Source organism: Oryzomonas japonica (assembly GCF_008802365.1).
Classification (GTDB): domain Bacteria; phylum Desulfobacterota; class Desulfuromonadia; order Geobacterales; family Pseudopelobacteraceae; genus Oryzomonas; species Oryzomonas japonica.
Map to the genome: position 1 here is coordinate 57672 of NZ_VZQZ01000008.1, position 57671 is coordinate 115342.

Sequence of the window (57671 nt, forward strand, 5' to 3'; positions counted from 1 at the left end):
TCCTGGAGACCGGGGCGGCCGTTTATGTCCTCGCCCCCACGGTGCAGACATCGGTGACCTTACCGGGCGGCACGGCGATAACCGTCAACACCTTCGGGCCCGGTGTCAACCAGGCCATGATCGACGGTTTTACCCTGACCCGGGCCAATTTGGGCGGCGGGGTCAACGTCCATGCCAATGCCCATTACCTCCAGATCAGCAACAACAAATTCGTCTCCAACAACGGCACCTTCGGCGGCGGTATCCGCATCGGCACGCCGACCGCCGTCTCCAATACCGTTGCGACCCTGTATGCCACCTCCAATAACGATAACGTTCGCATCCTGAACAACGAGATTTCCTTCAACGGCGGCACCGGCTTCAACAACGGCAGCGGCGGCGGCATCGCCCTGTTCAAAGGGACCGATAACTACGTGGTGGGCAACAACTGGATCTGCGGCAACTACGCCTCCCTCGGTGGGGCGGGGATCGCCCAGCAGGGGCTCAGTAACAACGGTCTCATCGAGAACAATACGATCCTGTTCAACGAATCCTTCGATGAAGGTGCCGGGATTTTCCTGAGCGGCGAAACTCCGATCACCGTAGCAGGCATTACCGAGGGGGTGGGAAGTGTGGTCATCAACGCCAACCTGCTCCAGGGCAACAAGGCCGGCAATCTGGGCGGCGCCATCGGCATCCTGCGCTTCAACGGCCAGGACGTCCAGGCCAACCCCGACAACACCCTGGCAGCCAAATGGTACAAGGCCGAAATCTACAACAACATGATCGTCAACAACCTGAGCGCGTCCTTTGGCGGCGGTATCGCCATCTCGGACGCCCTTGACGTGACCATTGCCGGCAACACCATCGCCAACAACGACAGCACCGGAACCGGCGAAGTGGCCCTTGGCGCGGTCCCGGTGAACGTCGATGGGGCCGATGCGGTCTACAACCTGCCCCAGGGCGCCCAATCCACTCCCATGGCCGCTGGCATCGGCGTGCAGCCCCTGAGCACCACACTCCTGAACGTCATGACCGATGCCGCCACAAAGGCCAAATACCTGAACCGGTATGATACGAACCCGGTCATCGTCAACGACATCATCTACGGCAACCTGTCCTATTACTGGGCGGGCTTCGATCAGAACGTCAACGCCGGGGTGACGACTCCGCCCAAATACGCTATTTGGGATCTTGGTGTTTTCGGTGACCCGGCAGGCGCCACCGGGCTCCTGAACCCGCAGTACAGTCTCCTGACCAGACAGAACGACCCGGCCTTCAGCTTCCCGGGCGGCAGGAGCGTAAAACCGTATCCCTTCAACAGCGCCGCGCCGACCGGCAACAATGTGGTCGGCGACCCAAAACTGGTCAGCACGTACCGCAACACGATCAACGCCACCCAGGGGGGGGCGGCCATCGGCAATTTCATCTCGTTCAATTACTCCCCCATAAGCCTTGCGGGGAACTATCATATTAATGCCGCCTCTCCCGCCCGGGGTGCAGGAAGTGTGGGAGCTCCGGTCTTCAGCTGGAACAGCACCTACCTGGACCTGGATTTCGACGGGGACAGCAGGGCCGCCCCAGTGGATGTGGGCGCCGACTACTACAACGCCAAGGGGGACGTTAACGGCGACGGCGTGGTCAATATCTTCGACGTCCTGATCGCCCTGCAGATGGCAACCGGGAACTATCCGGCGGCCCAGGTTACCGCCGGCATGCTCAACAACGTCCACGTAGCCCCCCTGAGCGTGACCGGACGGCCTGCCGGCGGCGTTGCCCAGTACAACCCGCCGGCCATCGATACGGTTTCCGTTGCGGATGCCTTGTTGATACTGCAGCGGGCGGTGGGAGTCGTGTTCTGGTAACGCGGCCGCCACTGCAAGGGCCGCCGCACCGGAAACATGAGCCAGGTGGCACCTTTCCCAGGAATGGATACAGAGGAGGAGTTCCATGAAAATCGATGTGAAAGCGATACCCCTCGCCCTCGCCCTTGGGCTTATGGCTTGCGTGGTGCCCGCGCTGGCGTTTGTCCAGTACGGTAGCGGTACCATGGACACCCGGAATCACAACGGCGCCACCGATGGTTTCATCAAGATGCCGGATGGCAGGGATGTCTATACCTTTGGCTTCACCAACATCTCCGGCCTGATTCACTACAACAACCTGTCAACCGCCGTAAGGTCGGGCAGAGCGAAGAACCATGCCGAATTTCCCGCCCCGACCCTGGATTTCAAGGAAGGGCACAACGAATACCTCTCCCTGAGCACCCTGGGGATGGCCATGCGGCCCGACCTCTTCGACCCCCACACCATCCACTTCCACGGGTATCCCAATGCGACCCCCGTGTTTGACGGGGAGCCGATGGCCAGCATCTCCGTCAATCAGGGCGCCGATTTCACCTATTTCTACCGGCTCAACGACCCGGGCACCTACATCTACCACTGCCACCGGGAGGCGCCGGAGCATATGGAAATGGGCATGCTGGGAAACCTGGTGGTGCGGCCGCTCCAGGACGACAACAGGGTCGGCCTGGTCTGCGCCGATGGCCGGGCGGCAGCGGGGGCCGGTTCCTATGCCGGGTTCGCATACAATGACGGAGATTGCTCCACCGGCTATGACAAGGATATCCTGATCCAGTTCGCGGATATCGACCCCGCCTTCCACGACGCCGATTCCTTTGCCCAGAAGCTGCCGTTCGCCGATTTCGTGGCCCGCTATTCGGTTCTCAATGGACGCGGCTATCCCGATACGGTGGATACGGCCCCGATCACCAACAACGCCAGTGCGTTTTCGGGACTGCTGGGCAATTATGACGCCCAACGCATCCATGCGCTCATGACCATCAACCGGCCGGGCGGCGAGCGGGTCCTCATCATCCGCCTGTCGAATCTCTCAATCCAGAATTTTGCGACCATCGAAATCCCCGGTCTCCCGGTGCAGGTTATCGGCAAGGATGCCAAGTTCCTGCGGCGCCCCAACGGCAAGGACCTGCGGTACTACACCAGTTCCGTGCTGATCGGCCCGGGGGAATCGGCAGAGTTGCGCATCGATACCACGGGCGTCGCGGCCGGGACCTATTACCTGTATTCCCGCAATCTGGACGAACTGCATGCGGACCAGATGGACCGCAGCGGCGCCATGACCGAGATACGAATCAATTAGAACTACTTGGATCCCTACGGAGGTATATCCATGATGACGATACGGAACACCCTGGGGGCGGTGATGGCGCTAGTGGGACTGTCCTGTTTTCCCGTAGCCGACGGCTACGCCATGATCGATGGTCATACCGGTGCCGGAACCACCCCGGTTTTCAACCTTACGGCCAAGCAGGGTCGCGTCGCCACGGGTGACGGCAATAGTCTCATCTTCTGGGGCTTCGCCGATGACGATGGTCAGGATAGCAGCCAGTCGCTCAAGGGACAGGTCCAGTACCCCGGCCCGACTCTGATCGTGACCGAGGGGGCCACCGTCACCGTCAATCTGGCCAACACCCTGCCCGAACCGGTTTCCCTGGTGTTTCCGGGGCTTGATGTGCTGACCTCAGTCGTCCCGGTGTTCCGGAACGGCATGAAGGGCAGGCTCTCTTCCATCGTCCCGGAAGCCGCTCCCAGCGGCAAGCAGACCTATACCTTTACCGCGACCAGGCCGGGGACGTTCTACTATCAGAGCGGCTCCAACCAGGCGGTCCAGATCAGGATGGGCCTTTTCGGCGCCATCATCGTCAGGCCCAAGGTGCAAACCGCCAAGACCTATACCAATGTGTTCCCCAACCACCAGACCACGGACAAGACCTTCACCAAGTTCGCCTACAACGAAGCGGGGGTACCGGATCAGGTTACCCCTCCCGGCGGCACCGCCATATCCAATATCGGCGCCTCCACCGGCTACGACCGGGAGTTTCTTTACCTCATGAGCGAGATGGACCCCGACTTCCAGGTGTGGATGGAGTTGGGCAGGAATACGGCCAAGAGCCCGGCCAGTTTCGGCGACTGGATCGACCCGGTCATCAAACGTGATTTCACCCAGTGGAAGGCCAACTACTGGTTCGCCAACGGTCGCAACGCCCCCGACGATATGGGAGGTGCGTTTGACAAGAACCTTCCGAATCAGCCTTACAACTGCCTGCCCCTCATGCATCCCGGTGAAATGATCCTGACCCGCTTCGTCAACATGGGGCGGGATCTGCACCCGCTGCACACCCATGGCAACCACCAAAGGATCGTTGCGGAAGATGGCTTGATCGCCTCCTCGGCAGCTAACCCCCTGGATCAGAGCCTGACGACTATAACCGGCGCCGACCTGTCCACCGAGGAGTTCACCCTGACCATGGCGCCGGGCAATTCCTTCGATTCCCTCTTCACCTGGACCGGCAAGGGGCTCGGCTGGGACGCCTACGGCCACAAGCCGGGAGATCCCCCGGCCCCCTACGAGTATCTGGCCGACCACGTGGGCGGACCCGCCTCCTCGATCATCGCCCCGGGACCCCAGGATACGCTAACATCAAAGTACGCCAACGGCCAGTTCCAGCCTCCCCTCCCGGACGGTACCCCGGCGCCGGCACAGGCCGTCCCCACCGTTTTCTCCGCCGATCCGCTGACCCTGACGTTCGATCAATGGTTCAGCGGCAGCCCGTACCTGGGGAGCACCGAACCGCTCCCCCCCAGCAACGTCAGCCTCAACTACGGCGGATCGAGCTACTACTTCATGTGGCACAGCCATGCAGAACGCGAAATTACCAATAACGATGTTTTTCCGGGCGGCATGCTGACCATGATGGGGATCGTTCCCGCATCAATAGCACTGCCGGCCGAATAATGCGGAGGACACGATGAAGATCGGACAGAGTGGGACGCGTGTTTTGGTTTTCCTGGCGGTGTTTGTTGCGTCATCCCTTGCAGGCCAGGCCTCGGCAGCGACATACAATCTGCGGGCCGACACGACGACTGCGACCCTTCCCGACGGCACGGCCGTCACGGTCTGGGGTTTTGCCGACGATACGACCGCCGGAGCGGGGAACGGCGTCGTGTCGGTTCCCGGCCCGCAACTCACCGTGGCCGACGGCACCCTCACCATCAACCTGCGGAATAATCTGAAGGTGCCGATCTCTCTGCTCATTCCCGGGCTGCCGGTCGTTCCCAACGCCAACCCCGCCGCACTGGCGGGCACCCGGGGGGCCACCGCCAATTACGACAACATCGCCCCGGCCGTTCCGATTCCGCAAAATCCCAATTTCCCCCCCTCCAACCCGGGGACTATCTCCAGCTATGCCACCAAGCAGCGGGTGCGCTCATTTACGACTGAGGTACAGCCGGGCAGTTCGGCGTCATACAGTTTCGGCGCGGTGCGCCCCGGCACGTTCCTCTACGAAAGCGGCACCCAGCCCGCCGTGCAGATACCCATGGGACTTTACGGGGCGCTGGTCGTCACCGGCACCACAGGGCAGGCCTACCCCCCTACGGCAAACAATCCCAACACCACCTTTGACCGCGACCAGGTGGTGCTCTTCAGCGAGATTCTGGCCAAGTACGATTACAGCGCGGGTCGTTTCGTGACCATGAACGAGGATGTCATCAAGGCGGTCGGGGCCCAGACCTGGACGGCAGCGGTCCCCTCCTTCTCGACCCTCGATTACAAGCCGCTCTACTACCTGATCAATGGCAAGTCGTATCCTGACACCATCGCGGCGACGCCGATCTCCGCAGCCCCTAATGCGCCGACCGTACCGGGCATCTACGCCCCTCCCGGCAAGAAGCTTCTGCTCCGTCTGCTCAACGCCGGGCAGGAGACCCGTGCGCCGGCCATCCAGGGGAGTTATCTGGACAATGTGGACCCCGCGCTTGCCAAGGCCCACGCGATCTATCCGCAGATCATCGCCGAGGATGCCCGGCTCTACCCCTATGCGAAGCAGGAATTCGCGCCGATCCTTCCGGCCGGCAAGGCCATGGACGCGCTCGTGGACCTGACCGCTGCCGTTTCTCCCGGCTACTACGCCCTCTACGACCGGCGTCTTGGGGTAACCAATGCCGGAGTCTACCCCGGCGGCATGATGACCTTCCTGGCCAGTTGGGACCCGACGGTAAGGGATTGCAGCCCGTTCAAGGGGGATCTGAACGGTGACGGCACGATCAATGTGTTCGATGTGATCATGGCCCTGAAACTTGTTCTGGCCAACGGCTACGATGCCAGGGCCGACATCACCGCCGGCGGAAGCGGGCTATTGACGGCCGGGTTGCCGTGCGGCAAGGGCACGGTCACCATTGCCGACGCTCTCCTGATCCTGCAGAAGGCCGTCGGCCTGAACCCGTACTGATAGAAGGGTGGAACTGCCGTGATGAATATGTGTCGCACCCGCAACCTATGGTTTGTTTTGGCGCTTCTCCTGGTGGGGGGGGTATCGGGGTGCGCCACGTCAAAGGCCGGGGGTAACGGGGCGTTGGCCACGGCCCTCTCCCCACGGTGGGAGGCAAGCGGTATCAGGGTCGTGAAGATCTCCCCGGCCGTCGGGAGGCAGATGCTCGATCTCCGCTACCGGATCACCGATGTGGAACAGGCAGGCAGGGTTCTCAAACAGACCACGCCCATTTCCCTCGTGGATCAGGTGTCGGGCACAACCCTCCCGGTCCCCGACCTGGCCAAGGTCGGAAAGCTGCGCAGCATCCCGAACAAAGAGGATGCCGGCCGGCTCTTCTGGGTGTTTTTCAACAATTCGGCCGGCGTGGTGAAACCGGGAAATAAGGTTACCCTTATGATCGGCAACGTGGCAATCAGGGACATCGTCGTTGAATAGAGCCATGCCTGCCAGCGCGAGAACGGTATGCTCTTTGATAATTTTGGTACTCGTTTGCCATTTGTCACGCGCATGGGCGGGGACCATCGACCCGGTCCTGGCGGAGTCGCTCCGGACAGCGCCGGCTGACCGTGCATTCCCTGTCATCGTGAGACTCCGGGACAGGGTGGATGTGGCCGCTCTCCATGCCGCCGTAACGCGGGATGAACGTCGTGTGAAGCTTTCCAGGGTTATTCGGACGCTCAGGGAGAAGGCCGACGCCTCGCAACAGGTGTTGAAGGAGGAACTGGAGAACCGGGAAAAACGGGGCGGTGTCACGGGGATCAAGCCGTTCTGGATCTTCAACGGCATCGCCCTCTCCGCGACCGCGGACAACGTGCGCCAGCTTGCCGCCCGGAACGACGTACTGAGTGTGGCCCTTGATCGCATCATCAGGCTGCGCCCTCGCCCCCAGGCGGCAGTGGCAGCCGTATCGCCCCCGGCCGAAAAGGCGGGAGGCGCGGCGGAGACCCTGGCACTCACGGCCGCAACGTCACCGACCTGGAACCTGGATCTGATCGGCGCCAGAACCCTCTGGAGCCAGGGGTTCCGCGGCCAGGGGGTTGTGGTGGCGAGTCTGGACACCGGAGTGGACGTGGGGCACCCAGCTCTGGGGCACAAATGGCGCGGCGGGTCGAATAGCTGGTTTGACCCGTACCGCCAGACGACGGCCCCCTATGATGTGGATGGCCATGGGACCGGCACCATGGGGGTCATGGTCGCCGGAAACACGACCGACAACCCGGTAGGGGTGGCCCCGGGGGCGCTCTGGATCGCCGCCAAGATCTTTGACGACTCCGGGAATGCCAGCCTCAGCGTCATCCATCAGGCCTTCCAGTGGGTGCTCAACCCCGATGGCGACCCGGCAAGCGCCGATGCGCCCGATGTGGTGAATAATTCCTGGGACCTTGAGAATTCAGGCACGTACGACAACGAGTTTGAGGGTGATATTCAGAATCTGCAGGCGGCGGGCATCTCGGTGGTCTTTGCCGCCGGAAATGGGGGGCCCCAGGCAAACAGTTCCACAAGTCCGGGAAACAACCCTGGGGGGTTCCCGGTGGGGGCAACGGACTCGAACGACCTGATCCTGCCGTTTAGCAGCCGGGGGCCTTCACCCTTCGACGGCTCCCTGTTCCCGGCCATTGTCGCGCCAGGGTATCATATCCACACGACGGATTTGCGTGCGACCTATTCAACGTTCGTCAATGACGGCACCTCGTACGCCGCGCCCCACGTCTCAGGGGCCATTGCCCTGCTCCTCAGCGGGAGGCCGCCATCGTTGACCGGCAAGGCGGATGGGATACAGAATGCGCTCACTGCGTCCGCCTGGGACCTGGGCGGTTCCGGCCCCGACAACGTCTATGGCTATGGCCGCCTCGATGTTGCGCAGGCGGCGGCACTGATCTCCTTGCAAGCGCCTTCCGGGCCAACAGGGGACGTCAACGGAGATGGGGTGGTTGATATTCAGGATGCCTTGATCATGCTGCAGGCGGCGGTGGGGGCAATCCCGCTTTCCCCATTGATCATGGAGCAGGGGGATGTGGCCCCGTTCGTCGGCACCACGCCCCATCCCGACGGCGCCATCACGATCATTGACGTCCTAGGAGTTTTGCGCAAGGCGGTCGGTTTGGCCGCCTATTGACAGGTGCCGTGAATGTTACAGCGACTTATGGGCAGTTTACCGCCACCTTTGACGGTGGTGAAAACAGTTCGGCCTTTAAAAAGACTCATTATAACGAGGAGGTAGTCCGATGAAATTCAGATTCGCAACGTGTGTGGTTATGGCAGCTGGACTCGGGGCGCTGCTGGCTGGCTGTGGCGGTGGTGGCGGTGGAGCGTCAACGACGCCCATACCAGTGACTGCGGCCAAGAACCCGGTCCTTGTGGGAAGCTCCACGACCATCACCGCTAGTTTTGCCGCCTATACCAGCGCGGTGAAGTTCGGCAGCACGGTCAATTTTTCGGTGACCGCTCCGGCTACCATCAGTTCGGCAACCACCACGACCAAGGCGGGAGGGATTGCAAGCATCACCGTCACTAGCAACCAGGCCGGCACCTACACCGTCTCGGCCAGTTCCGGATCGTTTGCCGGGAGCACGGCCGTTTCATTTATCCCACAACCTGCCGCAGTCAACCTGATGATCACCTCCAAACAGGCGATCAGCAAGCTTGCCGGACTCTCTTTCGATGTCTTAAGCGACACCCCGGTAACCTTCAACGGCTACAGCACCCTGAAGGCCAGCGGGATCCTGTCCATCACGAACCCGAACGTTACGCCCGCCTTCAACATCAGTAAGATTACGGCAGGGCTTACCTCTCTGCCGGGAATAGACGTCACCTCCACCAGCACGTTGTTTCTGCTCAAGTATGCCACCCCTGCGGCAGGGGTGCCGATCTTTACGATCGATCAGGCCTCCGTAACCGCGGGATTTGCCAACCTTTCAAGCGTCAAGCCGACGCCGACGCTTGTCGTGTCGCCGGTCTACTACGACAGCACGGGCAAGGTGCTGTATCCCTGATCCCCGTCCGCTTCGCCGGTTTTCGGAGAGAACCGGCACGGCTGGCAGTGGCGGGATCGATAGAGCCAAGTACACCTCCGCGGTACAGGGGACCACAAAGGAGTACCGACAATGGAAACCGACACGATGATATCCATGAACGTTCGAAAGCTGTTGACACTGATCATTTCCCTGGCTTTCACCCTGTCCCTGTGCGCCTGTGGCGGCGGTGGGGGGGGAGGAGGGGTCGGCATTGCATTCAACCCGGCAACATACTCCGTGGCGGCTGGTGGCAGCATACCTCTCTCCGTGACCGTTACCAACACCTCCGATATCTCGGTCGCCTGGAGCGTCCAGGAGGCCGGCGGCGGCACCGTATCACCAATCGGGACCTACACCGCCCCCGGGACCGCCGGGACGTATCACGTTGTTGCAACGAGCAATGCCGATACATCCAGGAGCGCCGTGGCGACCATCACCGTGTCCGCACTGGCTCTCGGCTCCGGTACGACCTATTCGGGCGTATTCGCCAATCTGAGCAGCATGAAGGCGGCCCGCAGCAATCACACGGCAACCCTGATGACCAACGGCAAGGTCCTGATCGCCGGCGGACTGGGGAGCGGGGGCGCGGCCATTGCCAGCGCCGAGTTCTTCAACCCGGCGGCCCGCGCTTTCGGCCAGTTTAGTTCCGTGGGCAACATGGCCACCACCCGCGCCTACCACAGCGCCACCCTGCTCTTGAACGGAAAGGTGCTGCTGACCGGGGGGATCGACAGCAACAACGCTCCGCTGGCCAGCGCCGAACTCTTCGATCCGGCCACCAACAGGTTCACCGCCACCGGCGCGATGAAAAATGCCCGCTGGCTCCACACCGCGACGCTTCTGGCCAACGGCAAGGTGCTTGTGGCGGGCGGGGACGCTAGCCAGGGCCCCGGTATCGAGGGCGGCGTACCCTTGGCGGCGGCGGAGATCTACGACCCGGTCGCCGGGACCTTCACCCCCTTGACGGTAGCCATGATCAACCCGCGCTACTCCCACACCGCCACACTTCTGAACAGCGGCACGGTGCTGCTTGCCGGCGGGCAGGGGACCGGCGGCCAGAAACTGCCGGAATCAGAGATTTTTAACCCGACCACCGGGACCTTCGCGGCCACCGGGAGCATGATGGTGGACCCAACCGTTGACACCGGGCGCTGGCTCTTCGCAGCCCTGCTACTCAGAGATGGCACGGTATTTGTGAACGGCGGCGATTTCGGCGCCCAGTACGGCGTGAATTACCTGGCCAGCGCCCAGGTATATGACCCGGTCGCCGGCAGCTATGCCGACCTGGCAGCCGGCTCCCTGATGACCTACTCCCGTGCCCATCTCGCCATCGCCTTGCGTGCCGACGGGATTGTGCTCATCACCGGCGGAATCGGCTCCGATATGAGCGATCCCAACGCTATCCCGCCCGCTGACTTTCTTGCCACTGCCGAACTATTCAACGCAACCGGCCGCATTTTTCTCCCGACCGGAAGCTTGAGCAGTGCGCGTGCGAACCATACGGCAACAAGTTTGCCCAACGGCAAGATCCTGGTGACCGGCGGGAATCAGGGGGGCTCGTTCCTGAAGAGTGCTGAAGTCTATCAATAGCGGGTATAGATCTTGGGGAATATCATCGGAGACCATAACGAAAGTGAAAGTAACAAAACAAGAATTGCAAGATCACACTCCTGTCGATGTTGCGTTCTTGCCAAATAATAGCTGATCTGCTCAAATTGAATACTAATCCCGGATGGGGGCAATAAAGAAGCCGCTCATTGCCGAATTCGGGCAGTGGGCGGCCATGTGGATTCGCCGGCCGGTGGGGTCGCAGATATTACTTTTTGCCTTGAGCCGTTTCCGCCGTTTTTTGGGCTGCCGATTCCGTCGCTTCTTCTGCCGGGCTGAACGTTTGGGCCGCCGCCGCAGTAGTCTGTGCCACCTGTTGGGTCTGTGGGGCCGGGCGTGCTTGCGGTGCCGGTGTGGCCGTTGTTGCTTTGATATTCAGGTAGCTGTCCACCGTTTTCACATCCACGCCCATCTTCAGGGCGATTTGTGCCGGGTTCTGCCCAGCCAGTTTCAATGATTTCGCAAGAGCCATACCGGTGAGTTCAACGGTATCGCGTTGTGGTTGCGCTGGCTCCGGTGTCGCAGCAGCGGGTGCCGCGGATGCTGCGGGCGTCAAAGCTGTACCCTGTGTTTGCGGTGATACGACGTTCCCTGAAATCCCATTGATGTCCATAGCCACTCTCCTTTTTCCCCGTGATTCTGGTCGCAAAAGCTGCGCATTCCATGGTGTGAACCACGACGTGATCGGCGCAGCAACGCCCTGTGAGGTGACGATAGAGATGAAGACTTAGGCGAGACTTAGGGAGGGTGCACATTTTGAGGTTGAAGGAAAGAATCCTGAGTCCGTGCATGGGGCACCCCCGTCAAGCGGCGTCAACCGGGCGGGTATAGATAACGAAACAGGGCTCCTGCGACACCTTCCCGGTTACGAAGCGAGACGGTCCCGCCCAACCGGTCGGCAATACTGCGCACTATGGCCAGTCCCAGGCCGCTGCCGGTTTCGTCGGTGCCGATGACTCGGTAGAACGGTTCAAAGATCCTCTCCTCCTCGCCGGACGGAATCCCCCGGCCGTTGTCGGCCACCTGAAAGACCACCCGGCCTTCCTCGCGGTACAGTTCCACATCCACTATCCCGCCGGCCGGGGTATAGCGGACGGCATTATCGACGGCGTTACGCATCAGGATGGCCAGCGCATCGGCAGGGGCATTCACGACTACCTCCTCAAGGCGTTCACAACCCAGGTCGATCCCCTTGGCCGCGGCCATCGGCATCACATCCTCGAGCACCTGCTGGACAAGGCGGTCCAGGCGAAATTCGACCGCGGGGACGGCACTGGATTGTTGCCGCGCCAGAGAGAGTAATTGATCCAGCAGCGAGCGGGTACGGGCCAGACCTTCCTTGAGGTGCCGGAGGCGCTCCCCGCGCTCCTGGGGCTGGTCGCTCCGCTCCAGGTTTTCCGCCTGCAAGGTCAGGGCCGTCAAAGGCGAGCGCAACTCGTGGGCGGCATCGGCGATGAAACGGCGTTGTTGTGCGAGCGTATCGTCGAGCCGCTGCATCAGGCCGTTGATGGACGTTACAAATGGCCTGATCTCCTTGGGAACGCCGCCTTCGGGGAGCGTTGTCAGATTGGTGTCGTCCCGTTGGTCCAACTGCCGGGAAAGGCTGGCGACCGGTGCGAGCGAGCGCCGGACGAGCCAGGCGGTCAACAGGCTCAGGAAGGGCACCAGCAGCAACACCGGCACCAGGGTACGCAGGCCGCTGCCCCGGGCGGTCTCGTTGCGAACGGCCGTCGGCTGCCCCACCGCAATCCTCAAGCCCGACGGCAGGGTACGAACAAACAACCGCCAGGTTTCGCCCTGACTGTCGATGGTCTGGAGTCCTTCCGGGAGGTCGGGCGGAATCACGGGCCGCGTGATCTGGGTGGTCTGCCCCGCCGGTATCGGCGTCCCCAGGGGGATGATGATGATCCGCGCATCGGGGTCGTGCCGTTCCTCTGCCTTGGTTATTCCGGCCCATGGCTCCACGGTCTTGTCGGAACGCCCGACCAGCAGCGCCACCTGTTGGAGCTGGTCATCCTGCAGTTCCTGGGCCTCCCGGAAGGCCAAAAAAAAGGAGCATCCGCCGGCGGCTATGCCGCTGATGATCGTTACCAGGGCGATCCAGCCGGAAAGTTGTCGACGCAGGGAGGCATTCATGGGTGCCGGTCCACCATCCATCCCAACCCCCTCACGTTTCTGATCGCTTCACTGCCGAGTTTCTTGCGCACGGAGTGGATCAGAAATTCGACGGCATTGCTCTCGACCTCCTCGTTCCAACCATAGATGCGGGTCTCCAGATCCTGGCGCGACAGGATGGCGCCGGGCCGTACCAACAGCGCCTGCAATAGGGCGAACTCCCGGGCGGACAGGCGGCAGCGCCGCTCGCCGAAACCGGCCTCCTTGGTCACCGGATCGAGGCACAGAGCACCGTTGGTTAACAGCACCGCAACCTGCCCCCCCTTGCGCCGGGCAACGGCCCGCATGCGGGCCAGCAACTCCCCCGCGGCGAACGGCTTGACCAGATAGTCGTCCGCCCCCAGATCCAACCCCCTGATTCGGTCATCCAAGCCGTCCCGAGCCGTAACGATCAGCACGGCGGTTGCGTCGCCACGGCTGCGCATCCGCTCCAGAACCACCAAGCCGTCCTCTTTGGGCAGCCCCAGGTCAAGGAGCATCACGTCGTACTCGCCGGTCTCGACGGCATCCAAAGCCTGGTCACCGTCCCGCACCCAGTCCACGGCATAGGCAGCATCCTTCAACGCCTGCATCGTCGCTTCACCGATCATCCGGTCGTCTTCAACCAGTAGCACCCGCATCAGATCTCCTGTAATTCACCGTGATTCCTCAAATATACCACATCGGCCCTGCGCGGCAACAGCAGGGCCGACAGCGCCAACGCCGTCAGATAGACCATCCCCCAGGCCCAGATGATGTCGCTTAGGAAATGTCCACCCTGGGCTATGCGGGCATAGCTCATGAGCAGGCCGAAGACAAGGCCGCCCGCCAGCCACCTCCCGGCAAGCGCAGGCTTGGTGCGGCGATAGATGAAGAACGGCGCAGCCAGGTAGAACGCCGCCGAACCGTGCCCGCAGGGGAAGGAGCGCCCCTGGCCGTCGATGCCCGGCTGCCAGGGGTGGAGAAACTGCTTGGAACCGCCGAATTGAACGATTTCACGGGGCCGTGGCCGGCCCCAGTGGTCCTTGAAAACGGCATTTACCAGCACCCCAGGCCCCAGGGCCAGGAGCAGGACCAGAAAAATTCCTTGACGGCGCCACGGGCGCCACGAAGATTTCGAGTTGCCGTAGCAGGCGGCACACAGGCCAAAGAGCGCTATGGCGAGTGCCGGGTACCGGTCCAGGCGATAGAGCAGTTTCCAGGGGAACCGCTCCCCGACCGGCCACCCGCCGGACTGGTAGAAGTGGGACGAGACCGCCAAATCTGCCCCGGTAGCGGCAATTATGGCCGTGGCTACCGTCAGAAATACCAGTACGAGCAACACCTCGCGCCATGTGTTCGCCTGCATAGAGTCTCCCGTTCTCAATCAGTGGTGTTTCTGTGCGGCCATTTGCGGAAAACTGAACAGGCTTATCAGTATTAACGTAAGAAGCACCGCCGATGCTGAGTAACGGCTGAGCGCCAGTCCTCCGGAACTGTGCGGCTTGTCGAGCAGGTCGCCTACCACCGCCCCGAGCGGGCGCGTGAGGATGAATGCCGTCCAGAAAAGCGTCGTACGGGATATGCGTGTCCAGTAATATGCCGCAACAACAGCCACCAGCAGCATGGTGAACACAACGACGCCTTTCGCGTAGCCAAACCCTGCCGTATCCGCGGTCCAGTCCCCAAGCGCGGTGCCGAGGGTCTGGGAAAACATGATCGTCACCCAGTAAAATATCTCTGCCTTTTTTGTCCGTACCGTATCTATGGAGACGGACCCCATGGTGCGATACCAGGTGGACAGGGAAGCCACGAGTAGGACAAACAGAATCGATGCGCCCCCGGCATAGCCAATACCCAGGGAACGGTCGAAAAAATCGGCCAGCGTAGTACCCACCGTGGTCGTTGCGATGATGGTCGTCCAATACAAAAGCGGGTGATAGCGCTTGGCCGAGACCTGGGCGGTGACGGCGACGGCAAAAAGTACGGCGAAGAGTGCCGTCCCAACAAGATAGCCCAGATTCATGGACATGGATACTGCGTCGCCGCCGGTTTCACCAAGGGTGGTGGCGGCGATTTTGATGATCCAGAAGACGAGTACCACCTCTGGAACCTTGCTTACGTTCTCTTTAACGGTGCTGTTCATGCTTGATCTTTCTCCGTGCGGTGATTTCATGTGAGTTTTCCGAAGTTTTTTACGTATGCCGTTACTTCAATATCCAGCCACGCCGGATCAGCGGCGTGGCCGCCAAGCGATAGAATGCCAGGACGGGCCGGTAGAACCGCCCGATAAGGTGCCGTCTCTGGTACAAGGCCAGTCGGGCAGCGACCAGGGATACCAGGGCCGCGCCGGCCATATCCAGTGGGAAGTGCACCCCCAGGTAGATCCGTGCCCAGGCCACCGGCAGCCCCAACAACGCGAGGGCGAGGCCTGCTGCCCGGGTGCGTTCGTGCAAAAGAAGGCTGAAGGCCACCGCCCAGATCAGGGTCGCATGATCACTGGGGAAGGATGAGTCCGGGGCATGGGCGAGAAAGGTGCGCCCCAGGCCGATCATAAAGGGGCGCGGATGCTGCCAGAAGAGGCTGATCCCCTGATTGATCAGCAGCCCGGCTCCCCCCGATGCCGCCGCCTCCAGCATCAGCCTGCGCTGCCGTCCATCCCCGCGGAGCCAGCCGAGTGCCAGGATCAGCGGTATCAGCCAGATACTCCACTCGGCCAGCCCGCGTGCCAAGGCCAGTAGCAATGCCTGGGGGTGCGCCGGGGCGTTGATCGTCAAAAAGAGTGCTTCGTTAAATTTTTCCATGACAATTCCGCGGCGGGAGGTGGGGGCCCGGCCGGTGATTTCCTCTGCTTTCTAAGGTGGAGCAAACCTTTTCCTATGATTCTAATATCTTCTCCTTGGGGCATCGTTGCGGCGATGTCGTATGATAGGACTTTATAGGGAGAAACTTAGCTGATGATTAGCTGGGGGATTTTTTGCGAAATCGGTGTGGGGCTGCACGGGCTGATGGTTTGAAGCGATGAATACTGGTGATGTCCGCGTGTGGGATGAATCATGGGCTGGAACGCAAAAGGCCGCATACAGTGATGTATGCGGCCTTTTTTGTTTTCCTTCAGGAGGAAAATGAATTACTTGGCAGCCGGAGCAGCAGCGTCAGCAGCAGGAGCGGCTTCTTTTTTCTCAGCTTTTTTGGCTTTCTTTGCTTTTTTTGCTTTCTTAGCCGGTTTCTTCACTTCTTTTTTTTCAGCAGCCGGAGCAGCGGCGTCAGCAGCAGGAGCAGCAGCGTCAGCAGCGAAAACAACAGCCGAGAAGGACAGGGCTACGATAGCGGCAACGATGGTGGAGAGAACTTTTTTCATTTGTACTACCTCCGAAGAAATTTAAAAACTTGCGAAAGAAAAAGCATAAGTGGTGCCAATTGTGGTCAATGTGTGAAAATTATGAATAATCAGCTGGTTGTATATTTTTTCGTTTTGAAGAGTGGATTTTTTATGCCTGATATGGGGTACTGGCCGCCCCAAATAAGCCATTTTATGTATATAAGCGCTATATAATTTAGGGATGGTGCTTTCCGCTTTTGCCGCCCTGTTCTTCAGGCAAGCTCCTTTCAAGGGCAGGTGCGGATGTCGTGCCACCCGGTTGCGGGGCAAAGGCTCAGACGCCCATCACCTTGACCGGAGAGCGCCTCTGGCGTACCATACATCCCAATAGGCAACCTCGGAAAGGACCGCCGGCAATGCCGGAAAACGGCCATGAATGTTACGCTCCACAAAGACCGGTCCGGCATCTGGAGCCGTGCGCAACGGTGCTGCGACCTGAAGAGTTGGCAGCGCCTCTGGCTGGTGACGGGGGGCGCGTATCTGCTCATGCTTGTCGCCACCGGTTGGCTGCTCATGCCGGAGCGCCGGCAGGTGGACAAGGCCCTGGTGTTCGCCGTTACGGAAGAGGTGCGCCGGTACGACGGTCTCGCCTTTGTGGGGGATTCCCCCGAGAAGATATTCGAAACGGCCCGCACCCAGGGATATGGCCCATGGATCGCCCAGGTCCGCAAGACCTACCGGATCGGCCGGGAGGGTGATAGGGGCTTTGACAGGATAGAAAGGGAATACCGCCACGCCGTGGAAACCCTGGCATCGAGACGCCTGAAGCTGTCGGGCTGGCTCTTTGTCGCCTGGGCCGTACCCATGGGGGGGCTCTACGCCATGGGCAGCCTGGTCGGCTGGATCAGGCAGGGGAAATCGTGACCGTTTCCAAAGTTCAACTTCGCCTCGACTCCATCGAATGCCATGGCATGGTGATCCCGTTCCAGTACTGCCATGCCCGGCGCAGGACCCTGGGCATGACGGTCAGGCCGGACAAGTCGGTGATCGTCAGGGTTCCGGTACGCACCTCCCTCGGGGAGATACGGGACTTCGTCTCCCGGCGGGCCGCGTGGATCGCCAAGGTATGGCGGGAGTTCGACAGCACGCCGCCCAAGCCTCACCAAACATACGACAACGGTGCGACCTTCCGGTTCCAGGGGCGGGGGTATGGATTGAGCCTGGAGCGGGGCACGGCGGAAGCGGTGGTGCTCAGGGGTGACGCGTTGGTGGTTGCCGCCCCGGACGAATTGGACCCTCGGGCCACGCGCCTGCTCATCGACGCATGGTACCGCGATCAGGCGGCGGGGATCTTTCGGGAACGGGCAATCGAGTGCCACCGGAGGATGGGGGCGGAAGAGATTCCCCTCCCCTCCATCGTGATCCGCTCCATGAAAAGCCGCTGGGGAAGCTATTCGTACCGCACCGGCCGCATAACCCTCAACCTCCACCTCATCAAAGCCCCTCCGGCGTGTCTCGACTACGTGATCATCCACGAGTTGTGCCATATCAGGGCGCGGCACCACGGACCCGGTTTCTGGAACCTGGTCGAGCGTTACGTGCCGGATCACGCCGGGCTGCGCAAGCAACTTAACGGCATCAGGTAACGCTGCCTGCCGCCGCGCAGCCTTCGTATACCGGGGAGCACGCCGCCTGCATTGACATCTGGCACAGCAGTGATTACTCTTTCTGCAAGAATACCTCGGTTAAAAAGGAGCCACGATGAAAAATAGATATCTGTTGGTGGTGGTTTTCAGCCTGGTGGCCATGCTGGCAGGCACAACCCTCGTCACCGTCGACGCGGAGGCCCGCGCCGGCGGCGGCAAATCTTTCGGCAGCCGCGGGTCGCGCAGCTATTCCCAGCCGGTGTCGCCCTCTTCGCAGCCCCGCCCCAGCCAGCAGGCTGCGCCCCAGCCGTTCTCGCCGTCGCCCTACCAGGCTCCCCAGCCTGCCGGCGGCGGTTTCCTGCGCAGCATGGCCGGCGGTCTTGCGGGCGGCCTGCTGGGCGGTATGCTGTTCCGCAGCCTCGGTTTCGGCGGCGGGATGGGAGGAGGCTTCGGCGGCGGGGTCGGGCTGTTCGAGATCATCCTGATCGCCGGGATCATTTACCTGGTCTACCGGATCGTCAAAGGGAGGCGCAATGAGGCCGCCCCCTACCAGAGCCCCTCTGCCATGGGAGGGTACTCCGAGCCCGAGGCACCCCGGCCCATCCAGTCGGCCTACGCCGATACCGCCGGCGACCTTGCGGCGGGCCTCTCCCACATCAGGCAGATGGACCCGGGTTTCGATGAACAGCGCTTCGCGGACGGGGTCATGGATATCTTTTTCAAGATTCAGGGTGCCTGGATGAACAGGGACCTCAGCAGTGTGACGCCGTTATTGACCCCGGATATGCGGCGCATCTTCCAGGAGGATATCGACCGGCTGCTGCGTGAGCACAGGGTGAACCGGCTGGAGAATATCGCCGTGCGCAACGTGGAGGTCAGCGAGGCGTGGCAGGAGTCGGGCCAGGACTATATCACGGCCCTGATCTACGCCAACCTGCTGGACTACACCACCGACGACGCGAGCGGCCAGGTGGTGGAGGGGAGCAAGACCGATCCGGTGAAATTCGAGGAGTTCTGGACCTTTACCCGGCCGGTGGGCAACAACCCGTGGCAGCTTTCGGGGATTAACCAGAAATAATTCCGTTCGCAGCGCCACACATGCAAGCGGCCCGGCCAGTGAGAGAACTGGCCGGGCCGTTGTGTTAATGGCTATGTAGTTTCCTGAATCCGGGAGGCCTCTCGCTTGCCATGCCTCCGCCCGGCATTGTTCCCGTGCCTCCATCACGACGGAGGGCGCGCGGCGCATCCGACATGGTGCTGCATGGGCGGTGGTGGGCTTCGGCATGCCGCTCGCTCCGCCGTTCAGGTCTTCAGGATTCAGGGTTTCGTTCAGACCACCCGTATGAAGAACTCGGGGCACCCGGAACCGCAGTAGCCGCACAGCACGCAGGCCGCCTCGTCCACCACCGCCTTGCCCCCCACCAGCGACAGCGCCTTGCTGCCGCAGATCTCGATGCATTTGCCGCATCCCTTGCAGAACTGCTCCATGATCAACAGCTTACGGCTCCGGCTTTCCAGCCCTTGCCAGACCGCCTCATCCATCACCTCGCGCTCGAAGAAGGCGACGTTGGCGTCGATCTCCTGTTCGGAAAGCATGCCGACGGCGACCCCATGGATGCCTTCCAGGCCGGCCACGAAGGCCATGCTTTGGCGCGCCTCGGCGATCAGGTTGCCCCCCGCCAGGGCCTTCATGGCATAGACCCCCTGGCCGGAACGGGCGCAGGCGGCGATGGCCACGGCCATCTCTGCAGCGGTTCCATCCAGGATGCCCATGCCGTTTTTGTTGATCAGGGGGTGGACCACCTCGAACTCCGGGTGGGAAACGGCCTTGCGGAAAGCCTCGATATAGTGGGAGGAAAATCCCACATGGGCGATCTTCCCCTCCTGCTTCATGGTGAGGAGCGCTTCCAGCACCTCTGCCCGTTCCGTGAAGGGGTCGGCCACCCGGGCGCCGTGGATATGCACGATATCGAGCCGTTCCCTGCCCAGTTCCCGCAGGGCCTGTTCCACATGTGCGCGGGCGGTGGCTGCGTCGGCGGCATGGGTCTTGGTCGCGATGGTGACCTCGCCCCGCCAGCCGTCGAGCCCTTCCCGGACATGGGGATAGGTCCCGTAGAGGGCGGCCGTGTCGAGCATGGTGACTCCCTGCTCAAGGGCATGGCGGATGAGCCTGCCCCCCTCGCGGGGGGTAATGCCGGCCTGGAGGGGCCCCAGGGGGAGGGTGCCGTAGATGAGCGGAAAGATGCCGATGCCGGTGGCGCCGAGTTGTACCCGTTTCACGCCGACTCCTGCCCCGCATCGCCGTTGATCGCCGCTCGCAGCAGGTTGCTCGGCTTGAAGGTGAGCACCCTCCGGGGGTCGAGTATGATCGATTCTCCGGTCTGGGGGTTCCGGCCGCGCCGGGCATTCTTCTGTTTGACCTCGAACTTGCCGAAGCCCGAGATCTTGACCTCCTGACCGGTTTCCAGGGTAGCCTTGACGATACTGAAAACCGATTCAACCAGATCGTAGGATTCCTTCTTGGCGAATCCGCACGTTCTGGATACGTTCTCCACGATGTCTGCTTTGGTCATGTTTGCCTCTCATCTGAGTAATAATTCAGAAACATACACTAAATGACTCAGTTATCGCAAGCCCGGCGAAAAGAATTTCGCAACCGGGCAAACTTGACATCCGCTTTGCCATCGCTTATGGTATTCATATGAATACCATAAGGGGGCGCCATGGAGGAATTGACCGGCCGCCAGCGGCAAGTATTGGATTTTATTGCTTCACACATCGACGGTAGCGGCTACCCGCCCACCCAGCGGGAGATCGCCCGCCACCTGGGGGTCAGCGGGACGCTGCCCGTGGCCAAGCACCTGGCCGCCCTGGAACGGAAGGGGTGCCTCAGGCGGGACGAAGGCTCCCGGGGTATCGCCCTGGCCGGATTCACGGGGGGGACGCAGTCGCTTCCCATTGTCGGGACGGTGCGGGCCGGCAACCTGTCCCCCGCCATTGAGGATATCCAGGGTTATTTTGCCGTTGACCGGAACGAGATCAAGGGTGCCGGCTGCTTTTTCCTCCGGGTCAGCGGCGATTCCATGATTACGGCCGGCATCTTCGACGGCGACCTGGCGCTGGTACACCCCCAGCCCACTGCGGAGAACCGGGATACCGTGGTGGCCATGGTGGACGGCGAGGCCACCCTGAAATGGTTTTACCGCGAGCATGACTGCATCCGCCTCCAACCGGCCAACCCCAATATGAAGGCCATCATCCTCCGCCCCGGTGACGGAGAGGTGAGCATCGTCGGCAAGGTCATCGGCATCTACCGCCGCATGAGATAACCTTTGGCCGCCTCGGAGCATTCCCGGTCACAACCATGAAACCAAGAACCATTCTCCACATCGATATGGATGCCTTCTTCGCCTCGGTGGAACAGGAGGCCAACGCCGACCTGCGGGGCAAGCCGATCGCCGTCACCGGCGCCGGTCACCGCACGGTCGTGACCACCTCTTCCTACGAGGCCCGGGCCTGCGGCGTGAAGACCGGCATGGCGGTGTGGGAGGCGAAGCGCTGCTGCCCGCAGTTGATCGTCGTCACCGGCAACAACCGGAAGTACACCGAAACCTCCCGGCGGATCATGGCGATGATGCAGGATTATACCCCCGAGGTCGAGGTGTTCTCCATCGACGAGGCCTTCATGGATGTGACCCACTCCCTTTCGATCTTCGGCACCGGTGAGAACATCGCCCGTCAGATCAAGGCCCGCATCCGGGAGGACCTCGGCATCACCTGCTCCGTCGGCATCGCCCCCAACAAGCTGCTCGCCAAGCTGGCCAGCGACATGCACAAGCCGGACGGGTTGACGGTCATCGTCCCGGCGGACGTACCGCGGGTCATGGAGCGTCTGCCCATAGGTGCCCTGTGCGGCATCGGCAAGAAGATGCGGCGCCACCTCAACCTGATGGGCATCTATACCTGCGGCGAACTGGGGCGGTGCGACGAAACCCGGCTGACCCGGAAGTTCGGGATCATCGGTACCCACCTCAAACAGATGGGGCTGGGGCGGGACGACTCACCGGTCATCCCCTGCGGGGAAGAGGATGAGGTCAAGTCGGTCAGCCACAGCATGACCCTGGAACGGGACATCGAGGAGCGGGACGATATCCTCCGTTTCCTGCTGCAACTCTCCGACATGGTCGGCAGCCGGGCGCGCAGGTACAACGTGGCCGGCAAGACCGTCGGCCTGTACGTGCGCTACGCCGACTTTTTCACCAGTTTCGGCAAGCAGACGACGCTTCCCGGCTACATCAGCCTGAGCAGCGATATCTACCGGGCGGCCCTGTCGATCCTGGACGGCGTGGAGCTGGAACAACCGGTCAGGTTGCTGGGGGTGCGGCTCACGAACCTGAAGCACCAGTCCGAGCAGTTGCAACTGTTCGAGGACGAGCGCAAGAGGACGGCAGCCGCCAGGGCGGTGGACGACCTCAACCAGCGCTTCGGCTCCCTGGCCGTTACCTTCGGTACCCTCCTCCCCGCCAAAAAAACGGGCGGTTCCCACGTCATCTCCCCGGCCTGGCGGCCGGCCGGGATCAGGAACGTAGAGGTGAAATAAGCGCCGGAGATAAAAAAAGCGCCCCCCGGCAGGTTGGCCCGTTGCGCAACCGGCAACCTTTGGTATCATAGTGGTGGCGTTCACAGCCCCCTGCATTTTCCTGCCGGCGTCGCTGTCATCTGCCGGTTGACAAGACAAGGAGGCCCCCTATGCACCTTCCGGGGATCACTCGCAGAGATTTTTTGAAGGCCGTTGGCGTCACCACGGCAATGGCCGCCACGGGTACCCTTCCCCCCGTGCTGTATGCCGGCGAGCGCAGGCTTGAAACCTATCCGGAAAAGGCAGACTTGCTGCTCCTGACGGCCCGCCCTCCCCAACTCGAGACCCCACTGAAATACTTCAAGGAGTTGATAACCCCCAATGAGGCGTTGTTCGTCCGTTGGCATCTGGCCAATATCCCCACATCGGTCGATCTGGCCACGTGGCGCCTCGTCGTTCATGGCGAGGTGGAAAACGCGCTTTCCCTGACGCTGGACGACCTGAAGAGGTTTGAGAAAATTGAATACACCGCCGTGATACAGTGCGCCGGCAACGGCAGGAGCTTCTTCGATCCGCCGGTCTTCGGGGGGCAGTGGCTGAATGGGGCCATGGGCAACGTCACCTGGAGCGGTGTGCGCCTCAGGGATGTCCTCAAGCGTGCGGGCATCAAGGCCGGGGCGCAGGAGGTGATTTTCAAGGGGCTGGACAACCCTCCGCTGCCCACGGTGCCGGGCTTTGCGAAAAGCCTGGCCCTGGATAAGGCGCAGGAGGACGAAATCATGATTGCCTATGAGATGAACGGCCGGGAATTGCCGCTGCTGAACGGTTATCCCGTCCGGCTTGTGGTGCCCGGGTGGTATGCCACCTACTGGGTAAAATCCCTCTCGGATATGGAGGTGGCGGCCCGGCCGTTTGAAGGCTTCTGGAAAAAAAGCGCCTATCGGATTCCCGACACCGCCTGCGGCTGCGTCGAACCCGGCTCTACCCCCGCGAAGACCGTCCCGATCACGCGCATGACGACCCGCTCCCTGCTCATCAACCCGCAGGACGGCAGCCGGCTCAAGGCCGGACGCCCGATCGAGCTTATGGGGGTGGCCTTCTCGGGGGGCTACGGCATCAAAGAGGTCTCGGTTTCCGTCAACGGCGGCCAGGATTGGCGTCCTGCCCGCCTCGGCAAGGACCTGGGGCGCCATTCGTGGGTACAGTGGTACTACCCCATGAAGCCTCAGAAAGCGGGCAGCTATGACGTCAGGGTGCGGGCCGTCAACAGCATCGGGGAATCGCAGCCGTTGGACAGCCTGTGGAACCCGGCAGGCTATCTTTGGAACAAGATCGAACGAAACACTCTGATTGTCGTTTAGGAGGGGGATTGTGAGGATACGGCTCCTGTTCATACTGATGACGATCTGTGCCGGGGGGGCTGCCGGAGCGGCCGATCTGCACCGCATCACCCTCCCGCCGCCAACCGTGTCCCTCAAGGAGGGGGCCGGAGTGTATGTGGTACGCCGCTATTGCAGTATCTGCCATAGCCTGGACTATATTACCACCCAGCCAAAATTTCCGAAGGCAAAGTGGCAGGCAGAGGTAGCCAAGATGATCAAGGTCTACGGCGCTCCCATCCCCGAAGAAAGCGTCAAGGTGATCAGCGACTATATCGCCGCCTATTACGGAACAGGATCGTAGTCGGCACCATTCGAAAGGAGAATACCCCATGGACAGACGCACATTTCTGAAGGCAACGGCCATCGGCTCGATCGCCACCGGCATCGGTTCCACCCTGGCGGCGGCGGAGCGCTATTTCCCCACCAAGGTGGACCAGTCGCTTTTCGAGGGGATCAACCGGGTAAAGGACCCGGCCAAGAAGACCCCCCTGGAAAAATCCCATGCCCCGGCCATCTCGGCACCCGCTTCGGTAAAGGCCGGGGAACCGTTTACCGTTGAGGTCTCGATCGGCGAAAAACTGCATGTCATGGGGCCGGCCCACTGGATCGAGTACATCGCCCTTGCCATCGGCAACGAGCCGGCCGGTCGCATAGACCTCCAGCCCAAGGGATTCCTGAGTCCAAGGGTTACGTTCACCGTCGTCATCCCCAAGGAAGCGGCCCCGGCCGGAAAGGTCACCCTGGTTGCGTCGCAGCACTGCAACCTGCACGGCACCTGGGAGTCGAGCCTGGATATCTCGGTTGTCTGACGGAATGGCCGCCGGAGCGGCAAACCACGGGGGGATCATCGGATGGAGAACACGAGGGGATGGTTTGTTGCGGCGTTGGTGATGGTGGGGGCGGTGCTCCTGCCCGCCTTGTCCGCCCACTGCGGGGATACGGCCCTCGCGAGGGGCGAAGCGGCCTTTTTGCGAAACTGCGTTGCCTGCCATGCCGATGGCGGCAATGAGGTCAACCCGGTAAAAACCCTCTCCCGGGCGGACCTGAGGCGGAACAATATCCTCACCCCCGACGATATCGTCAGGCTCATGAGGAACCCCGGTCCCGGCATGCTGAAGTTCGACCCGGCCACCCTTTCGGACGAGGATGCCCGGGCCATAGCGGAGTATATCCTGGGCACCTTCAACAAATAGGCCCACTCCTCCCCGCCCCCTGGCGGGAAAACCCCCTGCCCGATGTTCCGGTGCGTGTCCTGTGCGGTTGGTCCGCCGCACGGGACACTAGCGGTGGCCTCTGGCGGAGAATCCGCCTCCCGAAAATCCGTTGCCACGGAAGCTTGTCCCCACCATTCCGCTTCCCCTGAAAGATCCTCCCGAGAACCCGCTCTGGGCCATCGGCGTGCTGCTGAATCTGTTTCCCAGGCCCGAAACGGCGGCTACGCTGTTACCCCGATAGGAACGGGATGGGGTGGTGATGGAGGGGGGGCTCCCCCGATAGGCGCTTCTCTGCTGGGTGACCGCCGTTCGGGGAACCGATGCCCCCCCATTGAACGCCCCCCGGCCGCGGTATGACGGCGTGCCGTATGTTCCGCCCCCGCGGGAAGCCGGCGCGCTGAACCTGCTGCTGGGTGCCGGGTGCCAGGTGCTGCCGGTGCCGCCCGCTCCCCTGCTCCCCCGGGAGGCTCCGGTTGTCGGTAGTCCGCTTCGCACCGCCCCACCGGTGGCCGCCGCCCTGCCGCTGAACCGTGTCACCGGATCGATGCGCGTATAGCGCCGCCCTCCCAGATCCCGGTAGTGGTTCGAGACGAATACCCCCCGGCGCCCCGCGTAGGCGACCCGGTGGAAGTCGTTCAGGATATAGTAACCGGGGAACCAGAAACCGTAGCCCCAAAACGGGTACGGCACCCAGGCGTACAGGTAAAGATAGTCATAGGGTGGGGAATAATAGGTGACGATGGGCGGGCCTTCATTGTAGTAATAGTTGTTGATGACCGCCTCGCCGGGCGCGCTTGCGGGGCCGGAGTATCCGCCCGTTCCCGCTCCCTCGGAAGAGGCTGTGGCCGACAAGCCTGCCTGGGCCATCACACCATCCAGGCGCTCCAGTGCGCTTTCGATGCTCAGCCCGACCTTGCCAGCGTCTGCGGCGTCCCGTACCGATTTATAAATCTCTCCGCAGATATCCGGGGTCATGGGATAATCGGCGATCCAGCCGTTTCTGGGGCTGATGCCGATTTCGGCCAGACGGCTCTCCGCTTCCGCTTCGTTTTCCGCCGTTCCCATGCCGAGGGCGGCCACCGCCTTGACGGCGAAATCGCCTTCCCGTACCACCTGCTGCCCTATGGGCGGCGCGGTCTTGACCTGTGCCGCCTGGTCCGAATCCGCATGGCTCGCTAGCGGCACGAGCAACAGTGTGCAGGCGAACCCCGCAATCATCATTCTCACGGCCAGCCGTTTCATGGAACTCACTTCCTCTCCTCACGCGGGGCATCCTCTGCATCGTTCAAAAATAACCCTGCGCCCTCATACTATTAAATTATAAGCCTTTCCCCTGATGGTGGGGCATAAAATATTTGCTGCCCTGCCCTGCCTTGACAATCTCTGCCGGCAGTTGTTTACTTGTCGTAAGGTTCGTTATCCGGGACACCCTCGTAACGAGGGGAGGCCGGAAGACAGGAGGCCGTCATGTCGCCCATACCAGCTTACACGCCACCGGATTTCAGCCGGCCGGATCTGGCCGCTGCACCGGCGGCTCGCACTGAACCCGCTCCGGCCGACGGGGTGCTGCCCCGGGGGTTCCACGCCACCTCCAACCACCCCGAGTACCTCCATCTGGGGGACGGGGATTGGTTGCTCGCCCGGGAGAGCCGCATGGATGCCGTCATGATTCTGCGGGGCAGGGAGGTCGGGGTCATGGAGCCCCGGTTGGTGAAGCGGGGCGACCCGGTGGTGGTCGGCAGGAGCGAGGAGGGCGAAGAGGGTATCTATGTGCATCCCGCAGGCTTTTCATCGCCCGCGGCGGCTGCCGGCAAGTTCGCCTTCCGTACCCGCGGCACCAGAGAAACGCCCTTTTCCCGTTCCTACGACGAACTCTACGCGGTGTTGCGCCATGACCGTGCGCACGGTCACATCGTGTGGGTGCTCGGCCCGGCGGTCGCCTTTGACAAGGACAGCCGCGACGCGATGCAGTTTGTCATCGAGCAGGGCTACTGCCATGCTCTGCTGGCGGGCAACGCCCTGGCCACCCACGACCTGGAGGCGTCCCGTTTCCGCACCGGCCTCGGCCAGGACATCTATACCCAGGCGTTGCAGCCCCACGGCCACTACAACCACCTGGACATCATCAACGAGGTGCGCCTGCACGGTTCGATCCCCCGGGCCATCCGGGAACTGGGGCTGTCCGACGGCATCATCCCCGCCTGCGAGCGGCAGGGGGTTCCCTACGTGCTGGCCGGCTCCATCCGGGATGACGGACCGCTGCCCGGCGTCATCTCCGATGCCTGTCTGGCCCAGGATGCCATGCGGGTCCACGCCCGCCGGGCTACCACGGTGATCGCCCTGGCGACCCAACTCCATACCATCGCCTTCGGCAACATGGTTCCCGGCTACCACGTCACCGCGGAGGACGTGGTGCGCCCGGTCTTCTTCTATGTGGTCGACATGACGGAGTTCAGCACCGACAAACTCGCCAACCGGGGATCGTTGCAAGCGGTGGCCATCCTGACCAACGCCCAGGATTTCATGGTCAATCTGTGGCACAACCTGAGATGAGCAGGGGCGGCAGCCGCCGGGAAGGAGACGCCATGAGCGCGACCATTCAGATCATCGGTGTCCCGATCGACCTGGGCCAAGCCCACCGCGGGGTTGACATGGGACCGGGCGCCATGCGCTATGCCGGCCTGGCCCCCCGACTGGCGGCATTGGGGTATCACATCCGGGACACCGGCAACATTGCCGTCCCGATCCGGGAAACCCTGTGCGAGGAGCGGCAACAACACTACCTGCCCGCAATCCGCCAGATCTGCCGGGCCGCCTATGAGGCCGGCCGCAGGGCCGTGGAGGAGGGGGCGGTTCCGTTGTTCATCGGCGGGGACCATACGCTGGCCATCGGCTCCATCGGCGGGGTCACCCATAACGCCCCGGCAGGGCTGATCTGGATCGATGCCCACGCCGATTTCAACACGCCCGCAACGACCCTGACCGGAAACATCCACGGCATGACCCTGGCCGCACTGCTGGGGGAGGGGGATCAGGAGCTGGTCGATGTGGGGCGCCCCGGCCCAAAGCTGGAGCCGGCCGACGTGGTCATGATCGGCATCCGCGACCTGGACCCGGAGGAACGGACGCGCCTGCGGGAGAGCGGCATCATGGTCTACACCATGCGCGACATCGACGAGAGGGGGGTCGGCGCCGTTACCCGCGAGGCGCTGGAGCGTCTTGAACACCGGGAACGTCTGCACGTCAGCCTCGATATGGACTGCCTCGACCCCCAGGTCTGCCCCGGCGTCGGCACCACCTCGCCGGGCGGCCTCAGCTACCGGGAGGCCCAGTTGCTGATGGAGGTCCTGGCCGACTCGGAGCGGGTACGCGCCCTGGACATCGTGGAGATCAACCCGATCCTCGATCAGCGCAACCAGACCGCCGCTCTAGCGGTCGAGCTGGCCGCATCGCTGTTCGGCAAGCGGATCCTCTGATCGAAAACCGGTAGCGCCCCCTCCGTCGCTTGCGGCCGGTTCCCATGCATGGAACCGGCCGCAACGGTCAGGGGGTGGGAGATTTCATGGCTTCCTGGATCTTTTTGTGGATGGCGTTCATGTCAAAGGGTTTCTGGATGAAGGGGACCCCCTCGTCCAGGACCCCGTGATGGGCGATGACGTCCGAGGTATAGCCGGACATGTACAGGGCCCNGCGGCCGGTTCCCATGCATGGAACCGGCCGCAACGGTCAGGGGGTGGGAGATTTCATGGCTTCCTGGATCTTTTTGTGGATGGCGTTCATGTCAAAGGGTTTCTGGATGAAGGGGACCCCCTCGTCCAGGACCCCGTGATGGGCGATGACGTCCGAGGTATAGCCGGACATGTACAGGGCCCCGATGCCGGGGCGCAGGACGCGGATCGCCTCCACGAGCTCCTTGCCGCTCATGCCCGGCATGATCACGTCGGTCACCACGCAATCGATGGTCTGGTCGGCCTCCGTGCAGATTGCAAGGGCCTCCTGGGGCGAGGGGGACGCGAACACCGTGTATCCCAATATTTTCAGCATCTGTGCCGCCATACGGCGTACATTTTCGTCGTCCTCCACCAGCAAAATAGTCCCCCCCACCGGGGGAGTTGTGTCTGTTTCCTTGTCGGTGCCCATGGTCCCTCCTGAAACACAGAGAGGAAGAACCGAGAGGCCCTTTTCCCTGTGTGGTCTACACTATTTTAACGGGAGGTGGATGAAGCGCAATGGTGTTTGTGCAAAAAAAGGTTGAATCCCCACGAAACAACAGCGGTCGTTGCCCGCGGCCGGGGCGGCGGCTTCGCAGGGAGCACGGCGCCGTAATTCCCGGGCCCCATCGGCGCGGTTGACGCCGTCGACAGGTTATGCTTTAATCATAAAGTGGAGACAGAAGCCTATATCGCCCTTGGTTCAAATATGGGGGACCGCGAGCTCAACCTGCTGCGGGCGGTGGCAGAGGTCGGCAAGCTGCCCGGCTGCCGGGTTACCGGCCTGTCTGCGTTCTACGAGACATCCCCCGTCGGGGGCATTGACCAGCCTTCTTTCTACAATGGTGTCCTCAGGCTTGCTACCGAACTCTCCCCCCGCGAACTGTTGGAACGACTGCTGCATATCGAAAGCGACGTCTTTGGCCGGGTACGGACCGTTCAATGGGGGCCGCGGCCCATGGACCTCGACCTGTTGCTCTACGGTTCGATGATCGTGGAGGAGGAGGGGCTGATCGTCCCGCATCCGCGCATGGCAGAGCGGCGTTTTGTTTTGGAACCGCTCTGCAACCTGGCTCCGGGGCTGGTGCATCCGGTCTTGGGACAGACCGTTGCCCAACTGTTGAAAACGCTGCAATCCGATGAGAGCGTGGCGAAACTACAACCGGAGATACTAACGTGATCAGACTATTGATCTGGGGCCTTCTGATCTATGTCGGCTACCGTGTCGTCGTGGCGCTGACAAAAGGGAAAGAGAAGGAAACCAAGACATCGGAGAAGCGGGAGGCCGCGGTGACCCATCGCGACCCGGTCTGCGGCGTCTATGTTTCCGAGGACGATGCCGTGGTGGGCAGGCTCGAAGGCGAGCGCCACTACTTCTGCTCCATGAACTGCCTGGAAAAATTCCGCGAACAACTTGACCATAAACCATCATAAACGGAGGAACACATGAAGTTTTTCATCGATACAGCCGACGTCAAAGAGATTCGCGCGGCCCACGACCTGGGGCTGGTGGACGGCGTTACCACCAATCCTTCCCTGATCGCCAAGTCGGGGCGCAAGTTCAAGGATGTCATCAAGGAGATCGTCTCCATCGTGGACGGCCCGATCTCGGCCGAGGTCATCTCCCTGGACGCCCCCGGCATGATCAAGGAAGCCAAGGAACTAGTCAAGATCCACAAGAACATCGTGGTCAAGGTGCCCATGACGCCGGAAGGGCTCAAGGCCACCAAGGCCCTGTCGGAAAAGGGGGTCAAGATCAACGTGACCCTGATCTTCTCCCCCATGCAGGCGTTGTTGGCCGCCAAGGCCGGCGCCACCTACGTTTCCCCCTTCGTCGGCCGGCTGGACGACATCTCCCAGGACGGCATGGGGATCATCGAAGAGATCCGCACCATCTTCGACAACTACGGCTATACCGCCGAGATCATCGTGGCCAGCGTGCGCAACCCGATCCATGTTCTCAATTCGGCCTTGATCGGCGCCGACATCGCCACGATCCCCTACTCGGTCATCATGCAGCTTGCCAAGCACCCCCTGACCGACGCCGGCATCAAGAAATTCCTGGCCGACTGGGAAAGCGTGCCCAAATAGAACTCCCATAGCGGTCGCAGGGGCCACGGAGACCTGGCCATGCCGGTGATGTTCTCCGTGCGCCCCGCGGCTGCAATTACGCCTGTCTCCCGGAGCCCCTGTGAAGCCTTCCCCCGACAAGCTCTCCATCCTCTTCTCCGCCTCCGAGGCCGCACCCTTTGCCAAGGAGGGGGGGCTGGGGGATGTGGTCGGCGCCCTGCCCAAGTACCTGGCACGCATGGGGCACGATGTGCGCGTGGTCATCCCGCGCTACTATGCCGTCAACCGGGAGAAGTACGGCCTCAAGCTGCTGCCGGGCACCCTGGTGGTGCCCATGGGCATCATCGGCCGTATGTACTGCGGCGTCTACGAGGGGCGGCTGCCGGGGAGCGATGTCCCGATCTACTTCCTGGAGCACGAGCAATTCTACGGCCGCGCCGGGCTCTACCAACAGGACGGCCAGGGCTACCCGGACAACGACAACCGCTTCGTCTTCCTCTCCAAGGCCACCCTGGAACTGTGCAAGATGCTCGACTGGTCGCCGGACGTGATCCACGCCCACGACTGGCACACCGGCGCCATCCCCCTCCTGCTCAACACCTCCTATCTGCACGACCGTTACGTGGGCAACTCCGCCTCGCTCCTCTCCATCCACAACATGCAGCACCAGGGCAATTACTATCCCGGCCTGATGGAGGTGCTCGGCGTCGGCTGGAAACACTTCAATTACCTGGAGCTGGAAAAGGACGACCAGGTCAACCTGCTCAAGGGGGGGATCTACCACGCCACCCTGCTCTCCACGGTCAGCGAGGGGTATGCCCGGGAGATTCAGACGGCGGAGTACGGTTGGGGGCTGGAGGGGGTGGTGCGGGACCGGGCGGCCGATCTGTACGGCATCCTCAACGGCGTGGATTACGAGGAGTGGGACCCGGCTACCGACCACTGCATCGCCGCCACCTACACGGCCCGGACCGTGAAAAAGGGGAAGGCCGCCTGCAAACGCGACCTGCAGCAGCGCATGGGGCTGCCCCTGCGGGACGACGTGCCGCTGTTCGGTGTGGTCTCCCGCATGGTCAGGCAGAAGGGGACCGACCTGATCGCCGAGGCTATCCACCGCATCCTGGAAATGGATGTGCAGTTCGTCATGGTCGGCAACGGCGAGCCCTGGGCGCACTTCTTTTTCGGCGACGTGGCCGCCGCCCACCCGGACAAATTCGCCTGTTACATCGGCTACAGCGAAGAGTTGGCCCACAAGGTGGAGGCGGGGGCCGATTTCTTCGTCATGCCCTCGTCGTTCGAGCCGTGCGGCCTGAACCAGATGTACTCCCTGGCCTACGGCACGCCGCCCGTGGTCCGCGCCACCGGCGGCCTGGAGGACAGCGTGGAAAACTTCGACGAAGAGGCCCTGACCGGCGACGGCTTCAAGTTCCACAATCATACCGCCGATGCGCTCTTCGACACCATCGGCTGGGCGGCCTGGACCTTCTTCAACAACCCCAAGGGGCTGGCGGCCCTCAGGAAAAACGGCATGAAGAAGCGTTTCACCTGGGAGGCCGCAGCCCTCAAGTACGAGGAACTCTACCGTTTGGCCGTCCGCCGTCGCCGCGGCGAGGAATATTTCCGCAACCGTTTCGGCGATTAGGGGGCTGTTGAAAAACTCAGGTTGTTCAAAAATAGTCAGATCGTCGCATCCGCGAGACAAGCCCTGAGGAGGCGTGAGCTTTGCTACGCCGCACGAAAGGGCTTTCGAGGACGGGGGCGTGGCTGTTTTTCAACAACCTCTTAGAGGTCCAACCATGGCATCCGACCAGTATGACGTCGTCATCATCGGCACCGGCCCGGCAGCCCTCGGCGCCGCCTTTCATCTCACCGACCGGCTTCCCGCCATCTCCATCCTGATGATCGACAAGGAATCGATCTGCTCCGGCGGCCTTTTGAACGACTGCAAGCAGAACTACTCCTTTCCCATCGGTTTTGCCGAAGAGTATTGGACCAGGGAGGAGGCCGAACGGCTGTTGCCGCTCGTGGAGGATAAGCTCCAGCCGGTCTTCAAGGAACGCCACAATCTGGAGACCTACCGAAAGCGCGCCGAACGGATCGGCGTGACCCTCTACGACATCCGCCAGGCCCATGTGGGCACCGACCAAAGCACCTTTCTCATCCAGCGCCTGATGGCCGAGCTCGCGGGCCGCGGGGTCAGCATCCTGCTGAAGCGCGAGGTGACCGACGTGCGGGAGACGGACCAGGGGGCGGAGCTGACCATCGGCGGAACGGAGCGTCTCCGGGCGGACACGGTGATCATGGCGCCTGGCAGAAAGGGGTTCGGCTTTCTGCAACGCGTCATGGAGCAACTCGCCATCCCCTACATCGACAATATCGTGGACGTGGGCATCCGCGTCGAGACCCGGCTGGAAAACTATCCCATCGTCAGGGACTATTACGACCCCAAGTTCTACTTTCCCGAACGGGTGCGGACCTTCTGCACCAACTCGGGGCACGCCCGGGTGGTGCTGGAGCGCTACGAGGACTTCAGTCTCGTCAACGGCCATGCCCTGTCCGTGCGGAAGAGCGGCAACAATTTGGTAAACTTCGCGCTCCTGAAGACCATCGGGCTGAAGGACCCGGTCCGCAGCGGCCAGCAGATGGCCCTCTTTCTCGGCCGGCTGGCCCACGAGATCGGCGGCGGCCGGCCACTCATGCAGCGGGTGGGTGATTTCAGGATGGGAAAACGCTCCTCGGCCGAGACCTTCAACGACGACCTCTACTCCTTCCGTCCCACCTGTCCGGTGACCGCCGGCGACCTGGGGCTGGCGGTCCCGGCCAAGATCATGCGCCACATCTGGGCGGCCCTGAAGAAGCTCGACACCATCGTCCCCGGGGTCCTGCATCCCAGCACCATCATGTACTACCCCGAGATCAAGATGTACGCCAACAAGCCCTCCTTTATCGATCCCCATTTCCGGGTCAGCCCCCATCTTTACATGGTTGGGGATGGCGCCGGCACCTCCCGCGGCATAACCGGGGCCTGGGCCAGCGGGATCAGGGCGGCCGAGGGGGTCGTGAAGGGGCGGGGACAGGGATGAAGCGGCTGGCGGGACGGTGCGCTGCACGGCCAACCGGGAACTCTTGTGGATTGTGCGGTAATTGCGTATGGTGTTCCAAAAGAGCCGTGTATGTTTACTACCGTTACCAGGTACAAGGAGCGAGAGACCATGAAGCGGATGATTATGGCGGTTGTCGGTACGATGGTTATCTGCATCAGCGGTTGCGCCGCGAGCCTGCCCCCCCATGAGGAACTTACCCGGGCGGTGAAAAAGAGCCTCGATGCCACCGGGTTCAACTATAGCTTGAAAAGCAGGATCACCGATCTGTCCCTGCCGAAACAGGATGCGAACACCGCCGCAAACGCCAAGGGCCTAAAGTATCTGGGGGCGGGTCTCGATATCGTCCGGGGCTTTTCCGTGAATATGGACGGTGCGATCGATATGACGGCCAAAAAATCGGAGGTGCTGTACGATCTGCAGTACAACAAGGACAACGTGGACGTTTCCATTAAATTGCCCCTGTTGATTGATTACAACGCCCAAACGATCTATATGGGTACGTCGTTTCTGAATACGGTCCTCGATTTTGTCGCTCCCCGGGCCCCTGAAACCAGGGGCAAGCTGATCAAGATAAACATCGGCGAATTGCTGAAGGAAGGTGTGGCAAGCACCCCGGAACTCGCAAAGCTGATTGACGGCAATCGCTTCAGCGCAAAGGATATGGATCTGTTCAACACTGTTTTCAAGACCGTACTCCTGAAGGCCGTTACCAAGCTGAACGACTCCAGTTGCATTGACCAGCCGCTTACCGGGCAGGATAAGAAAGCCGGGGTGACACGGCATATTCAGGTGGCGTTGGGCCATAACGATTCCGTTGCCGTGGTTGTGGACATTATCGATGGCGTCGCCCAGGCCCTGTTTCAGGAAGGCGCCATCAACAAGAAGGAATATGCCGTCCTGCTCACGCTTACGGACAAGCAGATGCTGGACGGACTTGCGGATCAATTCACCCTGACGATGGCCAATGATGTGGGCATCGGGCATACGGGCCACATCGGTTACTGGGCGACCCGGCTGAGTGTTGCCGATACGAAGGGGGAGTACCGGATCGGCGTTGAAACTGTCAGCACGTTTGACGGCTACAATGCGCCACGCTTCTCCATAACCCCGGAAGCCGGCAAGGTCGTCGACTTCAAAGAGGTGTTGGCCGCCGTAGCGGCAGCCACGGCACAGGATAAGGAGGACGCTGCGCAACCGGACGGGGAGGTCCCTGACGACGATTCCTGCACTCCGGAGGAACCGGCTCCGAGCGGTGCGGGATCAATGCTGTAGGGCTTTGACGGATTGTTTCAATCTTCTCCTCTTCCCGACACGTCTTTCATTCCCATCGTACTCCGGAAAGCGATTTCCCCCCAGGGCATGGGAGCATGGCGCTTTGCCACGGGTTTGGTATGATAGGTACGTACAAACCGCTTGAAGGGGAAGCTCCATGACGACTGACAACTGCGTGCCGGAATGCCTCCAGCGCTCCAAGGAGCATTCCGACAAGATGCTGGAATGGCTGCAGGGCCGGGGAAAGACCATCATCGTCATCCACGACAACCCGGACCCCGATTGCCTGGCCTCGGCCATGGCGCTCCGCCACCTGCTGGCCATGAAACTGAGCCGGGATGCGGTCATCACCTTTTCCGGCATGATCGGGCGCAGCGAAAACATCGCCATGGCAAAGGAGTTGGAGATGACGCTCCACCCCCTCGGAACCATCGATATGGGGGAGGTCAGCGCGGTCTGCATGCTGGACACCCAACCGGGCACGGGAAACAATTCTTTTCCTCCGGGCTGCCGGGTGGATATCCTCATTGACCATCACCCCCTGCGCGAAGCGAGCAGAGCGTGCCGCTGGGTGGATGTCCGCGATGATTACGGCGTTACCGCCACAATCCTCTACGAGTATCTGGTGGCGCAAAACATCACCATCGGTACGAAACTGGCTACGGCCCTCTTCTACGCGATCAAATCCGAGACCCAGGACCTGGGCCGGGAGGCGAACCGGCCCGACCGGGACGCGTACCTCCGCCTCTTCCCCCTGGCGAACAAGCGGATTCTGTATGAAATATCCCACCCCAAGCTACCGGTGGAGTACTTCCGGGTTATTCACAGCGGCCTCGAAAATACGATGATATACGGGAAACTGCTGGTGGTTAATCTGATGGCCATCTGCTTTCCCGAAATGGTGGCGGAGGTGGCCGACTACCTGATCAGGCTGGAGGGGGTCGAGACCGTGCTGGGCATGGGGCATTACAACGATGAGGTGATACTGTCACTTCGCATGACGAGCCATTCCCTCAATGCGGGCGAGGTGATCAGACGGCTGGTGGCGGGAAGAGGGGCGGCCGGCGGGCACGGCATGATGGCGGGAGGCAAGCTGGCCCATGTTCCATTCACCCCGGCCGCGCTGGAAGAGGCCGAAGCGTTTCTGACCCAGGGGCTGTTACGGGAACTCTCCCTGGGGGATGTGACCCCGACCCGGCTGATCAAGCCCCGGTAGGCAAATGGGCCCGCACCGCTTTCCCAAGCCCGTGCTGCACTTCCCTTGAACACACCATCGCCGGAGCCGTGGAAATGACCGCACCGATCCAAAACCTCCGCCAGTTCCTCGCCCTTCTGGAAAAGCAGGGCGAACTGAGCCGCATCGAGGCAGAGGCCGACCCCATCCTGGAGATCGCCGCCATTACCGACCGGGTCTGCAAACAGCCCACCGGCGGCCGGGCGCTCCTCTTCCTGCATCCGAAAGGGAGCAGCCGCCCCGTGGCCACCAACCTGTTCGGCTCCCTCCGGCGGGTATGCCTGGCCCTGGGTGTGGACCGTCTCGACCGGCTGACGGAGCGCATGACGGCGCTGCTCGCTCCGCTGCCGGAACTGGATGTCGCCGGTCTCGACCGCCAGGTCGGCGCCCTGCCGGAGTTCTCCCGTTTCACGCCGGTTGCCGGACAGGACCACGACCTCATGGCCATGGAGACACCCGACCTGGGCGGGTTCCCCTTTCTTCAAAGCTGGCCGGGGGATGGCGCCGGCGAGGGGCATGGGCGCTACATCACCCTGCCCCAGGTGTTCACCGTTGCCCCGGACGGCACCGGTCCCAACTGTGGCATGTATCGCTGCCAGGTGCGCGGCCCCCGGGAACTGGCCGTGCGCTGGCATCCGGGGAGCGGCGCGGCGCGGCATTTCGAGGCATACCGCCGCCGGGGCGAGCCGATGCCGGTGGCGATCGCTCTGGGCGGCCCCCCGACGGCGCTCTTCAGCGCCATGCTGCCGTTGCCGGGCGACCTGGACGAGATGACCTTTGCCGGGTTCCTGCGAGGCGTCCCGCTTGAGCTTGCCGCCTGCCGGAGCGTCCCCCTGCGGGTTCCGGCCGGGTGCGAGGTGGTGATCGAGGGTCATGCCGACCCGGGCGAGACGATCATGGAGGGGCCCTTCGGCAACCATACCGGCTGCTACGCGCCCGCTGCGCCGGTCCCCCTGGTGCGGGTGACCGCCATCAGCCTCCGGACGGATGCCGTTGTCCCTGCGACCCTGGTGGGGCCGCCCCCCATGGAGGACTGCTGGATGGCCGCGGCCTGGGAACGGCTGCTCGTGGCCTTTGTGCGCCGCGTGGCGCCGGCGGTGGTCGATATCCGTTTTCCCCGGGAATGGGTCTTCCACCAGAGCGCCATCATTTCCCTTGAAAACCCGCGCCCCGGCATGGTAAGGGAGATTGCCGGCCTGCTCTGGCATACCCCCTGGTTCAGGGCTGCCCGCCTGCTGCTCTTTGTCGCTGCGGACGGCGTTCCGGCGGACCTCTCCCGTGCGGCCTGGCGCGGCATCAATCTGGTGGACGATAGCCTCGACCTGATCCGCGACGAGAGCGGTGCGCGGTTGGCGCTGGATGCCACCGGCAGCCGCGCGTCCCGGTTACCGGTCGTCGCGGATGATGCCATAGCGGAACAGGTGGCGCGACGGTGGCGTGAATACGGGTTTTAGAATCAAAAGCTCAGACAAAATCGGCCACAGAGACACGGAGACACAGAGAACGACAAAAAGAGAATCAATCTTACATGGGTGAACAGGATAAAAGGGATACAACCTAAAATCAGGTTGCAAACAACATCATGAAGATTTCATCCTGTAAATAAGTTTTTAGATTTTCCTCTGTGTCTCCGTGTCTCTGTGGCAGACTATTTTTAGGAAGGTTATTCGGAATGATAGCTATGGCAACGGAAACAAGTCTCATACGTAAGATCACCGTCTTTCTGGAGATGATCAAATTCTCCCACACCGTCTTTGCGCTCCCCTTTGCCCTGACCGGAGCGCTCCTGGCGGCAAACGGTCTTCCCAGCGGTCGCCAGGTCCTCTGGATCATCCTGGCCATGGCCGGCGCCCGCACGGCGGCCATGGGGTTGAACCGCCTCATCGACGCCGAGATCGACGCCAAAAACCCCCGTACCGCCAACCGCGCCATCCCGGCCGGGCTGATCGGCAAGGGGGCGACCCTGGTCTTCATCGTCGCGGCCACGCTGCTGTTGCTCTTTGCCGCCACGATGCTCAACCCGCTCTGCCTGAAGCTCGCCCCCGTGGCCATCTTCTTTCTGGTGCTCTACTCCTTTTGCAAGCGCTTTACCGCCCTGGCCCACGTGGTGCTGGGGATCTGCCTGGCAGCGGCCCCCATGGGGGCCTGGGTCGCCATTCGCGGCAACATCGATACCCCCGCCCTGATTCTGGGGGGCGTCGTGCTCTTCTGGGTGGCCGGTTTCGACATCCTCTACGCCCTCCAGGACCTGGAGTTCGACCGCGCCGCCGGGCTGCACTCCATCCCGGTCGTGCTGGGGGTGGCAGGATCGCTCTGGGCGGCACGCCTGTTCCACCTGGTGATGCTGGGGCTGCTCCTTGTGCTGTTCGTCACCATGCACCTGGGGGTACTGTTCCTGGTCGGCATCCTGGTGGCCACCGCCATGCTGCTGTACGAACACCTGCTGCTCAAGGACGGTAATCTGGACAAACTGGACGCGGCCTTTTTCAACATGAACGGCTATATCAGCATCACCATCCTGGCCTTCACGGCAGCCGACCTGCTGGTGAAATGGCCATGACCGCGCAAAAGAGGGTGTTCGTCGCCCTGACCGGGGCGTCAGGCTCGATCTACGGGATCCGCCTGTTGGAGGAACTCCTCAAGCGGGGCTTCCTGCTCACCGTGGCGGCCAGCGAGAGCGGACAACTGGTCTGCCGCGAGGAGACCGGCCTGGACCTGGGAGGCGATCCTCCCGCCGCCACCGCACGGCTCTGCGCCCATCTCGGGGTGAAACTGGGGGTGGAGGTGGTGGTGGCCGACGACCTCTTGGCCTGCGCCGCCAGCGGTTCCGCCGCGCCGGCGGCAATGGTCGTGGCGCCGTGCAGTATGGGTACCCTGGCGCGCATCGCCTGCGGCACCTCCGGCAATCTGATCGAGCGGGCGGCGGACGTGATGCTCAAGGAGCGCCGCCCCCTGCTGCTGGTCCCGCGGGAGACGCCGCTCTCGGAGATCCATCTGGAGAACATGCTCAAGCTGGCCCGCGCCGGGGTCCGCATCATCCCGGCCATGCCGGCCTTCTACCACCAACCGGCAACCATCGACGACCTGGTGAACTTCGTGGTGGGCAAGGTCCTGGACCAGTTGGACATCCCCAACGAGCTCTTCAAGCGCTGGGGTGAGCGCTGACGCCCCGCACCATGTCCCGCCTGTCCCCGCCGCCCATCGCCGCCTACCTGCGCAGCCGTGGCGTCGCCGCCCCCTGGCAGATCCAAGGCCTGCCCGCCGGGCCGTTTACGGGCGCCGTGGTCATCCCCTCCCTGGCGGAGAGCCGCAACCTCCCCCTGACGCTCCGCTCCCTTGCCGCCAATCCGCCCGATGCCCGCTCCGGTTTCCTGATCCTGGTGGTGGTCAACCAGCGCAAAGACGCCCCGCCCGAGGATCTGGCCGATAATCGGGCCACCCTGGAGGCGTTGCCCGCCTGGAAACGGGAGTACGGGTTGGAACATCTGCACTGGGTGGATGCCGCCTCGCCGGGCAAGGAACTGCCGCCGAAACAGGGGGTGGGGCTGGCGCGCAAGATCGGCCTGGACCTGGCCCTGGGGCACCTGGATTTTGCCGGGGGCGAGCCGCTTCTGGTCTGCCTCGACGCCGATACCATCGTCCAGCCCGACTATCTGGCGGCCATCGACCGGCATTTTAAGGATACCTGTGCAGGGGGGGCGAGCATCCCCTATCGCCATCGTCCGTCCGACGATCCGGCCGGACAGGCGGCCATCGACCGCTACGAATTATTCCTGCGAACCTATGTGCTGGGGCTGGAACAGGCCGGTTCCCCCTATGCCTTTCATACCGTGGGGAGCGCCATGGCCTGCCGGGCATCGGCCTACGCCGCCAGCGGGGGAATGAACCGCCGCCTGGCAGGCGAGGACTTCTACTTTCTCCAGCAGGTGCACAAGGTGGCCGGGGTTGCGCCCCTGGCCGGCACCATCGTCCACCCCTCACCCCGCGCTTCCCATCGGGTTCCCTTCGGCACCGGCCGCGCAGTAGGGGATATGCTCGCGTCCGGCGGGGAGCGGCTGCTCTTTTACCAGCCGGTGCTCTTCGGGATTCTGGGGGAATGGCTGGCGTGCGTGGGGGGGCATGGCGGGGCGGACGGCGCCGAACTGCTGCGCCGGTCGGTCGGGATTTCGCCCCATCTGGCGGGGTTTCTGGAACAGGCCGGCTTTGGCGCGGCCTGGGACAACCTGCTGCGGCACAACCCTGAGGAAAACAGGCTGATGGCGGCCTTTCACGGTTGGTTCGATGCCTTCCGCACCATGCGCTTGCTGCATCATTTCAGTGACAGCGCCTGGCCCCGCGTCCCGCCGGAAGAGGCCGTGGGGCCGCTGTTGGAACGGTCCGGACAGGACGCGCCCGTTGATGTTGCCGGGTTACTGGCGCGGCTGAGGGCGCTCCAGGGGGTGTAAATCAAACGCTTCGTGAGAACGGAGAAAATCACCATATTTCGGTATGGCTCGTTTGTTGCTACAGAAAGACTTATGGAGTATAAATGAAACAATTTTGAGCCGTTTCCGGAGATTTATGAAAACCGAAAAGCAACTTAATCAACAATAGACTTGCCTTGACAGGATGGAGTGTTCGAGATTCTTCTTAGATCACGGAAGGACTGGATATGGACTTGTCTGCCGCCGGGAAGTTGGGGCAACGAGGCAAGGGGGTAACGAAATGCAAATGGAACAATTCCGTTCCGGTGTTTTCAAACAACAGTACCAATACAAAAGCTTTTCCCCAACGCCGGTAAACCAGGTGTGGACATGGGAAGAACCTAAGGTAAACACTTTGCTTGAAAAGGCGACACAGGCTTTAAGCGCCTTGAATGCCTTTTCGCTGATCGTTCCCAACGTGGACCTGTTCATCCAAATGCACATCATGAAGGAGGCCAATACTTCCAGCCGGATTGAGGGGACACAGACCGAGATGGATGAGGCATTGATGGATGTGGAGCAGATTGACCCGGAAAAGCGTGATGACTGGCAGGAAGTGCAGAACTACGTGCAGGCCATGAACCATGCCCTGGCCACATTGGAAAAATTACCCCTGTCGAACCGATTATTGAAGGAAACCCATGCCATCCTGCTTCAAGGGGTGCGGGGAGAGCGGAAAACACCGGGCGATTTCCGTATCAGCCAGAACTGGATCGGCGGGTCGAGCATTCAGGATGCGGTTTTCATACCGCCTCACCAAGATGATGTCAATGAGTTGATGGCCGACCTGGAAAAGTTCTGGCACAACGACGAGATCGATGTGCCCCACTTGATCCGCATTGCCATCAGTCATTACCAGTTCGAGACAATTCACCCCTTTCTCGATGGCAACGGCAGAATCGGGCGTTTGCTGATCACGCTCTACCTGGTCAGTCAAGGCATGCTGCACAAGCCATCCCTGTATCTTTCCGATTACTTTGAAAAACACAAGGGGGCCTATTATGACGCCCTTACCACCGTCAGGGCGTCCAACAACCTTTTGCACTGGATAAAGTTTTTCCTTGTCGCGGTCACTGCAACGGCAGAAAAAGGGCAGGAAACATTCAGAAATATTCTTACGCTTAAGAATGAAGTTGACGGGCAGATTGTCTCACTTGGCAGAAGGGCTGAAAATGCCCGGAATCTCTTGTTGCATCTCTACCAGAAGCCGGTAATCAACGCCAATTTCGTTTCCAGGATACTGGACCTGACGCCACGTGCCGCCAATGCCCTAATCAAGGATATGGAAGACATTGGTATTCTGAAAGAGATGACTGGTTTCAAGCGTAACCGTCTCTTCACGTTTGAAAAATATTTGCACCTGTTTTAGCCGTTTTCGGAAAACATAAAATACTATATTTTACTTTAAAGGATAAAAGTAAAATATGGATTATCCTAATGTACGTTAGGGCTTAAAAGTAAAACAGAGGGCGTACCGTCATGCAACGGTACGCCCTTTTGTTCATCTGTCCCGCAAGCCGCGTGTCATCCCTTCTGCAACACCGCCTCGGCCACGGCCCTGCCCAGGGCCCGGCACTGTTCCAAAGCCTCTTCCTTGGGGTTGAAGGGGGTGCGGACCGATTCGCCCACCAGCTTGAAACCGATCCCCTTCAGCCGCTCCTCGGCCATCTTGCACGCCTCGCCGCTCCAGCCGTAGCTGCCGAATACCGCTGCCAGGCTGCTCTTGAGCTTGACGGTGCTGAGGTAGGCCAACACGTCCCACATCGGCTTGGGGATGTCGCGGTTGATGGTGGGGATGCCGAAGATGAGGGCCTCGGCCTCTTCCATGATGTTGCGTACCTCGTCGGCGCCCAAATGGCTGATGTGGTAACTGATGACCTCCACGCCGTTGGCCCTGGCCCCGTCGGCCACCGCCGTGGCCATCTTTTCCGTGTTGCCGTGGGGCGACAGGTAGAGGATGAAGATCTTTTTCACCAGGGTGGTCGGCTTGCTCCAGCTCTCGAACTGCTCGATGGCCTTCCACGGGTCCTGCCTGATGATCGGTCCGTGGCTCGGGCAGATCATGTCGATCACGTCGTGGCGGATCTTCTCCACGGCGGAAAGGACCTTGTCCTTGAAGGGGCGCATGAGGCAGTCGTAGTAGAAGCGGCGGGCCGAGGAGAGGTCCTCGACCTCGTCGTTGAAGATGTGCCCCGGGCTGCAATAATGGGCGCCGAAGGCGTCGCAGGTGAAGAGGATGTTGTCCTCCTCCAGCCGGGTGAACATGGTGTCGGGCCAGTGCAGGAAAGGGGCCATGATGAAACGCAACCGACGGCCGCCCAGATCGATGGTGTCGCCGTCCTTGACGACCTGGGAGGCGAACGGTTTGTGTATCAGGTTGCCGAGGAAGGTCTTGGCGGCGGTGGTGGATACCACCGTGGCCTGGGGGCAGTGCTCCAGCAGGTAGGAGACCGACCCGGAATGGTCGGGCTCGGCATGGTTGACGATGATGTAGTCGATGCTTTTGGGATCGACCAGGGATTTGATCTTGTCCATGAACTCGTCGGCCCGTTTGCCCTTGACCGTGTCGATGATGGCGATCTTCTCGCTCCCCTTGAGGAGGTAGGAGTTGTAGGTGGTGCCGTGCTCGGTGGGGAAGAGGTCGTCAAAGATGCGCAGGTCCGGGTCTTCCGACCCGATCCAGTAAAGTCCCGGTTTGATTTCAACGGTTCCCAGCATAGTGGTAGTTCTCCTTTTCGTCGTTTCTTCCGTGAACCACGACGGCGCTGTCGCAAATTCTATTCTTGATAATTTTTGTCCTCTATTATACCAAACCATTTACCCATGGACAAGATATATCAGAAGAAGGGGGTTGTGCCGGGGGCCTTGATCTGCTACAAATTTAGCCATGAGCGAGATTGTTCGGACGAGAATCGATGCCTTGCGGCCGCTTCTGAAGGACGCGGACCCGGACGTGCGCGATGCCGTTGCCACGGCGATCGAACGGTTGGAAGCCACCGGCAGCATCGACGAGATACTCCACGCCCTGAAAACCGGAAATATGGGCGCGCGGGTTGCCGCTATCCATGCCCTGGGCGAGATCGGCGGCGAACGGGTGGTCGCTCCGCTGGTCTACTGCGCCGGCCGGCCGGAGGCCGACATCCGCTCCGCAGCCGTGGAGGCGCTCGGCCGTCTGGCCGTTCCGTCCACACTACCGGTGCTGCTGGAACGTCTCGATGATGAAAATGGCGCCATCCGGGCGCGGGCGATAGGGGCCGTGGCCCGGTTTCCCCCCTCGCCGGCTTTGTACGAACGGCTGCGTCCGTTTCTGGAAGCGGCGGATGGTGCCCTTGAAGCCGAGGCCGCCCTGGCCCTGGCCAAACTCAGCGATCTTTCGTCCGAGGGGCGCATCACGGCGCTCCTCGCCTCGTCCCACGCCTCCACCCGCCAGGCCGCCGCTACGGCCCTGAGCCTGCTCCCGCTGGAGTTCCTCTTCTTCCCGGCACCAGACAACGGAAAGTAGCGGCCTGACGGTATCCACCATCAGTAATGCCCGCGATTGATCAGGCTCCCCACATCGATATTCTTCAGGAGCGGGTCCACTACCGCCGCAATCCTGGCATAGCTCGAGCCGTCACGTTCCACCAGACGCTGCTCCCGGGGCTGGGGGAGGCGGGCGCCGTCCGGTGCGAGTACGATCCTGACCACCGGCGCCTCTTCATCCAGCGGGTTGGGGCGATGGACGAGCGCTATCTCGTTGTTGTCCAGGCGTACCAGCGTCCCCACCGGGTACTTGCCCATCATCTCCACGAAGCGGGTCACCAGATCGCCGTCCAGGATGGTCCCCATCAGTTTCTGCATCACCCCGAGGGCGGCCCGGGGGGTGACGGGGTGCTGGTAGACCCGCAGGGTGGTGATGGCGTCGTAGGTGTCGGCGATGGCGATGATGTCGATCATCCGGTCGTAGTCGAACCCGCGGGCCCATTCGGGATAACCGTTGCGGTTGTAGTGCAGGTGGTGTCCCAGCACGGCCTGGCCGACCCGGGGGCTGAGCCCTTCCATCTCGCGGATGATCTTGGCGCCCAGTTCCGAGTGGCGCTTCATCTCATGGAATTCCGCGCTGGATAACTTGCCCGGCTTGTTGACGATTTCCTTCGGGATCATGGTCTTGCCGATGTCGTGCAGCTGCCCCGCGATGCCGGCCTCCTTGACGCCCTCCGCGTCCATGCCGAAGGCGGCCCCCAGGGACATGGCCAGCACCCCAACGTTGACGCAGTGGTTGAAGGTATAGTTGTCGTAGTCCTTGATCATGGCAAGCCCCAGAAGGGTGGAGGGGTCGCGCATGGTGATGCCGACCAGCCGGTCCACCACGCCGATCACCGGGGCGCTGCTGGGGATCCGCCCATCCTCGATATCGCGGCAGACGCCCCGGATCGCTCCCAAGGCCTGGCCGTAAGTCGCCAGTGCGTAGCCCTCCTCCCCATCCTCAGCGTCCCTATCCTCCGGCAGGGTGGGGCGCGCCACCAGGATGTGGCGTATTTCCTTCTGTTTCATGCGGGCGCAGAGCTCGTCGAATCCGGCCGAGGTGTCGGCAAGAAGGCGTACGAACTCCTGGAGCTCGTCAAAGGTAAGTCCGTTCCCCATGACGATCCGGTCGATCTCCTTTTCCATCATCCGGTTGGTCAGATCGGCGACGGCGGTTGAGGGGGTGATGAAGAGATGTTTCCCGAAGAACATGACGCCGTCGATGACCCCCCAGGTAATCTCCCCGACTTGGGCCAGAGCGGTGCCGAAAAGTCTGTCCAGTTCGAGCAGGGGGCGACGGATGGCGGGGTGGGATTCGGGGTAGAAGGCGATGCCCTTGACCGCCCCGGAAAAGAGGGTGATCATCCGCAAGGCGAGTTGTTTATCCAGCTCCTCCATAGTCAGTCCTTCGCCCGTCCGATGGCGTCGAGCGCTTCGGTGCAGGCGCGGGCCAGCTCTCCCGAGCCGCGGGCCTTCTTCTTCAGGGCCGGCAGGGCACGGCCGTCGTCCAGCCTGGCCAGGGTGGCGGCAATGGCGACCTTGAACTGGGTCCAACGGCTCCGCGCGAGCAGATGCCTGCCTTCGAGGAGTCGTACGAGACGGGGGGTTGCCTGCCGGTCGCCGATCATGGCGATTGCCGCCAGGGCATCGCATTTCAGAGGGAGGTTTTGCAGGAACCGGTCGTCGTCGCAGACGATCTGCAACAGCACGGCAAGGGCCTTGCGGCTCTTCATGCCGCCGAGGGAGGCGATCGCCTGGGGCCACAACGCCGCATCGGTGCTGCGCAGTATGGCGATGATGGCCTCTTCCGCCTGCCGCCCGCCGATTTTTGCCAGGCTGCGTATGGTCTCCTTGGCAACCCTGCCGTCGGAGTGCCGCAGGCAGTTCTCCAACTCGGGGACCGCTGCCCGGCTGCCGATATCGCCCAGGATAGCGGCCAGGTTCCTGGCGACATACCAGCGATTGTCGTTCAGCATGGGCAGGATGGATGCAACGGCGGATTCTCCCTGACGCCCCAGCAATTGGATCAGCTTCTTGCGTACGGCCGGATTGTCGGTCAGAGCCATCTTTTCCACGGCGCGATTGAGGGTCGCCTGGCCGCCGGCAGCCACGAGAGCCAGGGCGCCCCGGGGGGAAACCCCGTTGACGGCGCCCAGGCTCTCAAGGACAAACTCGAGGAACTCCTCCTGTGCGGCAAGTTGTTCAAGTCCGAAGCGCGCAACCGCCATGATCTTTTTCCCGCGCCCCGGATCTGCGGTATGCTGTGCGAACAGCTCCGCCAGGGGGAGTACCGCGGTCGGTTCGTGGCGGGCCATGAGCGTCTCGCAGCAGATAATGCCCTGGCGGGCGAGCATGGGGTAGATATCTTCGTCAACGGTCGTGCTCAGACGGCTCAGGAGGGCGTGTAGCGCCTGTTCCGGGTCGGCGTCTCCGGCTGAGGGGGCGGAAGGTTCCGGGGTAACCGGGAATTCCAGGTCCGCGCCTTCGATCTCGTCAAGCCCCGGCGGGACCACCCCCCGGGACTCGATCTCGCGGCGCTTGCCCCCAATGGCCGCGAGATCGAATTCGTTGGCCCAGATGGTGCGGATGCCGTGCTCGCCCATGACCCTCTCCAGGCCGCCGGCTTCCTGGATGGCGTCGGGGGGCAGGGAGACGACCCTGATGAAGTCCAGCAGGTCTTCTTGGAAGAGGTCGCGGAGAAAGGTGATCTTTTGCGCGCGCCGGGCAAAAAGCTCGAAGGAAAGGGACGCGGCTATATGCATGCCGTCCTGGAGCGGCTCTCCGTTTGGCAGACTGAATCCGCCGCGCCCGCACAGCAGGGAGAGGTCGTTGCCGTCCAGGGCGCGCTGGAGGGAAAGGTGCGCCTTGAGGATACTGTTTTTGCGGCTGGGGTGCCCCTTGGGGTAGAACTGCCATGCACGCAACGCCCGGCTGACGTTGCCCAGGGCGTGCAGGACAGCGGGTGGCGATGAGGGAGTGATGACTTGCATGTGCGGTTCCTTGTGGATTACCGGGGTAATGTGCAATACTATACGGATTATGGCGGGTTTTTGTCAAACCTAATGCAGACCTTTGCGCCAGCTGCATCGGGAGCCGGGCGGCGAGATCGACCTGATCACATCGTTCATAATCAAATATCGGGGGATGGAACGTGAAACAGAAAACCGTTTTTGCCTGTCAGAAGTGCGGCTGCCAGTCACCAAAATGGCTGGGGAAATGCCCCGACTGCGGCGCCTGGAACAGCATGGCCGAAGAGGCGGCCGCCAAGCCGGCCCACAGCCTGCCGGCGGGCGGCACCTCCCGCCCGGTACCGATCTGCGATGTGCCGTCCCAGTCGGAAACGCGCATAAGCTGCGGCATCGTTGAACTGGACCGGGTGTTGGGGGGGGGGATCGTCCCCGGCTCCCTGGTGTTGATCGGCGGCGACCCCGGCATCGGCAAGTCGACCCTCTTGCTCCAGGCCATGAACAACCTGGCGGCCGGCGGCGGCCAGGTGCTGTACGTGTCCGGCGAGGAGTCCGCCTCCCAGACCCGGCTGCGGGGGGAGCGGCTGGGGGTCTCCCACCAGGGGCTCCTGGTCCTGGCGGAAAACTCGCTGGAGGCCATCATTGCCCATGCCGCGGCCCTCAAACCGCAGGCGCTGGTGATTGACTCCATCCAGACGGTCTGGACCTCCTCCCTGGAATCCGCCCCCGGCAGCGTCAGCCAGGTCAGGGAATCGGCCGGCAAGCTGATGCTCTTGGCCAAGGGGCACAACATCCCGGCCTTTCTGGTGGGGCATGTCACCAAGGACGGCGCCATCGCCGGGCCGCGGGTGCTTGAACACATGGTGGACACGGTGCTGTACTTCGAAGGGGACGGCAGCCACCCCTTCCGCATCCTTCGGGCGGTCAAGAACCGTTTCGGCTCCACCAACGAAATCGGCGTGTTCGAGATGAAACAGGAAGGGTTGTGCTGCGTGGACAACCCCTCGGAACTCTTTCTTGCCGAACGGCCCCTCGGGGTGGCCGGTTCCGTGGTCACCACCTCCCTGGAGGGGAGCAGGCCGCTCCTGGTGGAGCTTCAGGCGCTGGTGAGCCAATCGTCCTACGGTGTTCCCCGCCGTACCACCATCGGGGTTGACCACAACCGCCTGGCGCTGTTGGTGGCGGTGCTGGAAAAGAAAGTCGGGCTGCATCTGGCCGGGCAGGATATCTTTCTCAATGCCGCCGGGGGGGTGCGCCTCAACGAGCCGGCCGCCGATCTGGCCATGATCATGGCGGTGGCCTCCAGCCACCTGGACAAGGTGATTGCACCCCAGACCGTAGTCCTGGGTGAGGTGGGGCTGGCCGGAGAGGTGCGGGCCGTAACCCAGCCGGAGCAGCGCATAGCCGAGGCGGAAAAACTCGGCTTCCGGACCGCCATCCTGCCTGCCGGCAACCTGAAAAGGCTCAAGAAGGGAAAGATGAAGCTCGTGGGGGTTTCTTCGGTTGAGGAAGCCATGAACCATGTTCTGGAATAGCGCCCGGCCCGGCCGCAACCATTTTTTTCTGGACTTGCACGGCGGTAACCTATAAAATCTGTACATTTATATGAATTCAGGAGCAGGCCATGGAAGCGGAAAAGATTGAATACTTCAGAAATGTTCTGATCGAAGAGATGAAATCTCTGCTCGGCGAGGCGGACAAGACGGTTACGGAAATGACCTCCGATGCGGCCAACTTTCCCGACCCCACCGACCGCGCCACCCAGGAGTCGGACCGAAACTTCGAACTGCGCATCCGTGACCGGGAGCGCAAGCTGATCAACAAGATCAAGGACGCCCTGGAGCGCATCGATGCCGGCGAATTCGGCATCTGCGAGGAGTGCGGCGAAGAAATCAGCGAAGCGCGTCTCAAGGCGCGACCGGTGACAACGCTCTGCATCAACTGCAAAATGGAAGAGGAAGAGAAAGAACGGCGTCAATAGGCACTCAGCAATCCCCGCATACCCTGCGGCAGGTGTACGACATGGAAGCCCGCATCCCTCCCAAACAGGCCGCATCCCACAAGCAACTTGTTGAGCTGACGATCCTCTATCAGTTCAGTAATACCATGCTGTCCACCATTCGCCTCAACAAACTGACCCATCTCATCCTCACCGCTCTCACCTCCGACAGCACCAGGCTCTTCGAGCGGGCGATGCTCTTCCTGCGCAACGAGAAATCGGGGGTGTTGCAGGGCATGCTCGGCGTCACCCGGGATACCGCCGGGGGGCTGAAGGTGGTTGGAGGGAAAGACGCCCTCAGCAGCCGCTGGGATATCGACGATGACGCCATTCTCCACCAGCGTGAGTCCGCCTTTTCAAAACATGTCCGTGCCACCCGTATCGAGGCCAGCGCGGCTTGTACCATTATCCGGCGCGTCATCCACGAACACCGCCTCTACGCACTGGGGGAGGATGACTGCCCGGTCTGCGAAAGCTGCGATTTCGTCCGCCGTCTCGGCATCGCGGCCTTTGCCGTCGCCCCCCTCATCGCCCGGGACAAAGCCCTGGGGATCATCGTCGTGGACAACCCCTCTTCAAACAAGGAGATTGGCCACGACGACCTGCATTTTCTGCAACTCATCGCCAACCAGGCCGGCATGGCGGTTGAAAATTCCATGCTCTATAACCGCATCGAGGAGGCCCACTCCAACCTGCGTGATGCCCGGGAACGGCTCGTCCACGGCGAACGCCTGGCGGCCATCGGCGAGATGGCGGCCAACCTGGCCCACGAACTCAAAAATCCGCTCATAACCATCGGCGGTTTTGCCGGGCGGCTGGTCAAGGGGCTTCCCGGCACTTCCCGCGAACATCACTACGCCGAGACCATCGTGAAGGAGATCGGCCGGCTGGAGCGGATGCTGGCCGACATCCTGGCTTTCTCCCGCAAGCCGACCATCTGCTACAGCGCTTGCGATGCGGGCGATATCCTGATGGATTGTTTTGCCGGCTGCGCCACGACTCTCGAGGACCATTGTGTCTCGCTCGCCACCTCCTTTGAAGACGGCCCCTGGCCGATCCTTGGCGATGCGCATCAACTCAAGCAGGTTTTTCTGAATCTCATGCTGAACGCCTGCGAAGCGATGCCTGACGGAGGCTCGCTCCATGTGACGCTCAAAAAAGTATCCCTTGACAAAAAATGCATATTGGTTAGCATACAGGACTCGGGTGGAGGCATGCCGGCCGACATGCTGCCGAAGATTTTCACTCCGTTTTTTACCACCAAACCCCATGGCACCGGCTTGGGACTTGCCATAGTCAACCGCATCCTGCAGAATCACGGCGGTCGTATCGAAGCGAGAAACGAAGGCAGGGGCGCGGTATTCACCGTCACCCTGCCACAGGTGGAAACACAATAAAATCATGCAATCTGGGGCTGTAGCTCAGTTGGGAGAGCGATGCGTTCGCAACGCATAGGTCGACGGTTCGATCCCGTTCAGCTCCACCAGATACAAAAGAGGGGTTAGCCATAGCTAGCCCCTCTTTTATTTGTATTATTTTTTGTGCAACAATACACAAATACCCACGCCACGCTGCAATAGAGCCGGATTCCTGCCCGACTCAATTCGGGCAATTCTTTATTTTCATACATCCCATGGGTTCGCGACGAAAAGTAAAATGGAGACTAATTTAAAATTAGTGCTATTTTTTACTATATTACGTGCTTGACACACGGTTTTGGTTGGTGACATAATTTAGCATTATGGCGTTCACCGAGGAACACTGCAGCCATTGCGGAAGTACCGTCAAAGCGGACGGCAATGGCATTTATTCCGTCAGGGTAGACAGCAAAGGCTATCTGATGGAGATAATGGACGGAGAAATCCTCCCCGATACACTCCTCTATTGCTCGCCAACCTGCATGTTCAAGCGCGAGCGCGGTGTGGTCCCCAAAAACAAGATCACGTTTCACTTCTAGGCGTCCGACGGCGTAACCCGCCGGGGTGCCGGCAGCGCACAATCTCTACAGCCATTACGAGCCGCCATTCTTGTGCGGCTTTTTTTTATGATTCTCTTGCCGCGAGGTGCGCGAGGCTTTTGGGCTGGCGCGCGCTATCGGGACCGCGTTGCGGAGGTATCCAGATTGAGCCGGATTTATTCGGCTTTCCCCATAGACGAATGCTAAAAAATAGGGCATTATACCGGGGTCTTGCGTGTCATGTCACAGAGGAGACGCCGTGCCGCCCACCCGCACCGCCCTGATATACTCGCCGCTGTTCGGAAACTTCAGCTACGGGGATGACCATCCGTTCAAGTTGCAGCGCTACCGTGTCGTACGGGACCTGATGGAGTCTTACGGTCTGCTGAAGCTACCGGGCATGGAAATCCGCGGCTGCGGGCCGATCGACGATGAACTGGCGTTGAGCTTCCACGCCCCCGAATACCTGGCACGCCTCAAGGAGTTCAGCACCTCCGACGAACCGCGGGCCGATTTCCGCTTCGGCCTGGGCGATGCCGACTGCCCTGTCTTCAAAGGGCTGTACGATTGCGCGGCATTGGGGGCCGGTGCGACCTTCGAGGCGGCCCGCCTGGTGGAGGAAGAGGGGTTCGACATCGCCTTCAACCTGGCCGGCGGCTGGCACCACGCCCATCGGGCCAGGGCCTCGGGTTTCTCCTACGTAAACGATGCCGTGCTCGCCATCAACTGGCTGGTGGCCCGGGGGCGGCGGGTTGTCTATCTGGATATCGACGCCCACCACGGCGACGGGGTGCAGGAAGGGTTCTACGACAGCGACCGGGTCCTTACCATCTCGCTGCACGAGAGCGGCATCTATTTCTTTCCCGGGACCGGCTTCGAGAATGAAACCGGTACCGGCCGGGGGCGGGGCTATTCGGTGAACGTGCCGTTGCTTGCCCACACCGACGACGCCCTCTACATGAAGGCCTTCGATGAAGTGGCCTATCCGCTGATGGCCGCCTATGACCCGGATGTCATCGTCACCCAGATCGGCGCCGACGCGTTTCGCACCGATCCGCTGACCCAGCTTGAGATCACGACCCACAGCTACGGCTATATCATGCGCAAGCTCAAGGCGCTCAGGATCCCCTGGGTTGCGCTGGGCGGAGGCGGCTACGACCTGATGAACACGGCCCGGGCCTGGACCATCGCCTGGGCGGTTATGAACGGCGTCGAGCTCAACCCCCGCCTGCCGGCGGCCTTTGTGCGAAAGATCGAGCCGCTGGGGTATCCCCACCGGGTCTTGCTGGACGCCATGCACTGGTCCGAGGAGTATGAGCGCAACTTGGCCCTGGATGCGGTGGAAAAGAGTATTGCGCGGATCAGGGCGGCCATCTTCCCTGGTATAATTGGAACCTATGGCAAAACTTCCGGGAAATAGCCAGTTGCTGGATGCAGCCGGTCGGCCGTTGCGGTCGCTGCTGGCCATCAACCGGCTGGATGACCCGGAAAAAGAGCTGTTGTACGCTTCGCTGTTGCCGTTGCGCCTGCGCGGGCTGTTGGGCTTGGCCGCCGATGGGCTCCATACCGCGACAGGGGAGCGCCTGACCACCATCATTGCGCCCTCTGGGCTTGCGCTTCTGCGTATCGAGGTCCGCGCCCGGCCGGATGATGCGGATACGACATTCTTCCTCGAACTGGCCGATACCCAGTACCACCAGATGGAGCTTTCCTTCTGCATCATCTGCGATCCGGCAGCGCCCCGATACGATGTGGATGTGGACGAAAGCGGCAGGAGGAACTGGTTTGCCTCCCGCGGGCGGAATCTACCCGAAGAGTTACGCGCCATGGAGGACGGGCTGTTTCCCAACCAGACCCGCCGCGGGCTGCGCCTGTTCGCCGAGTTTTTCCCGCTCCTGGAGCGGTTCACCGATGCCCTGGGGATGGAGATGATCGTGGCCGAGCCGCTGAGCTACGACAATGCCATCCGCTATGAAAAATACGGTTTCGACTATCTGCGGGGCACGCGCCTGATGTTGGAGATCGACCGGGAGTTTCAGCCCGGCGGCCGCTATCATGCCCGGATGGACGGTTCCACCCCCTTCCGCATGCCGGGCATGGAGCGCACGGTGCGGGGGCGGAGTTGGGCCATCCACGACGGCGTTCTGGACGAGCCGTGGGATGAGGTGCAGATCTACAAGGTGATCGGCGTTGATGCCGGCATAGATACCTTTCCCGGGAGGGAGCGAGGAGTCAGATGAACAGCGCGGAAGTTTCAACAACCACATCCCTCTCGGGCATCAGCTACGTTACACCGCCGGCCGGCTATACGCTCAGAGGGCGCGACGGCCGGGTGGCCATTCCTTGGGACGGCAAGCCCCCTATCCCGCTTCTGGACGAGGATCTTGCATCGGTACAGGAGCGGGCGCCCGACTATGACATGGTGGGGCGGGGCATCTACCAGGCGCTGCGCCTCGACCCGGAATGCGCCCATGCGGCCGAGTATGCCGCCGTACTGAAGGATGCCTATCCCCATATCGTTTCCGAGTTGGGGGGGCAGGTCGTCATGCTGGACGCCAGGGAGGTCGATACCCCCTATCTGGATCGCAAGATCACGTCCCTCAAGATTCTTGCCCTGCTCGACTCCGCCAATGCCGGCCTGCAGGCGGAGATCGCCCGGACTTACGCCGACAAGGGGGCGCGCCTCGCCGCGCTGCGTCAGGCCGTGGATAGTTGGTACGGGGCGGAAAAACATCTGAAGAAGGCCCTGGCGCTGGACCCCTCCGACGGCCATATCGCTTATGAATACGGCGAGGCGCTCTACATCCTCGGACGCTACGATCAGGCGGCCGAAGTCTGGGGCGAGGCGCTGGCCGGGTTGGCGGCGACTGAACGGGCGCGGCTTGAGGCACGTATCGCCGGGATTTTGGCCGGCAAGCTCCCGCTGGTCCCTCCCCTGGATTACCTGACGGCCCTGTCGGCGGCATTGGAGGAGCGCCAAGCCGGGCGCACTGAGGAGGCGGTCGCCATTATTGAAGATGTGCTGGCAGACCCCTCGTTTGTCGAGCAGTTCCCCATGGGCGAGGTCTATTACCTGCTGGGAACCTGTTACCAGGAGATGGGCATGGTGAACGAGGCGGCAGAGGCATTCAGGAGGAGCGCGTAATGTTATTCGGATTCAGTATCGCCGATTGGATTTTCATAGGATTTATCCTGATTGTCATCTTCGTCTGCGTGGTCTTGAGCGACATGCGGCGGAGCAATAAAAAGGACTAGACGCATAGCGGCAGTTTGCCGAGGTAGTCATGGAAGAGATCGACAACGATAGCGAAGAACGGCGGCCCCTGGGTATTGTCCTCCTGGGCGGGCTGTATCTGTTCTTCTTCATGTTGACCGTATCCACCTTCGGGCAGCCCTTTCCGCTGCTGGGGGCGATCTATCAGGGGCGTGCGGCGGAAGTGCTGGTATTCGCGGACAGCCTGATCTGTCTCTATCTCTTCCTCGGTTTGATGAAGCGGCAGGTCCTTACCTGGTACCTGCTGATCGGATACAACACTTTCGAAGTGGTGAATACGCTGATCAATCTGATGGGTATTTCCGCGGGAGAACTGGAAAAGGCGTTCGGTCAACCGGTCGATACACGTGGAGTGGCGGTTGACAACCTGTCGGTCATGGTGGCCATATTGCTGCTGACAGCCTTTGTTTATAAGCATCGAGGGTATTTTACCAACAGGTCGAAGTACCTGTTCTGATCTGGTGGGCACGTATACTGCATTTAAATTTTTTTGAGAGTCCTCCATGTCCATACACGGCATCGCCGTTCGAATTGAAAAGCTGAATAAGTCCTTTGGCAGCAATCATGTCCTCAAGGATATCGATCTCGATATCGCACCGGGAGAGACCTTTTCGATCATCGGCCCCTCCGGCACCGGAAAGAGCATCCTGCTGAGGCACATTATTCGCCTGGAAACGCCCGACAGCGGCCAAATCTACTTTAACGATCAGCCGGTGTTCGACAATGGCCGGCCGCTGCCCCAGACGTTTCGCAGCAGCATGGTGTTCCAGTCGTCGGCCCTGTTCAACTCGCTGACCGTTGCCGAGAATGTGGGACTCTGGCTGCGGGAGCACCGTGTCTGCCCCGAGGCCCGCATCCGTGAGCTTATTACCGAAAAGCTCGCCATTGTGGGGCTGGAAGGCACGGAAGGGCTGAATACCTCGGAGTTGTCGGGCGGCATGCGGAAGAGGGTCGCCATCGCCCGTTCTCTGGCAATGGAGCCGGACCTGGTCCTCTACGATGAGCCGACCGCCGAGCTGGACCCGGTGACGACCGACGAGTTGGCGGAGACGATCCTCTCCCTGAGAAAAAAGACCGGCAATACGACGATCATCGTCACCCATGACCTGAATTTCGCCTTGTACCTGTCCGATCGCATCGCCATGATGCACCGGGGCGAGATCATTGAAATCGGCGTGCCGGACCAGATACGGAACAGCGCCAATCCGATCGTGCAGCGTTTCATCCGTACCACCACCAAGGGTATTCAGGGGGGGTGATTGCTGTCCGGAAGTGCGAAGGAGATCATGATGAATAAACGTAGCGGCAGAGCCGTTGTGCGTGCGGGCATTGTCCCGGCTGCCCTGATCCTCGTTGCGTTGCTGGGTGCCGGATGCGCCGAGATGAAGCAATCACATCCGCTCCTGCCGGTCGCCGAGTATGAGAAGATGATCGTCGGCCGCCTGGATGCCGACTACGTGGGGACGGATAACTGCGTCGCCAAGTGCCACAAGCATGACAAGATTACCAGCGATTTCAAGCGGAGCGTGCACGGCGAGCAGATCAAGCCTGAAACCGGATTGCCCCTGGTCAACTGCGAGTCGTGTCACGGGCCGGGGAGCCTGGCCATCGCCAACATCGAGGAAACCAAGCGACTCCACGGCGAAAAGGGCGACAAATGCGACGTTTCCACCCTGCTCGACCTGAAAAAACTCCCCCCCCAGGCCCAGTCCCTGATCTGCCTGAAATGCCACTCCGCCGCCTCGACCCCGGCCTTGGCCCACTGGCATTCCAGCACCCATGCCCTGAACGATTTGAGTTGCTTCTCCTGCCATCAGTTGCATGACGGGCCGCAGCAGAAGGTCAGCCACGATAAGATGGCCGAACTCTGCTACGGCTGCCATCCCGACGTGAAGGCCCAATTCAGCCTGTTTTCGCACCACCCGGTGCGGGAAAAGAAGATGGGCTGCTTCGACTGCCATGACCCCCACGGTTCAAGCCAGCCCAAGTTGTTGAAGGGGAGCACGCAGCGCGACCTCTGCACCCGCTGCCACATGGAGAAGAGCGGCCCGTTCGTCTATGAACATGGGGATGTCACCGAGACCTGCACCAACTGCCATGTGCCCCACGGTTCGGTCAATCGCCGGCTGCTCTCGGCGGCCATGCCGTTTCTCTGTATTCAGTGTCACAATCCGAGCCACCGCAGCGTCATGAACGGCGACGCGTCCATGAAGTCGCTCTTTTCCAACCGGTGCACCGACTGTCATTCAGCTGTCCACGGCTCCGATACCCCCGACAACCGAGGGTACGGAACATTGAGGAAGTAAGCCATGTCGAGCCGCTCTCGCCAAACGATGCTGTTTGCACCGCTGATTGTCTGTTCGAGCTTGATGTTTCTGACGCTGCCGGCCCTTGCCTCCGATGGCGCCACCTCCGATGCCGGGGCGGAAAATCATGAAACCCTGCCGGAGCAGGAAACCGAGGCCTATCGTTTCGCCCACCTCCAGGCGGGATACCAGTTTATCACCCCCGACGGCGCAAGCGCCGCGGCGGCCCCCTACACGCGCCTGAAATCCGGGGCAATGGGTGGGCTCTCCGCCGGCACGCTCGGCTCCAGCCTCAAGTTGTCGGGGGAGGGCCTCATGCTCCACGAGGACGATTATCACGCCAACCTGTTTTTCGACTATGGCGGCTACTATCGCCTGCACCTGGAAACCGAGGCCTTCTGGCATAACCTGCTGACGGAACAGCTTCCCCGGTCTGCCACCGGCCAATACGCGACAACCCAGTCGGCCCCCCCCGCCGACGGCTATGGTATGCGCACCGGCATCTCCCAGGTGGAAAACCGCATCAAGCTGGGCAACAACCCCATCCACATCAATCTTGGGTACTGGGAGTTGAGCCGCC

At 61.6% G+C, this 57671-nt stretch carries 56 protein-coding genes and 1 tRNA gene (2 of these 57 cut by a window edge); 43 read left to right on the top strand and 14 right to left on the bottom strand.

Going from position 1 to position 57671, the window contains the following annotated elements; genetic code table 11:
• The 8 genes from F6V25_RS12775 to F6V25_RS12810 form a co-directional block, all read left to right on the top strand.
• A protein-coding gene (locus F6V25_RS12775; RefSeq protein WP_151128941.1) for a right-handed parallel beta-helix repeat-containing protein crosses the window boundary here: on the top strand, positions 1 to 1844 show its final stretch. It extends 3634 nt beyond the left edge of the window; only the last 1844 of its 5478 coding nucleotides appear in the window; its start codon lies off the left edge, out of view; the stop codon is at positions 1842 to 1844.
• An 85-nt stretch (positions 1845 to 1929) separates the two neighbouring features.
• Entirely contained in the window at positions 1930 to 3141 is a 1212-nt protein-coding gene (locus F6V25_RS12780) for a multicopper oxidase domain-containing protein (protein ID WP_151128942.1), read from the top strand.
• A 30-nt stretch (positions 3142 to 3171) separates the two neighbouring features.
• Positions 3172 to 4797, top strand: coding sequence for a multicopper oxidase domain-containing protein (locus F6V25_RS12785; RefSeq protein WP_151128943.1), 1626 nt, complete (start codon positions 3172 to 3174; stop codon positions 4795 to 4797).
• 13 nt (positions 4798 to 4810) lie between these two features.
• Positions 4811 to 6292 (top strand): hypothetical protein, encoded by a 1482-nt coding sequence (locus F6V25_RS12790; RefSeq protein ID WP_151128944.1) that lies wholly within the window; start codon positions 4811 to 4813, stop codon positions 6290 to 6292.
• A gap of 21 nt (positions 6293 to 6313) precedes the next feature.
• On the top strand, positions 6314 to 6769 hold the full coding sequence (locus F6V25_RS12795; protein WP_151128945.1) for a hypothetical protein: 456 nt from the start codon (positions 6314 to 6316) through the stop codon (positions 6767 to 6769).
• A 61-nt stretch (positions 6770 to 6830) separates the two neighbouring features.
• Entirely contained in the window at positions 6831 to 8450 is a 1620-nt protein-coding gene (locus F6V25_RS12800; RefSeq protein ID WP_191966184.1) for a S8 family serine peptidase, read from the top strand.
• Positions 8451 to 8559: 109 nt separating this feature from the next.
• Positions 8560 to 9327 (top strand): hypothetical protein, encoded by a 768-nt coding sequence (locus F6V25_RS12805; protein WP_151128947.1) that lies wholly within the window; start codon positions 8560 to 8562, stop codon positions 9325 to 9327.
• Between the two features lie 111 nt (positions 9328 to 9438).
• Positions 9439 to 10938 (top strand): Kelch repeat-containing protein, encoded by a 1500-nt coding sequence (locus F6V25_RS12810; protein ID WP_151128948.1) that lies wholly within the window; start codon positions 9439 to 9441, stop codon positions 10936 to 10938.
• A gap of 226 nt (positions 10939 to 11164) precedes the next feature.
• On the opposite strand, the gene F6V25_RS12815 is transcribed toward F6V25_RS12810, so the two are convergent.
• The 7 genes from F6V25_RS12815 to F6V25_RS12845 all read right to left on the bottom strand — a co-directional run bounded on the left by F6V25_RS12815 (position 11165) and on the right by F6V25_RS12845 (position 16450).
• Positions 11165 to 11569 carry a hypothetical protein gene (locus tag F6V25_RS12815; RefSeq protein WP_151128949.1) on the bottom strand — a complete coding sequence of 135 codons (405 nt, stop codon included), beginning with the start codon at positions 11567 to 11569 and terminating at the stop codon, positions 11165 to 11167.
• Positions 11570 to 11769: 200 nt separating this feature from the next.
• Positions 11770 to 13113, bottom strand: a complete 1344-nt coding sequence (locus tag F6V25_RS12820) for an ATP-binding protein (RefSeq protein WP_151128950.1) — start codon at positions 13111 to 13113, stop codon at positions 11770 to 11772.
• Complete coding sequence (locus F6V25_RS12825; protein ID WP_149307761.1) at positions 13089 to 13751, bottom strand: response regulator; 663 nt, start codon at positions 13749 to 13751, stop codon at positions 13089 to 13091. The genes F6V25_RS12820 and F6V25_RS12825 overlap by 25 nt, the downstream gene beginning before the upstream one ends.
• Positions 13751 to 14458, bottom strand: coding sequence for a phosphatase PAP2 family protein (locus F6V25_RS12830; protein WP_151128951.1), 708 nt, complete (start codon positions 14456 to 14458; stop codon positions 13751 to 13753). Before F6V25_RS12830 ends, F6V25_RS12825 begins: the two co-directional genes overlap by 1 nt.
• Positions 14459 to 14476: 18 nt before the next feature.
• A complete protein-coding gene (locus F6V25_RS12835) occupies positions 14477 to 15235 on the bottom strand; it encodes a COG4705 family protein (RefSeq protein ID WP_151128952.1) in 759 nt (252 codons plus the stop codon).
• A 61-nt stretch (positions 15236 to 15296) separates the two neighbouring features.
• Positions 15297 to 15893, bottom strand: coding sequence for an undecaprenyl-diphosphatase (locus F6V25_RS12840; protein WP_151128953.1), 597 nt, complete (start codon positions 15891 to 15893; stop codon positions 15297 to 15299).
• Positions 15894 to 16219: 326 nt separating this feature from the next.
• Positions 16220 to 16450, bottom strand: coding sequence for a hypothetical protein (locus F6V25_RS12845; RefSeq protein WP_149211975.1), 231 nt, complete (start codon positions 16448 to 16450; stop codon positions 16220 to 16222).
• A gap of 393 nt (positions 16451 to 16843) precedes the next feature.
• On the opposite strand from F6V25_RS12845, the gene F6V25_RS12850 reads away from it, so the two are divergent.
• From F6V25_RS12850 to F6V25_RS12860, 3 genes are all read left to right on the top strand, one after another.
• A complete protein-coding gene (locus F6V25_RS12850) occupies positions 16844 to 17335 on the top strand; it encodes a hypothetical protein (RefSeq protein WP_151128954.1) in 492 nt (163 codons plus the stop codon).
• The gene (locus F6V25_RS12855; RefSeq protein ID WP_151128955.1) at positions 17332 to 18057 is read left to right on the top strand and encodes a M48 family metallopeptidase; all 726 of its coding nucleotides are present in this window, start codon (positions 17332 to 17334) and stop codon (positions 18055 to 18057) included. The genes F6V25_RS12850 and F6V25_RS12855 overlap by 4 nt, the downstream gene beginning before the upstream one ends.
• Before the next feature lie 115 nt (positions 18058 to 18172).
• On the top strand, positions 18173 to 19135 hold the full coding sequence (locus tag F6V25_RS12860; RefSeq protein ID WP_151128956.1) for a TIM44-like domain-containing protein: 963 nt from the start codon (positions 18173 to 18175) through the stop codon (positions 19133 to 19135).
• Positions 19136 to 19386: 251 nt separating this feature from the next.
• On the opposite strand, the gene F6V25_RS12865 is transcribed toward F6V25_RS12860, so the two are convergent.
• Together F6V25_RS12865 and F6V25_RS12870 are read right to left on the bottom strand one after the other, a co-directional pair.
• Positions 19387 to 20337, bottom strand: coding sequence for an aldo/keto reductase (locus F6V25_RS12865; RefSeq protein WP_151128957.1), 951 nt, complete (start codon positions 20335 to 20337; stop codon positions 19387 to 19389).
• Entirely contained in the window at positions 20334 to 20630 is a 297-nt protein-coding gene (locus F6V25_RS12870; protein WP_151128958.1) for an integration host factor subunit alpha, read from the bottom strand. The genes F6V25_RS12865 and F6V25_RS12870 overlap by 4 nt, the downstream gene beginning before the upstream one ends.
• A gap of 150 nt (positions 20631 to 20780) precedes the next feature.
• Between F6V25_RS12870 and lexA the strand changes: the two genes are divergently transcribed.
• The 6 genes from lexA (at position 20781) to F6V25_RS12900 (ending at position 25211) form a co-directional block, all read left to right on the top strand.
• Positions 20781 to 21386 carry a transcriptional repressor LexA gene (lexA, locus tag F6V25_RS12875; protein ID WP_151128959.1) on the top strand — a complete coding sequence of 202 codons (606 nt, stop codon included), beginning with the start codon at positions 20781 to 20783 and terminating at the stop codon, positions 21384 to 21386.
• A gap of 35 nt (positions 21387 to 21421) precedes the next feature.
• Positions 21422 to 22657 (top strand): DNA polymerase IV, encoded by a 1236-nt coding sequence (gene dinB / locus F6V25_RS12880; protein ID WP_151128960.1) that lies wholly within the window; start codon positions 21422 to 21424, stop codon positions 22655 to 22657.
• Positions 22658 to 22806: 149 nt separating this feature from the next.
• Complete coding sequence (locus tag F6V25_RS12885; protein ID WP_151128961.1) at positions 22807 to 23997, top strand: molybdopterin-dependent oxidoreductase; 1191 nt, start codon at positions 22807 to 22809, stop codon at positions 23995 to 23997.
• A gap of 10 nt (positions 23998 to 24007) precedes the next feature.
• A complete protein-coding gene (gene sorB, locus F6V25_RS12890) occupies positions 24008 to 24319 on the top strand; it encodes a SorB family sulfite dehydrogenase c-type cytochrome subunit (protein WP_151128962.1) in 312 nt (103 codons plus the stop codon).
• Positions 24320 to 24347: 28 nt separating this feature from the next.
• Positions 24348 to 24827, top strand: a complete 480-nt coding sequence (locus tag F6V25_RS12895; protein ID WP_151128963.1) for a class II SORL domain-containing protein — start codon at positions 24348 to 24350, stop codon at positions 24825 to 24827.
• Positions 24828 to 24869: 42 nt separating this feature from the next.
• Positions 24870 to 25211, top strand: coding sequence for a c-type cytochrome (locus tag F6V25_RS12900; RefSeq protein ID WP_151128964.1), 342 nt, complete (start codon positions 24870 to 24872; stop codon positions 25209 to 25211).
• Between the two features lie 87 nt (positions 25212 to 25298).
• On the opposite strand, the gene F6V25_RS12905 is transcribed toward F6V25_RS12900, so the two are convergent.
• Positions 25299 to 26474 carry a hypothetical protein gene (locus F6V25_RS12905; RefSeq protein WP_151128965.1) on the bottom strand — a complete coding sequence of 392 codons (1176 nt, stop codon included), beginning with the start codon at positions 26472 to 26474 and terminating at the stop codon, positions 25299 to 25301.
• Between the two features lie 225 nt (positions 26475 to 26699).
• Between F6V25_RS12905 and F6V25_RS17020 the strand changes: the two genes are divergently transcribed.
• A complete protein-coding gene (locus F6V25_RS17020; protein WP_191966185.1) occupies positions 26700 to 27785 on the top strand; it encodes a putative NPN-dependent ornithine cyclodeaminase in 1086 nt (361 codons plus the stop codon).
• A gap of 32 nt (positions 27786 to 27817) precedes the next feature.
• Entirely contained in the window at positions 27818 to 28708 is an 891-nt protein-coding gene (rocF, locus tag F6V25_RS12920) for an arginase (RefSeq protein WP_151128968.1), read from the top strand.
• 250 nt (positions 28709 to 28958) lie between these two features.
• Here the strand turns inward: rocF and F6V25_RS12930 are convergent, their stop codons facing one another.
• Positions 28959 to 29372: a response regulator gene (locus tag F6V25_RS12930; protein ID WP_151128969.1), complete on the bottom strand. Its 414-nt coding sequence runs from the start codon at positions 29370 to 29372 to the stop codon at positions 28959 to 28961.
• 243 nt (positions 29373 to 29615) lie between these two features.
• Between F6V25_RS12930 and folK the strand changes: the two genes are divergently transcribed.
• The 12 genes from folK to F6V25_RS12990 all read left to right on the top strand — a co-directional run bounded on the left by folK (position 29616) and on the right by F6V25_RS12990 (position 42454).
• The gene (gene folK, locus F6V25_RS12935) at positions 29616 to 30122 is read left to right on the top strand and encodes a 2-amino-4-hydroxy-6-hydroxymethyldihydropteridine diphosphokinase (RefSeq protein ID WP_151128970.1); all 507 of its coding nucleotides are present in this window, start codon (positions 29616 to 29618) and stop codon (positions 30120 to 30122) included.
• The gene (locus tag F6V25_RS12940) at positions 30119 to 30376 is read left to right on the top strand and encodes a transcriptional regulator (RefSeq protein ID WP_338045081.1); all 258 of its coding nucleotides are present in this window, start codon (positions 30119 to 30121) and stop codon (positions 30374 to 30376) included. Before folK ends, F6V25_RS12940 begins: the two co-directional genes overlap by 4 nt.
• A 12-nt stretch (positions 30377 to 30388) precedes the next feature.
• Complete coding sequence (gene fsa, locus F6V25_RS12945; RefSeq protein ID WP_149307741.1) at positions 30389 to 31033, top strand: fructose-6-phosphate aldolase; 645 nt, start codon at positions 30389 to 30391, stop codon at positions 31031 to 31033.
• A gap of 100 nt (positions 31034 to 31133) precedes the next feature.
• On the top strand, positions 31134 to 32654 hold the full coding sequence (locus tag F6V25_RS12950; RefSeq protein ID WP_151128971.1) for a glycogen synthase: 1521 nt from the start codon (positions 31134 to 31136) through the stop codon (positions 32652 to 32654).
• A gap of 154 nt (positions 32655 to 32808) precedes the next feature.
• A complete protein-coding gene (locus F6V25_RS12955) occupies positions 32809 to 34095 on the top strand; it encodes a pyridine nucleotide-disulfide oxidoreductase (protein WP_151128972.1) in 1287 nt (428 codons plus the stop codon).
• A gap of 129 nt (positions 34096 to 34224) precedes the next feature.
• Entirely contained in the window at positions 34225 to 35388 is a 1164-nt protein-coding gene (locus tag F6V25_RS12960) for a hypothetical protein (protein ID WP_151128973.1), read from the top strand.
• Positions 35389 to 35545: 157 nt separating this feature from the next.
• The gene (locus tag F6V25_RS12965) at positions 35546 to 36604 is read left to right on the top strand and encodes a DHH family phosphoesterase (protein ID WP_151128974.1); all 1059 of its coding nucleotides are present in this window, start codon (positions 35546 to 35548) and stop codon (positions 36602 to 36604) included.
• A 74-nt stretch (positions 36605 to 36678) separates the two neighbouring features.
• Entirely contained in the window at positions 36679 to 38076 is a 1398-nt protein-coding gene (locus tag F6V25_RS12970; RefSeq protein WP_151128975.1) for a UbiD family decarboxylase, read from the top strand.
• Positions 38077 to 38303: 227 nt separating this feature from the next.
• The gene (locus F6V25_RS12975) at positions 38304 to 39182 is read left to right on the top strand and encodes a 4-hydroxybenzoate octaprenyltransferase (protein ID WP_151128976.1); all 879 of its coding nucleotides are present in this window, start codon (positions 38304 to 38306) and stop codon (positions 39180 to 39182) included.
• The gene (locus F6V25_RS12980; RefSeq protein WP_151128977.1) at positions 39179 to 39787 is read left to right on the top strand and encodes a UbiX family flavin prenyltransferase; all 609 of its coding nucleotides are present in this window, start codon (positions 39179 to 39181) and stop codon (positions 39785 to 39787) included. Before F6V25_RS12975 ends, F6V25_RS12980 begins: the two co-directional genes overlap by 4 nt.
• Before the next feature lie 11 nt (positions 39788 to 39798).
• Positions 39799 to 41067, top strand: coding sequence for a glycosyltransferase family protein (locus tag F6V25_RS12985; protein WP_151128978.1), 1269 nt, complete (start codon positions 39799 to 39801; stop codon positions 41065 to 41067).
• Between the two features lie 265 nt (positions 41068 to 41332).
• On the top strand, positions 41333 to 42454 hold the full coding sequence (locus F6V25_RS12990; RefSeq protein WP_218043551.1) for a Fic family protein: 1122 nt from the start codon (positions 41333 to 41335) through the stop codon (positions 42452 to 42454).
• 155 nt (positions 42455 to 42609) lie between these two features.
• On the opposite strand, the gene F6V25_RS12995 is transcribed toward F6V25_RS12990, so the two are convergent.
• Positions 42610 to 43803 (bottom strand): FprA family A-type flavoprotein, encoded by a 1194-nt coding sequence (locus F6V25_RS12995; protein ID WP_151128979.1) that lies wholly within the window; start codon positions 43801 to 43803, stop codon positions 42610 to 42612.
• Positions 43804 to 43972: 169 nt separating this feature from the next.
• On the opposite strand from F6V25_RS12995, the gene F6V25_RS13000 reads away from it, so the two are divergent.
• Positions 43973 to 44587 (top strand): HEAT repeat domain-containing protein, encoded by a 615-nt coding sequence (locus tag F6V25_RS13000; protein ID WP_151128980.1) that lies wholly within the window; start codon positions 43973 to 43975, stop codon positions 44585 to 44587.
• Positions 44588 to 44607: 20 nt separating this feature from the next.
• Here F6V25_RS13000 and F6V25_RS13005 read toward each other — a convergent pair whose 3' ends face one another.
• A complete protein-coding gene (locus tag F6V25_RS13005) occupies positions 44608 to 45987 on the bottom strand; it encodes an HD-GYP domain-containing protein (protein WP_151128981.1) in 1380 nt (459 codons plus the stop codon).
• 2 nt (positions 45988 to 45989) lie between these two features.
• Positions 45990 to 47579 (bottom strand): HEAT repeat domain-containing protein, encoded by a 1590-nt coding sequence (locus F6V25_RS13010; protein ID WP_151128982.1) that lies wholly within the window; start codon positions 47577 to 47579, stop codon positions 45990 to 45992.
• Between the two features lie 161 nt (positions 47580 to 47740).
• On the opposite strand from F6V25_RS13010, the gene radA reads away from it, so the two are divergent.
• The 11 genes from radA to F6V25_RS13065 form a co-directional block, all read left to right on the top strand.
• On the top strand, positions 47741 to 49090 hold the full coding sequence (gene radA, locus F6V25_RS13015; protein ID WP_149307729.1) for a DNA repair protein RadA: 1350 nt from the start codon (positions 47741 to 47743) through the stop codon (positions 49088 to 49090).
• Positions 49091 to 49179: 89 nt separating this feature from the next.
• A complete protein-coding gene (gene dksA / locus F6V25_RS13020; protein WP_151128983.1) occupies positions 49180 to 49536 on the top strand; it encodes an RNA polymerase-binding protein DksA in 357 nt (118 codons plus the stop codon).
• A 41-nt stretch (positions 49537 to 49577) separates the two neighbouring features.
• Positions 49578 to 50951: a GAF domain-containing sensor histidine kinase gene (locus F6V25_RS13025; RefSeq protein WP_151128984.1), complete on the top strand. Its 1374-nt coding sequence runs from the start codon at positions 49578 to 49580 to the stop codon at positions 50949 to 50951.
• A 13-nt stretch (positions 50952 to 50964) separates the two neighbouring features.
• A tRNA-Ala gene (locus F6V25_RS13030) sits at positions 50965 to 51040 on the top strand.
• A gap of 730 nt (positions 51041 to 51770) precedes the next feature.
• The gene (locus F6V25_RS13035; RefSeq protein ID WP_151128985.1) at positions 51771 to 52931 is read left to right on the top strand and encodes an acetoin utilization protein AcuC; all 1161 of its coding nucleotides are present in this window, start codon (positions 51771 to 51773) and stop codon (positions 52929 to 52931) included.
• Positions 52909 to 53751, top strand: a complete 843-nt coding sequence (locus F6V25_RS13040) for a hypothetical protein (RefSeq protein ID WP_151128986.1) — start codon at positions 52909 to 52911, stop codon at positions 53749 to 53751. The genes F6V25_RS13035 and F6V25_RS13040 overlap by 23 nt, the downstream gene beginning before the upstream one ends.
• On the top strand, positions 53748 to 54656 hold the full coding sequence (locus tag F6V25_RS13045; RefSeq protein ID WP_151128987.1) for a tetratricopeptide repeat protein: 909 nt from the start codon (positions 53748 to 53750) through the stop codon (positions 54654 to 54656). The genes F6V25_RS13040 and F6V25_RS13045 overlap by 4 nt, the downstream gene beginning before the upstream one ends.
• 139 nt (positions 54657 to 54795) lie before the next feature.
• A complete protein-coding gene (locus tag F6V25_RS13050) occupies positions 54796 to 55242 on the top strand; it encodes a hypothetical protein (protein WP_151128988.1) in 447 nt (148 codons plus the stop codon).
• Between the two features lie 46 nt (positions 55243 to 55288).
• Positions 55289 to 56044 carry an ABC transporter ATP-binding protein gene (locus tag F6V25_RS13055; RefSeq protein ID WP_151128989.1) on the top strand — a complete coding sequence of 252 codons (756 nt, stop codon included), beginning with the start codon at positions 55289 to 55291 and terminating at the stop codon, positions 56042 to 56044.
• A gap of 30 nt (positions 56045 to 56074) precedes the next feature.
• Positions 56075 to 57091, top strand: coding sequence for a DmsE family decaheme c-type cytochrome (locus F6V25_RS13060; RefSeq protein WP_151128990.1), 1017 nt, complete (start codon positions 56075 to 56077; stop codon positions 57089 to 57091).
• 3 nt (positions 57092 to 57094) lie between these two features.
• Positions 57095 to 57671, top strand: partial view of a porin family protein gene (locus F6V25_RS13065; protein ID WP_151128991.1) — the beginning only. The gene runs 1478 nt beyond the window's last position; only the first 577 of its 2055 coding nucleotides appear in the window; the start codon lies at positions 57095 to 57097; its stop codon lies off the right edge, out of view.

Coding starts and splice junctions, on each gene's coding strand:
- F6V25_RS12780 (WP_151128942.1), top strand. CDS start 1,930: ATGAAAATCGATGTGAAAGCGATACCCCTCGCCCTCGCCCTTGGGCTT.
- F6V25_RS12785 (WP_151128943.1), top strand. CDS start 3,172: ATGATGACGATACGGAACACCCTGGGGGCGGTGATGGCGCTAGTGGGA.
- F6V25_RS12790 (WP_151128944.1), top strand. CDS start 4,811: ATGAAGATCGGACAGAGTGGGACGCGTGTTTTGGTTTTCCTGGCGGTG.
- F6V25_RS12795 (WP_151128945.1), top strand. CDS start 6,314: ATGAATATGTGTCGCACCCGCAACCTATGGTTTGTTTTGGCGCTTCTC.
- F6V25_RS12805 (WP_151128947.1), top strand. CDS start 8,560: ATGAAATTCAGATTCGCAACGTGTGTGGTTATGGCAGCTGGACTCGGG.
- F6V25_RS12810 (WP_151128948.1), top strand. CDS start 9,439: ATGGAAACCGACACGATGATATCCATGAACGTTCGAAAGCTGTTGACA.
- F6V25_RS12815 (WP_151128949.1), bottom strand. CDS start 11,569: ATGGACATCAATGGGATTTCAGGGAACGTCGTATCACCGCAAACACAG.
- F6V25_RS12820 (WP_151128950.1), bottom strand. CDS start 13,113: ATGGATGGTGGACCGGCACCCATGAATGCCTCCCTGCGTCGACAACTT.
- F6V25_RS12825 (WP_149307761.1), bottom strand. CDS start 13,751: ATGCGGGTGCTACTGGTTGAAGACGACCGGATGATCGGTGAAGCGACG.
- F6V25_RS12830 (WP_151128951.1), bottom strand. CDS start 14,458: ATGCAGGCGAACACATGGCGCGAGGTGTTGCTCGTACTGGTATTTCTG.
- F6V25_RS12835 (WP_151128952.1), bottom strand. CDS start 15,235: ATGAACAGCACCGTTAAAGAGAACGTAAGCAAGGTTCCAGAGGTGGTA.
- F6V25_RS12840 (WP_151128953.1), bottom strand. CDS start 15,893: ATGGAAAAATTTAACGAAGCACTCTTTTTGACGATCAACGCCCCGGCG.
- F6V25_RS12845 (WP_149211975.1), bottom strand. CDS start 16,450: ATGAAAAAAGTTCTCTCCACCATCGTTGCCGCTATCGTAGCCCTGTCC.
- F6V25_RS12850 (WP_151128954.1), top strand. CDS start 16,844: ATGAATGTTACGCTCCACAAAGACCGGTCCGGCATCTGGAGCCGTGCG.
- F6V25_RS12860 (WP_151128956.1), top strand. CDS start 18,173: ATGAAAAATAGATATCTGTTGGTGGTGGTTTTCAGCCTGGTGGCCATG.
- F6V25_RS12870 (WP_151128958.1), bottom strand. CDS start 20,630: ATGACCAAAGCAGACATCGTGGAGAACGTATCCAGAACGTGCGGATTC.
- lexA (WP_151128959.1), top strand. CDS start 20,781: ATGGAGGAATTGACCGGCCGCCAGCGGCAAGTATTGGATTTTATTGCT.
- dinB (WP_151128960.1), top strand. CDS start 21,422: ATGAAACCAAGAACCATTCTCCACATCGATATGGATGCCTTCTTCGCC.
- F6V25_RS12885 (WP_151128961.1), top strand. CDS start 22,807: ATGCACCTTCCGGGGATCACTCGCAGAGATTTTTTGAAGGCCGTTGGC.
- F6V25_RS12895 (WP_151128963.1), top strand. CDS start 24,348: ATGGACAGACGCACATTTCTGAAGGCAACGGCCATCGGCTCGATCGCC.
- F6V25_RS12900 (WP_151128964.1), top strand. CDS start 24,870: ATGGAGAACACGAGGGGATGGTTTGTTGCGGCGTTGGTGATGGTGGGG.
- F6V25_RS12905 (WP_151128965.1), bottom strand. CDS start 26,474: ATGAAACGGCTGGCCGTGAGAATGATGATTGCGGGGTTCGCCTGCACA.
- F6V25_RS17020 (WP_191966185.1), top strand. CDS start 26,700: ATGTCGCCCATACCAGCTTACACGCCACCGGATTTCAGCCGGCCGGAT.
- rocF (WP_151128968.1), top strand. CDS start 27,818: ATGAGCGCGACCATTCAGATCATCGGTGTCCCGATCGACCTGGGCCAA.
- F6V25_RS12930 (WP_151128969.1), bottom strand. CDS start 29,372: ATGGGCACCGACAAGGAAACAGACACAACTCCCCCGGTGGGGGGGACT.
- fsa (WP_149307741.1), top strand. CDS start 30,389: ATGAAGTTTTTCATCGATACAGCCGACGTCAAAGAGATTCGCGCGGCC.
- F6V25_RS12955 (WP_151128972.1), top strand. CDS start 32,809: ATGGCATCCGACCAGTATGACGTCGTCATCATCGGCACCGGCCCGGCA.
- F6V25_RS12960 (WP_151128973.1), top strand. CDS start 34,225: ATGAAGCGGATGATTATGGCGGTTGTCGGTACGATGGTTATCTGCATC.
- F6V25_RS12965 (WP_151128974.1), top strand. CDS start 35,546: ATGACGACTGACAACTGCGTGCCGGAATGCCTCCAGCGCTCCAAGGAG.
- F6V25_RS12970 (WP_151128975.1), top strand. CDS start 36,679: ATGACCGCACCGATCCAAAACCTCCGCCAGTTCCTCGCCCTTCTGGAA.
- F6V25_RS12975 (WP_151128976.1), top strand. CDS start 38,304: ATGGCAACGGAAACAAGTCTCATACGTAAGATCACCGTCTTTCTGGAG.
- F6V25_RS12980 (WP_151128977.1), top strand. CDS start 39,179: ATGACCGCGCAAAAGAGGGTGTTCGTCGCCCTGACCGGGGCGTCAGGC.
- F6V25_RS12985 (WP_151128978.1), top strand. CDS start 39,799: ATGTCCCGCCTGTCCCCGCCGCCCATCGCCGCCTACCTGCGCAGCCGT.
- F6V25_RS12990 (WP_218043551.1), top strand. CDS start 41,333: ATGGAACAATTCCGTTCCGGTGTTTTCAAACAACAGTACCAATACAAA.
- F6V25_RS12995 (WP_151128979.1), bottom strand. CDS start 43,803: ATGCTGGGAACCGTTGAAATCAAACCGGGACTTTACTGGATCGGGTCG.
- F6V25_RS13000 (WP_151128980.1), top strand. CDS start 43,973: ATGAGCGAGATTGTTCGGACGAGAATCGATGCCTTGCGGCCGCTTCTG.
- F6V25_RS13005 (WP_151128981.1), bottom strand. CDS start 45,987: ATGGAGGAGCTGGATAAACAACTCGCCTTGCGGATGATCACCCTCTTT.
- F6V25_RS13010 (WP_151128982.1), bottom strand. CDS start 47,579: ATGCAAGTCATCACTCCCTCATCGCCACCCGCTGTCCTGCACGCCCTG.
- dksA (WP_151128983.1), top strand. CDS start 49,180: ATGGAAGCGGAAAAGATTGAATACTTCAGAAATGTTCTGATCGAAGAG.
- F6V25_RS13025 (WP_151128984.1), top strand. CDS start 49,578: ATGGAAGCCCGCATCCCTCCCAAACAGGCCGCATCCCACAAGCAACTT.
- F6V25_RS13040 (WP_151128986.1), top strand. CDS start 52,909: ATGGCAAAACTTCCGGGAAATAGCCAGTTGCTGGATGCAGCCGGTCGG.
- F6V25_RS13045 (WP_151128987.1), top strand. CDS start 53,748: ATGAACAGCGCGGAAGTTTCAACAACCACATCCCTCTCGGGCATCAGC.
- F6V25_RS13050 (WP_151128988.1), top strand. CDS start 54,796: ATGGAAGAGATCGACAACGATAGCGAAGAACGGCGGCCCCTGGGTATT.
- F6V25_RS13055 (WP_151128989.1), top strand. CDS start 55,289: ATGTCCATACACGGCATCGCCGTTCGAATTGAAAAGCTGAATAAGTCC.
- F6V25_RS13060 (WP_151128990.1), top strand. CDS start 56,075: ATGAATAAACGTAGCGGCAGAGCCGTTGTGCGTGCGGGCATTGTCCCG.